Origin of the sequence: Spirosoma luteum DSM 19990 (assembly GCF_000374065.1) — a bacterium.
In the GTDB taxonomy this organism is placed as follows: domain Bacteria; phylum Bacteroidota; class Bacteroidia; order Cytophagales; family Spirosomataceae; genus Spirosoma; species Spirosoma luteum.
The window spans coordinates 57672-115342 of the sequence record NZ_KB893255.1; the positions used below are offsets into that span (position 1 = coordinate 57672).

General features: G+C 52.4%; 48 protein-coding genes (1 of these 48 only partly in view). 25 read left to right on the plus strand and 23 right to left on the minus strand.

The features are described from left to right. Window positions 1-57: 57 nt before the first annotated feature. From B156_RS0112250 to B156_RS0112260, 3 genes are all read left to right on the plus strand, one after another. Entirely contained in the window at window positions 58-750 is a 693-nt protein-coding gene (locus B156_RS0112250; protein WP_018620014.1) for a glycosyltransferase family 2 protein, read from the plus strand. Window positions 751-791: 41 nt separating this feature from the next. Beyond that, the gene (locus B156_RS0112255) at window positions 792-2153 is read left to right on the plus strand and encodes an MptA/MptB family glycosyltransferase (protein ID WP_018620015.1); all 1362 of its coding nucleotides are present in this window, start codon (window positions 792-794) and stop codon (window positions 2151-2153) included. 79 nt (window positions 2154-2232) lie between these two features. Continuing rightward, window positions 2233-2595, plus strand: coding sequence for a DUF1304 domain-containing protein (locus tag B156_RS0112260; protein WP_018620016.1), 363 nt, complete (start codon window positions 2233-2235; stop codon window positions 2593-2595). A 231-nt stretch (window positions 2596-2826) separates the two neighbouring features. Here B156_RS0112260 and B156_RS0112265 read toward each other — a convergent pair whose 3' ends face one another. From B156_RS0112265 to B156_RS0112275, 3 genes are all read right to left on the minus strand, one after another. Continuing rightward, window positions 2827-4161 carry an ammonium transporter gene (locus tag B156_RS0112265; protein ID WP_018620017.1) on the minus strand — a complete coding sequence of 445 codons (1335 nt, stop codon included), beginning with the start codon at window positions 4159-4161 and terminating at the stop codon, window positions 2827-2829. A gap of 57 nt (window positions 4162-4218) precedes the next feature. Beyond that, on the minus strand, window positions 4219-5376 hold the full coding sequence (locus B156_RS0112270; protein WP_018620018.1) for a porin: 1158 nt from the start codon (window positions 5374-5376) through the stop codon (window positions 4219-4221). A gap of 351 nt (window positions 5377-5727) precedes the next feature. Continuing rightward, window positions 5728-6078: a 4Fe-4S binding protein gene (locus B156_RS0112275; protein WP_018620019.1), complete on the minus strand. Its 351-nt coding sequence runs from the start codon at window positions 6076-6078 to the stop codon at window positions 5728-5730. A 133-nt stretch (window positions 6079-6211) separates the two neighbouring features. Between B156_RS0112275 and B156_RS0112280 the strand changes: the two genes are divergently transcribed. Beyond that, window positions 6212-7246 (plus strand): hypothetical protein, encoded by a 1035-nt coding sequence (locus B156_RS0112280; RefSeq protein WP_018620020.1) that lies wholly within the window; start codon window positions 6212-6214, stop codon window positions 7244-7246. Window positions 7247-7448: 202 nt separating this feature from the next. Beyond that, the gene (locus B156_RS0112285) at window positions 7449-10406 is read left to right on the plus strand and encodes a glycosyltransferase family 117 protein (protein WP_018620021.1); all 2958 of its coding nucleotides are present in this window, start codon (window positions 7449-7451) and stop codon (window positions 10404-10406) included. Between the two features lie 244 nt (window positions 10407-10650). Here B156_RS0112285 and B156_RS0112290 read toward each other — a convergent pair whose 3' ends face one another. The 6 genes from B156_RS0112290 to B156_RS0112310 all read right to left on the minus strand — a co-directional run bounded on the left by B156_RS0112290 (window position 10651) and on the right by B156_RS0112310 (window position 21509). Then, window positions 10651-11154, minus strand: a complete 504-nt coding sequence (locus B156_RS0112290; protein WP_018620022.1) for a hypothetical protein — start codon at window positions 11152-11154, stop codon at window positions 10651-10653. Window positions 11155-11159: 5 nt separating this feature from the next. Beyond that, window positions 11160-11612 carry an RNA polymerase sigma factor sigma-70 region 4 domain-containing protein gene (locus B156_RS0112295; RefSeq protein WP_018620023.1) on the minus strand — a complete coding sequence of 151 codons (453 nt, stop codon included), beginning with the start codon at window positions 11610-11612 and terminating at the stop codon, window positions 11160-11162. 163 nt (window positions 11613-11775) lie between these two features. Further along, entirely contained in the window at window positions 11776-13965 is a 2190-nt protein-coding gene (locus B156_RS0112300) for a glutamine synthetase III family protein (RefSeq protein ID WP_018620024.1), read from the minus strand. Between the two features lie 92 nt (window positions 13966-14057). Continuing rightward, entirely contained in the window at window positions 14058-15929 is a 1872-nt protein-coding gene (locus B156_RS0112305) for an ABC transporter ATP-binding protein (RefSeq protein WP_018620025.1), read from the minus strand. A gap of 110 nt (window positions 15930-16039) precedes the next feature. Continuing rightward, a complete protein-coding gene (locus B156_RS31385) occupies window positions 16040-16195 on the minus strand; it encodes a hypothetical protein (protein WP_157627021.1) in 156 nt (51 codons plus the stop codon). A 385-nt stretch (window positions 16196-16580) separates the two neighbouring features. Next, complete coding sequence (locus tag B156_RS0112310) at window positions 16581-21509, minus strand: putative Ig domain-containing protein (RefSeq protein WP_018620026.1); 4929 nt, start codon at window positions 21507-21509, stop codon at window positions 16581-16583. Window positions 21510-22156: 647 nt separating this feature from the next. Between B156_RS0112310 and nusB the strand changes: the two genes are divergently transcribed. From nusB to B156_RS0112350, 7 genes are all read left to right on the plus strand, one after another. Continuing rightward, window positions 22157-23293: a transcription antitermination factor NusB gene (nusB, locus tag B156_RS0112320; RefSeq protein WP_018620028.1), complete on the plus strand. Its 1137-nt coding sequence runs from the start codon at window positions 22157-22159 to the stop codon at window positions 23291-23293. A gap of 104 nt (window positions 23294-23397) precedes the next feature. Beyond that, entirely contained in the window at window positions 23398-23700 is a 303-nt protein-coding gene (locus tag B156_RS0112325) for a YtxH domain-containing protein (RefSeq protein WP_018620029.1), read from the plus strand. A 122-nt stretch (window positions 23701-23822) separates the two neighbouring features. Beyond that, complete coding sequence (locus B156_RS0112330) at window positions 23823-24263, plus strand: DUF1573 domain-containing protein (protein ID WP_026260793.1); 441 nt, start codon at window positions 23823-23825, stop codon at window positions 24261-24263. A 12-nt stretch (window positions 24264-24275) separates the two neighbouring features. Continuing rightward, the gene (yajC, locus tag B156_RS0112335) at window positions 24276-24599 is read left to right on the plus strand and encodes a preprotein translocase subunit YajC (RefSeq protein ID WP_018620031.1); all 324 of its coding nucleotides are present in this window, start codon (window positions 24276-24278) and stop codon (window positions 24597-24599) included. A gap of 88 nt (window positions 24600-24687) precedes the next feature. Then, entirely contained in the window at window positions 24688-25461 is a 774-nt protein-coding gene (locus tag B156_RS0112340; RefSeq protein WP_018620032.1) for a YbbR-like domain-containing protein, read from the plus strand. A gap of 82 nt (window positions 25462-25543) precedes the next feature. Further along, on the plus strand, window positions 25544-26152 hold the full coding sequence (coaE, locus tag B156_RS0112345; protein WP_018620033.1) for a dephospho-CoA kinase: 609 nt from the start codon (window positions 25544-25546) through the stop codon (window positions 26150-26152). A gap of 239 nt (window positions 26153-26391) precedes the next feature. Further along, a complete protein-coding gene (locus B156_RS0112350; RefSeq protein WP_018620034.1) occupies window positions 26392-27213 on the plus strand; it encodes a DUF937 domain-containing protein in 822 nt (273 codons plus the stop codon). 203 nt (window positions 27214-27416) lie between these two features. On the opposite strand, the gene B156_RS0112355 is transcribed toward B156_RS0112350, so the two are convergent. Then, window positions 27417-28331, minus strand: a complete 915-nt coding sequence (locus tag B156_RS0112355) for a nucleotidyltransferase family protein (protein WP_026260794.1) — start codon at window positions 28329-28331, stop codon at window positions 27417-27419. A gap of 269 nt (window positions 28332-28600) precedes the next feature. Here B156_RS0112355 and B156_RS0112360 point away from each other — a divergent pair, with 269 nt between their 5' ends. The 9 genes from B156_RS0112360 (at window position 28601) to B156_RS29120 (ending at window position 36761) form a co-directional block, all read left to right on the plus strand. After that, window positions 28601-29791, plus strand: a complete 1191-nt coding sequence (locus tag B156_RS0112360) for a homogentisate 1,2-dioxygenase (RefSeq protein ID WP_018620036.1) — start codon at window positions 28601-28603, stop codon at window positions 29789-29791. Window positions 29792-29902: 111 nt separating this feature from the next. After that, window positions 29903-31027, plus strand: coding sequence for a 4-hydroxyphenylpyruvate dioxygenase (gene hppD, locus B156_RS0112365; protein WP_018620037.1), 1125 nt, complete (start codon window positions 29903-29905; stop codon window positions 31025-31027). 84 nt (window positions 31028-31111) lie between these two features. After that, window positions 31112-31858, plus strand: a complete 747-nt coding sequence (gene phhA / locus B156_RS0112370) for a phenylalanine 4-monooxygenase (RefSeq protein WP_018620038.1) — start codon at window positions 31112-31114, stop codon at window positions 31856-31858. A 91-nt stretch (window positions 31859-31949) separates the two neighbouring features. Next, window positions 31950-32387: a MarR family winged helix-turn-helix transcriptional regulator gene (locus B156_RS0112375; protein ID WP_026260795.1), complete on the plus strand. Its 438-nt coding sequence runs from the start codon at window positions 31950-31952 to the stop codon at window positions 32385-32387. A gap of 32 nt (window positions 32388-32419) precedes the next feature. Further along, window positions 32420-33598: a fumarylacetoacetase gene (gene fahA / locus B156_RS0112380; RefSeq protein ID WP_018620040.1), complete on the plus strand. Its 1179-nt coding sequence runs from the start codon at window positions 32420-32422 to the stop codon at window positions 33596-33598. After that, window positions 33595-34482, plus strand: a complete 888-nt coding sequence (locus B156_RS0112385; RefSeq protein ID WP_018620041.1) for a flavin reductase family protein — start codon at window positions 33595-33597, stop codon at window positions 34480-34482. The genes fahA and B156_RS0112385 overlap by 4 nt, the downstream gene beginning before the upstream one ends. Window positions 34483-34576: 94 nt before the next feature. Next, window positions 34577-35824 carry an exo-beta-N-acetylmuramidase NamZ family protein gene (locus B156_RS0112395; RefSeq protein WP_018620042.1) on the plus strand — a complete coding sequence of 416 codons (1248 nt, stop codon included), beginning with the start codon at window positions 34577-34579 and terminating at the stop codon, window positions 35822-35824. A 159-nt stretch (window positions 35825-35983) separates the two neighbouring features. After that, entirely contained in the window at window positions 35984-36331 is a 348-nt protein-coding gene (locus B156_RS0112400; RefSeq protein WP_018620043.1) for a hypothetical protein, read from the plus strand. A 1-nt stretch (window position 36332) separates the two neighbouring features. Beyond that, window positions 36333-36761, plus strand: coding sequence for a hypothetical protein (locus B156_RS29120; protein WP_018620044.1), 429 nt, complete (start codon window positions 36333-36335; stop codon window positions 36759-36761). A 40-nt stretch (window positions 36762-36801) separates the two neighbouring features. Here the strand turns inward: B156_RS29120 and guaB are convergent, their stop codons facing one another. After that, the gene (guaB, locus tag B156_RS0112410; protein WP_018620045.1) at window positions 36802-38274 is read right to left on the minus strand and encodes an IMP dehydrogenase; all 1473 of its coding nucleotides are present in this window, start codon (window positions 38272-38274) and stop codon (window positions 36802-36804) included. Window positions 38275-38406: 132 nt separating this feature from the next. Then, window positions 38407-38835: a DUF2141 domain-containing protein gene (locus B156_RS29125; protein ID WP_018620046.1), complete on the minus strand. Its 429-nt coding sequence runs from the start codon at window positions 38833-38835 to the stop codon at window positions 38407-38409. Window positions 38836-38875: 40 nt separating this feature from the next. On the opposite strand from B156_RS29125, the gene recJ reads away from it, so the two are divergent. Together recJ and lptB are read left to right on the plus strand one after the other, a co-directional pair. Then, entirely contained in the window at window positions 38876-40618 is a 1743-nt protein-coding gene (recJ, locus tag B156_RS0112420; RefSeq protein WP_018620047.1) for a single-stranded-DNA-specific exonuclease RecJ, read from the plus strand. 50 nt (window positions 40619-40668) lie between these two features. Then, window positions 40669-41400 (plus strand): LPS export ABC transporter ATP-binding protein, encoded by a 732-nt coding sequence (lptB, locus tag B156_RS0112425; protein WP_018620048.1) that lies wholly within the window; start codon window positions 40669-40671, stop codon window positions 41398-41400. Window positions 41401-41722: 322 nt separating this feature from the next. Here the strand turns inward: lptB and B156_RS0112430 are convergent, their stop codons facing one another. From B156_RS0112430 to B156_RS0112465, 8 genes are all read right to left on the minus strand, one after another. Next, window positions 41723-44146 carry an ABC transporter permease gene (locus B156_RS0112430; protein ID WP_018620049.1) on the minus strand — a complete coding sequence of 808 codons (2424 nt, stop codon included), beginning with the start codon at window positions 44144-44146 and terminating at the stop codon, window positions 41723-41725. 108 nt (window positions 44147-44254) lie between these two features. Next, on the minus strand, window positions 44255-46723 hold the full coding sequence (locus B156_RS0112435) for an ABC transporter permease (RefSeq protein WP_018620050.1): 2469 nt from the start codon (window positions 46721-46723) through the stop codon (window positions 44255-44257). A 560-nt stretch (window positions 46724-47283) separates the two neighbouring features. Further along, window positions 47284-47922 (minus strand): ribonuclease H1 domain-containing protein, encoded by a 639-nt coding sequence (locus B156_RS0112440; RefSeq protein ID WP_018620051.1) that lies wholly within the window; start codon window positions 47920-47922, stop codon window positions 47284-47286. Between the two features lie 409 nt (window positions 47923-48331). Then, complete coding sequence (locus B156_RS0112445) at window positions 48332-48745, minus strand: hypothetical protein (RefSeq protein ID WP_018620052.1); 414 nt, start codon at window positions 48743-48745, stop codon at window positions 48332-48334. Then, window positions 48742-49989 carry a peptidase T gene (pepT, locus tag B156_RS0112450; protein WP_018620053.1) on the minus strand — a complete coding sequence of 416 codons (1248 nt, stop codon included), beginning with the start codon at window positions 49987-49989 and terminating at the stop codon, window positions 48742-48744. The genes B156_RS0112445 and pepT overlap by 4 nt, the downstream gene beginning before the upstream one ends. 18 nt (window positions 49990-50007) lie before the next feature. Continuing rightward, window positions 50008-50403, minus strand: a complete 396-nt coding sequence (locus B156_RS0112455; RefSeq protein ID WP_018620054.1) for a VOC family protein — start codon at window positions 50401-50403, stop codon at window positions 50008-50010. Between the two features lie 48 nt (window positions 50404-50451). Next, window positions 50452-50913 carry a pyrophosphohydrolase domain-containing protein gene (locus B156_RS0112460; protein WP_018620055.1) on the minus strand — a complete coding sequence of 154 codons (462 nt, stop codon included), beginning with the start codon at window positions 50911-50913 and terminating at the stop codon, window positions 50452-50454. A gap of 80 nt (window positions 50914-50993) precedes the next feature. Next, on the minus strand, window positions 50994-51554 hold the full coding sequence (locus B156_RS0112465; RefSeq protein WP_018620056.1) for a hypothetical protein: 561 nt from the start codon (window positions 51552-51554) through the stop codon (window positions 50994-50996). A gap of 398 nt (window positions 51555-51952) precedes the next feature. Between B156_RS0112465 and B156_RS0112470 the strand changes: the two genes are divergently transcribed. Together B156_RS0112470 and B156_RS0112475 are read left to right on the plus strand one after the other, a co-directional pair. Then, window positions 51953-53509 (plus strand): sulfatase family protein, encoded by a 1557-nt coding sequence (locus B156_RS0112470; protein WP_018620057.1) that lies wholly within the window; start codon window positions 51953-51955, stop codon window positions 53507-53509. Window positions 53510-53558: 49 nt separating this feature from the next. Further along, a complete protein-coding gene (locus tag B156_RS0112475; RefSeq protein ID WP_018620058.1) occupies window positions 53559-55631 on the plus strand; it encodes a sulfatase-like hydrolase/transferase in 2073 nt (690 codons plus the stop codon). 167 nt (window positions 55632-55798) lie between these two features. Here B156_RS0112475 and B156_RS0112480 read toward each other — a convergent pair whose 3' ends face one another. The 3 genes from B156_RS0112480 to B156_RS0112490 form a co-directional block, all read right to left on the minus strand. Beyond that, window positions 55799-56884 (minus strand): thioredoxin family protein, encoded by a 1086-nt coding sequence (locus tag B156_RS0112480; protein ID WP_018620059.1) that lies wholly within the window; start codon window positions 56882-56884, stop codon window positions 55799-55801. Window positions 56885-57030: 146 nt separating this feature from the next. Next, window positions 57031-57375 (minus strand): gliding motility protein GldC, encoded by a 345-nt coding sequence (gene gldC / locus B156_RS0112485; RefSeq protein WP_018620060.1) that lies wholly within the window; start codon window positions 57373-57375, stop codon window positions 57031-57033. Window positions 57376-57493: 118 nt separating this feature from the next. Beyond that, window positions 57494-57671, minus strand: partial view of a 5' nucleotidase, NT5C type gene (locus tag B156_RS0112490; RefSeq protein WP_018620061.1) — the final stretch only. Its footprint extends 350 nt past the window's final position; the window shows 178 of its 528 coding nt (coding positions 351-528); its start codon lies off the right edge, out of view; its stop codon occupies window positions 57494-57496.

Genomic DNA, 57671 nt, shown 5'->3' on the forward strand with positions numbered 1-57671 from the left:
TGTACCCCTTCATACATCATACCGTCTATAGCATACGCCATTTTTTACCCACTACCCTTGAAAGAGCCTGTCATTTATGTAATTATCCCCGCCTTCAACGAGGAAAACTCGGTTGGCCGCGTGGTTGGCGAAATACCGGCCGGACTGGCGCAGGAAATTGTTGTTGTGAACAATAACTCCAATGATCAGACAGCGGTGGAAGCTGCCCGCGCCGGTGCCACCGTCCTGCACGAACCCATACAAGGGTACGGAAGGGCCTGCCTGAGGGGCATTGCCTATGCGAAACAAAGCCAGCCCAAGCCGGATATTATTGTGTTCGTTGATGCCGATTACTCTGATTTTCCGGCAGAGATGCCCTCCCTGATTGCCCCCATCCTGAACCGGCAGGCCGACATGGTTATCGGGTCGAGGGCGCTGGGCAAACGCCAGCGTGGGTCCATGACGCCCCAGCAGATTTTTGGCAACTGGCTGGCTACTACACTACTCCGACAACTATACGGAGTTCGATTTACCGATTTAGGTCCTTTCCGGGCTATCCGGTTCGATACGCTGCTGGCACTGGATATGCAGGATACAACCTACGGCTGGACCGTTGAGATGCAACTCAAAGCCGCCAAACTGGGCTTTACCTCAACCGAAGTGCCGGTTGATTACCGACGGCGAATTGGTCACTCAAAAATTTCGGGTACGGTTAAAGGAACCGTGCTGGCCGGGTATAAAATTCTGGCCACTATCTTCCGGTACTGGTAGCCTGTGGCAGGCTATGAACCGATGCACCGTAACTTGCACCCATGATTACACCTTTCCGCATCGGTTGGCTGGGCCTTTCGCTGGCGTTGTTTACGCTGCTCGGCTACGGCATTACGCGGCCACAGTTTACATTGCTCATCACCCTGTACGGCCTTGTTTTCTGGGGCTACAGCCGGGTCACGAATTCATGCTGGAATGAGGTGAATACAGGACCATACAGCCCGTCAGGCACGCAGCCTTTAGACCGGTTTCTTTTGGTATCAGCCCTGTTGTTTCGCCTTTCCTTACTGGCCGCAATCCCCAACTTATCCGATGACTACGCCCGTTTCATCTGGGATGGACGTCTACTGGCGCACGGCTATAACCCTTATCTCTACCTACCGGCTCAGGTAATCAGCACGCCCATAGCATCTATTGCGGGGCTTACCGATAGCTTATTCCAGCGGTTGAATTCGCCCCGGTATTTTACGGTCTATCCACCCCTGAATCAGGCCCTGTTCGGGTTGGCAGGCTGGCTTTCTCCCGCCAGTGTAATCGGTGCGGTTATTAGTCTGCGCGTACCAATCATACTGGCCGATATGGGCTCAGTCGTTTTACTGGCGATGCTGCTGCGCCGATTTGGGAAGAATCCGAATTATAGCCTGCTCTATGCCCTGAACCCACTGGTCATTCTGGAACTGACGGGGAACCTGCATTTTGAGGCTATCATGATTTTTTTTGTACTCCTGAGTGTTTGGTTACTCGTACAGAATCAATGGATTAGCTCATCCATTGCACTCGCTTCGGGTATCGGCATGAAGCTGCTACCGCTGATTTTTCTGCCGTTACTGATTCGGTATCTGGGTTGGAAACGGGGCCTTATCTACGCCAGCCTGACAACGGCACTGGTGGGTCTGCTGTTCGTTCCGTTTATCAGTATCGAATTGCTGAAAAACATTTATTCCAGCCTGAATTTGTACTTTCAATCGTTCGAGTTTAACGCCAGTGTCTACTACCTCATTCGGGCGGTTGGCTACTGGTTTGTCGGGTACAACATCATTGCCGGAGCCGGTTTTATGTTGTTTGTCGTCATTGGCGTTTGCGTATTGATTATTGCTTTTCGGAAGACGGCCTATTTACCCGGTCCGCTCTTTCCCATGAAAGTCCTGTTAACGCTTACGCTTTACTGGTTGTTAAGTACCACGGTTCATCCTTGGTACGTTACTTCGCTGGTTGCGGCTTCGGTATTCACGCCCTTTCGTTATCCGCTGGTCTGGTCGGGCGTTATTGTCCTCTCCTACTCGGCCTACCAAACAACAGCATACGCCGAAAATGTATGGCTTACGGGCCTTGAATACAGCCTGGTACTCGGTTTTGGGCTATACGAATGGTACCGATTGAAAAACCAGCCTTTACCCGTATAAGTCATTTACTCCACTACTTTTGTACGACACCTCAACAACAGGAAACGTCAGTTAATGTCCCCGTCTTACCCCTACCCACATGAAACTACTCGCCGAAATTTTGATTGGTGTCGTTGCCCTTGAGCACCTCTACATTTTGTGGCTCGAAATGTTTGCCTGGACTACGCAGGGCCGCAAAACGTTTCGGTCTTTCCCCCCCGATTTGTTTGAGAAGACCAAATCACTGGCCGCCAATCAGGGGCTGTACAATGGTTTTCTGGCCGCCGGGCTTATCTGGTCACTACTGATTGAGGATGTGGTCTGGCAAACGAACGTTGCTTCTTTTTTCCTGGGCTGCGTTGTTGTGGCCGGTATATTCGGGGCGTTAACGGCTCAGAAGTCGATCTTCTACGTGCAGGCACTACCCGCTATTATTGCCTTGCTGGTTGTGTTGATGGCGTAACCAGCCGCCATGTAGAGGAACTGGGTAGTACTTCACCCCTAAAAGCAGGAAACCGCCCCCAAGCGGGAGCGGCTCCATGAGTACAACAAAACCACAGATAAAGCTGCCAGACATATTGGCCAGACAGGAGCCTGTGGCTCTGCTTTACAATGATGAATTATAACAATGATGAATTATAAATGATGAATTGATTGTCACGGAATTTGCTTCATTCATCATTTATAATTCCGTTTAAGCTTCTATTAGGAACTCGTCGTGCTGACTAACGTCCAGCCCTTCTTTCTCATCCTCTTCGCTCACACGCAGGGGCAGGATAAGATCGGTTACTTTCAACAGCGCATAAGACATGATGAACGCGAAGGCCGACACGCCTACCAGTGCAATCAGGTGGGTAATAAACAGACCCGTTTCGCCGAAAGCCAGTCCCTCAACGGCTACGCCTGAGTTGACCGCTTTGGTAGCAAAAATACCCGTCATCACCATACCTACCATACCGCCAACACCGTGGCAGGGGAATACATCCAGGGTATCGTCAAGCGTTGATTTAGAACGCAGGTGTGCTACGTAGTTGGATACGATACCGCCCACTACACCAATGAAAATGGCCGATGGAATCGTTACAAAACCAGCCGCTGGTGTGATGGCTACCAGACCCACTACCGCGCCGATACAGAAGCCCAGTGCCGATACTTTTTTGCCTTTGGCAGCATCGAACAATACCCAGGCCAGACCCGCAGCGGCAGCCGCCGTGTTGGTAGTAGCAAAAGCCGAAGCAGCCAGGGTAGAAGCACCAACCGCAGAACCAGCGTTGAAGCCGAACCATCCGAACCACAGCAAACCCGTACCCAGCAGCACAAAAGGAATGTTGGCCGGTGGGAAATGGCTGGCTTCCATGTGCGATTTCCGACGCTTCAGATACAGTGCACCGGCCAGGGCAGCCCAACCTGCCGACATGTGAACCACCGTTCCACCCGCAAAGTCAAGCACACCTAATTTGAACAGAATACCTTCCGGATGCCAGGTCATGTGTGCCAGCGGAGCGTAAACAAACAGGCTGAACAGGATCATGAACAGCACATACGACCGAAAGTTAACCCGCTCGGCCATTGATCCTGTAACAAGAGCCGGCGTGATAACGGCAAACTTGAGTTGGAAGAAAGCAAACACTACCAGAGGAATCGTTGAGGCCAGCGACCAGGGCTTGCCATCCAGTACGCCTTTGAACATGAAGTGGTCCATTGGGTTTCCCACAAATCCGCCGATGGACGTACCAAAAGCCAGACTGAAGCCAACCACTACCCAAAGAATACTGATTACACCCATCGCTACAAAGCTTTGCAGCATGGTTGAGATCACATTCTTGTTGTTAACCATACCACCGTAGAAATACGCCAGACCCGGCGTCATCAGCAGGACAAGTGCCGTTGCTACCAGCATCCAGGCGGTATCACCTGAGTCGATACCTTCCGTAACGATTTGCGTAGGAACGCCATTGAAACCGGGAATCACGCCAAGCACGGCGACAGCACCCAGCAGAATTAGGGGAACGTAATTGGGCTTTTGCATACTGATCGAGGGAATTTTTGTTGTACTGATAAATATTTAGGGTAAGAAAACGGTGTATTAGAACTTGAAGATAGCCGCCATACCCAGGGTAGCCTGAGAGGTGGTAAGCGAGCCATCGTTTTTCTCAAACTTATTGGCCGAGTACGAATCAACCCGGAACTCCGGCTTGAACAGTATGTGTCCGTCTGCCGCGTTGATATTACCCGTAATCGTAATGGACGTTACGCTGGCACCATTCCCGTCGGCATCCGTAATAGCCCGTACTCCATTCTTATTGTCGAAAGTTTCGACGCGGGCACCCATGCCGAACTTGTCCGTAAAGGCGTAATTCGAATAAACGGCCACACCACTCCAGCTTTTAGTGGTCAATGGACCACCGGCACCCTGGTAATCCCCTTTTTGCGAACCCGCAGCGGCATTCAGTCCCAGAAAAAATTTCGGCGTAACCTGGTAGGTTGTGGTCAGGTCATACAACTGATACCGGGCCATGTTGGCCGGTACCACAACGGTTTCGGGGGTTGGAACCGGCGCAGACCCTTCGTTCGATATGATACCGTTCAGATAAACGCTCCAGTTAGCAACCGGCGAGAAGAAAAACTGTCCAATCAGGCCCTTCTTTTTATTATTGTCATACAGGTTGTCAACATTATTCACTAAACCCAGCATCAGCGAAGCCCGATCACTAAAGGCGTACTGCGCTTTCAGACCGATGTGATAGAAGGGTCCGTTGTTGAATAAATTGGAAAGTGAGTAGTTGTAATTGACGGGTGCGTCGATTACTTCGTACCCGATGTGCGTGCCAAACTGCCCCGCCGTGAATGATAGTTTGGGCGTCGCTTTAAACACGATATACGCCTGCTTGATGGCCAAAGCCGTAGAGCCGGGTCCGAGCGGTCCAATATTGTTACCGTAATTTCCAAGATCACTGTTAGGACCAAATGTCAGGTCCATTACCGCGTCTACCTTATCGGCGGTATACATGGCTTTGGCCTGTATCAGCCCAATACCAAACATACCCGACCGTTGGTCGAATGCCCGTGCGGGACCACCTAATCCTAAATTTGACTGACTTTGTGGATTGTTGAAATTACTGAAATAGTAAGTATCCATGTAACCGGAGAAGGTGAATTTTCCGGGAGTGGCTGTCGTACTATCCTGGGATCGAGCGGTAAAAGTCAAAAACAAAGAAGTGATAAGTAAAAGTACTTTTTTCATATTGTTTATTTGGTTTTACGTGCAATGATTACTAGGTGAATTACGCAACAAATTTTGTTCAAAAAATTATTACACGCAATAGGTAGCTATAAATAACTATGCTTTTATCTAAATAAACGGTCATTTTGTTAGAATTCTACTATATTATCAACTATAAATACCTAACTTTTTAAAGTTATACCTATTTTATTATATTTTGCTTATTGACCTATATGCCAAATATTATTCACCTTAGTAGAGAATGCTTTTAGCCAAAATTGACCTTGTTTTTGGTTCTGATATGGTTAAAATGCAATAAGGCCCAACCAGCGAACTGGTTGGGCCTTATGCCTGATTTTGTATTATAATAAGTTACGCTTCGGCGTGTAACCAGGCCTTTTTGGCCAGTAGCGTCTCTTCATCTTCTTCGTGCTCCGGGTCGGGTACGCAACAATCAACCGGACAAACAGCAGCACACTGGGGTTCCTCGTGGAAGCCCTGGCACTCGGTACATTTATCGGCAACTATATAGTAAAACTCGTTTGACACGGGAGTTTGCTGGTCTTTGCCGCTAATAACCGTCCCATCGCCAAAGTCGACTTCGGTTAGTTCAGTTCCTCCCCCCCAGGTCCATTCGACCCCACCTTCGTAGATGGCCGTGTTCGGGCATTCGGGTTCGCAGGCACCACAGTTGATGCACTCATCGGTGATCATGATTGCCATGAGCAGTCTGATTTATGTAAGCTAAATGTATATCTTTCAGAATTGTACCACAAATATAACTATTTAAAGGTCGGGCGCAAACTAATATTTAATTACATTAGTTGATGGTGTATTCCATTTGCTTATCCAATTCATGCTTTTATCAGAACGTCTGCAAACGTTTGTAGCCCTGGGCAACTTTCTCCGCTCTCCCGGCGCACAGCCCGAAATTCAGGAAATTGCCCGACTGGCCCACCACAGGAATAACTGGTTTACCCCCGACAATACCCTAAAATCCATACAGGCTATTGCCGATGAGTTTCTTACCGCCGATAAACTTTGGGCATGGGTGTCGCGATACCCGCTCGCATCCGGTGAGAATAGCCCATCAGACCCGAAAACGATTGGCATCGTCATGGCGGGTAATATACCGGCCGTTGGATTTCATGATCTGTTGTGCGTGTTAATGAGCGGGCACAAGTTACTGGCCAAACTAAGCACTCAAGATTTTGTATTAATCCACTATTTAATACAAAAATTAAAAGAGATCAATCCGGCCTTCACTACCTACATCGAGGAGGCCGAACGGCTCAACGCGGCCGATGCCTACATTACAACCGGCAGCACGAATACCGCCCGTTACTTTTCCTATTACTTTGCCAGTAAACCACATATAATTCGTCAGAACCGCACATCGGTGGGTTTGTTGATGGGCGAGGAAGGCGCAGAAGAATTCGGGAAACTTGGCCACGATATTTCCGACTATTATGGGCTGGGGTGCCGTAACATATCCACCCTGCTGGTGCCCGATGGGTATGATTTCGTCCCATTGCTCCGAACGCTGGAACCGATGGTAGCTACTTACCTGAATAACCACAAATACCAGAATAATTACGATTACAATAAATCTATTTACCTGATAAACGGGGTCCCTCACTTGGACAACGGCTATCTGTTGCTAACCGAAAATGACGGACTTGTTTCGCCCATTTCCGTTCTATATTACCAGACGTATCAGGACCAGGCAGCTGCCAGTGCCTGGCTTGCCGAGCGTACCGACCGCATTCAGGTGGTCGCTTCGGCGCAGGGGTGGCTGGCGGGGAGCGTTCCCTTTGGCCAGACTCAGACCCCCGCCCTGATGGACTACGCTGACGGTGTGGATACGATGGCTTTCCTGACGCAGTTGTAATTGGGGACGTTGCTTCCCGACTGTCTTTTGAGCCCTGGCCAATACCCCGCGGATAGTTCGATTACCGGGGTACTGACCAAAAAGAGTATCGTTCACCTACCCCTTAACAAACTTTAACAGCCCCGCCTACCGCTGTCGGGCTGGTTTTTGCGTAATTTTGGGGACTTACTTACACAAAAGCCTTTCGTTAATCTTCACTAGTATGCACTCATTTAAACGCCTGAACACCCTTTTGGGCTGGGCCGTTTTCGTTGTCGCGCTGATTACCTTCTCGATGACTGTTGAACGAACCGCCAGTTTCTGGGACTGTGGCGAGTTTATTGCCTGTTCGTTCAAACTTCAGGTGCCGCACCCGCCGGGGGCACCCTTTTTCCTGCTCTTGGGCCGACTGTTCTCCATGATGTCCTTTGGGGATCTGACCAGCGTAGCATACTGGGTAAACATGGCATCGGTACTGGCCAGCGCTTTTACCATTGCGTTTTTGTTCTGGACCATCACTATGCTGGGGCAGAAACTGCTGGACAAACCGGAGTCGGAGTATAGCACAGCCGACACCCTGCTGGTACTGGGCACGAGTGCCGTTGGCGCACTGGCGTATACCTTCTCCGACACGTTCTGGTTTTCGGCGGTAGAGGCCGAAGTATACGGGATGTCGTCGTTCTTTACAGCCATCGTGGTTTGGGCCGCTTTCAAATGGGAACGAATCGAGGATGAAGCTGCCGCTAACCGCTGGCTTATTTTCATTGCTTACCTCACGGGTTTGTCTATCGGGGTTCACTTGCTTAACCTGGTTACGCTGCCCGCACTGGCCCTTATCTACTACTTTAAAAAGCAACCAAAACCAACCTTCTGGGGTGGCGTTATTGCCGCTGGCGTAGGGCTGGTTGTGCTGGTCATTATTAATGCCGGTATCATTCCCGGATTGCCGGGTATGGCGTTTGCCGTCGAACGATTCTTCGTCAACATACTGGGCCTGCCATTTACGTCCGGGGCCAACACCTTTATCATTGTTTTCCTGGGTGCGCTGGTGTACGGCATCATCTGGTCGGCCCGGCAGAAGAAAGTTGTCCTCAACACCTCACTGCTGGCCCTGGCATTCGTCCTGATTGGATACGCGTCGTACATGCAGGTACTGGTCCGGGCGGATTTCAACCCACCCATCAACGAAAACGACCCCAGTGATGAATTGAACTTCCTGTCGTACCTGCGCCGGGAGCAGTACGGAAGCCGCTCGCTGCTGTACGGGCCGGTGTTTACGGCCCGTCCCGTCGATCAGAAACAGGGCGCGGCCATCTGGAAAAAGGAAGGAAACCGGTACGTGGCTTTCGACCATCAGCCGGAGTACATCTACGCCCCCGGCGATGAGATGCTGTTTCCCCGCGTGTATAGCAGCCAGCAAAATCACCCCGCCCTGTATCGGCAGATGCTGGGTCTGGCCGAAGGCCAGAAGCCAACCATGGGCGATAACCTGAAGTATATGTTCAGCTACCAGTTGGGGCATATGTGGTGGCGCTACCTGATGTGGAATTTTGCCGGGCGTGAAAGCGACGAAGAAGGCGCGGGTTACCTGCTGCCCTGGTCGTCGGACGAGAACGTGCCCGATTTGTTGCGCACCAATAAAGCCCGCGACAACTTCTATATGCTCCCCTTTGCCCTGGGTCTGCTGGGTATTACGTTCCAGTACTTCCGCCGTCGGCGCGATTTCCTGATTGTGGGACTGCTGTTTCTGTTCACGGGAATAGCCCTGCAAATCTTCCTGAACTCGCCCCCCTCCGAACCCCGCGAACGGGATTATATCTACGTGGGTTCGTTTTATTTCTTCGCCATCTGGCTGGGTCTGGGCGTGATGTCCATTGCCGAAGGGTTACGGGCGTACCTGAAGCCGGACATGATGCGTAATGGGCTGGTTGTTGGCCTGAGCCTGCTGGTACCCGTTATGATGGGCATGAAAAGCTGGGACAACCACGACCGTAGCCACCGGTACCAGTCGGTTGATTTTGCCAAGAACCTGCTCAATTCCTGCGCGCCCAATGCCATTCTGTTTACGGGCGGGGATAATGACACCTTCCCCCTCTGGTACGTGCAGGAAGTGGAAGGCTTCCGAACCGATGTACGCGTGTGCAACCTGAGTTTGCTGGGTACAGAATGGTACATCCAGCAAATGAAACGTAAAACGTACCTGTCAGAAGCATTGCCTATTTCGCTGGAATTCGACAATTTCAACAAGGGCAAGAACGACATTGTACCGTTTTACGAAGTGCCGGGCGTGAAAAACGGCATCGACCTCAAACAGTACATTAGCCTGATTAAATCGAGCAGTCCGGCGGTGCAGGTTCCCCTGACCAACGGGGATATGACCAGTATTCTGCCCTCGTCCGTGCTGTTCCTGCCGCTCGACAAAGCCGCCATCGACAAGGCTAATTTTGTCCCTCCTATGCTACGGCCTCTGGTGAAGGATACGCTGCAATGGACCATCGGAAAGAAGGATCTGTACAAGCCCGATCTGATTATGCTCGATATGATTGCGACCAACAACTGGCAGCGGCCCATCTATTTTTCGAGTACGCTGGCGAACGATAACTACCTGAGTCTGAAAAACCACATGCAGCTGGAAGGATATGCGTATCGGCTGATGCCGGTAGCCGTTCCGGGGGCTACGGATGGCTATGTGAACTCGGACATCATGTACACCAACATGACCAAGAAGACGTTCTGGCGGGAGTTTGACAACCCAAATACGTACTACGATGAAACCTACAAAGGGCCGCCAGTCATTTCGGCCCGCATCGCTTTCTTCCGGCTGGCCGACCAGCTCATGCGGGAGGGCAAGATGGATAAGGCCAAAGAGGTGCTTTACTATTCACTGAAGGTGATTCCCGATAAGAGTATTCCCTACGACCAGATTTCGTCCAACTACGTACGCTTCCTGTTCGAGGTAGGGGATAACAAAAAAGCCCTCGAAATTGCCGACATCATGGCTACTCGTGCTGATCAGGCTCTGACCTACGATAAGTCGGGTAATGGTAACCGCTTTGGCAACCCTGATTCGGACCTGTACATTCTGCAAACGATCATCGAAGCCTGTAAGGAAGCCAAACAAACGGCAGCAGCCAACAAATACGAAGCCATCTTTCAGAAGCATATCAACGCTTTTGGTTAATTAACCTTCTCAACAACTCCTGAAATAGGCGGTAAACCAGCCTGATTCAGGAGTTGTCGTTTGTCATTTCGACGCAGGAGAAATCTCAATGTCACGTATCAATCAAGCTTGAGATTTCTCCTGTGTCGAAATGACAGAATCAGCCTCGCATTACAACAACTCAATACCTATTAAAGCAAGGCTAATCCATAAAAAGGGCCAGACTCGTAAAGTCTGGCCCTTTTTATTAACGTTTTGGGCCATATCAACGGCGCGGAGGCATTGGTTGCTGCACCTGCGTTTCTGCTTTAAGGCGGGTCACTTCCTGCTGAAGACTATCAGCTTTAAAGTAGTAATAAAGCCCAAGGATTAAAAATACTTTCGAGAGGATGAAAATGGCAATAAGTGCCGTTTTCCACTGTTTGTGTACCCGGATGTGCGTATCATCAAACTCTACATTGACGTACTGAGGCTCTTTGGAGGTCGTTTCGGTCGATTTCCGGCTTTGCTCGGTATGATCGGGTTTTACCCATTTCTCAATGTCCGTCTGACTGATGCGTAACTCAATTTTTTCCCGGATACCCGGCGGGGGCGGAACAGCATTGCGCAGAAAATGTTCTTCCATTTCCAGTTCAATTTCCGCCATATGATCCAGTAAATCGTTGTCAGTAGCCAGCAACTGGGTTACCTCTTCTTTCTCCTGGTCAGCAAACAATCCCAGCAAGTGGGCTTCGAGAAAGCCATCTTTTAAATAGTGGTAGTTTTTCAAAGTCCCTATAATTGAGATGGACGATAATGCTTAAAATAAGAACTGATCTTGGTTAATACACTTGCTCGGGACAGGTGCATTTTATCCGCAATTTCGTCAATTGTATGTCCCTTATAAAAGGACAAATCAAAAACCAATTTATCCGTCGTATCGTTCACGGCTATCGTTGACACGGTTGGTGACTTTGTACTCGCTGGAGGTCTGGCAGCCAGGGCTTTTTCTCTTGCCAGACGAATAATTCCGATGCTTACCCGGTTTGAGAATTCCGTGTATACTTTCACCTGTGGCGAGGAAAACAAGTCGATCAATATCCGTTGAGCCTGTTCAGGCTCTGGAATTATCTGTAAAATAAGGCCATAGGCCAGCCCACCGTAGCGATCATACAGCGTTAGGCAATCAGCACTAGGGGTACTCTCCTCAGCTGTTGGCGACTGGTGTAGCGGTTTCAATGCACCCATCCTACGTCATTTGATTAAATACCGGTGGACACTATATCCCTATTTGAGGGGACAAATCAAGCAACTCTTTTCGTAGTCTTTAAGGCAACAGCCTGACTATTACTAGGCAAGTTATCAAGATTTTACAACATCTACAAAAGCAGATTCACGGGTTTGGATTTGCCTATTTCACAAACAACAACTCCCGGTACTTAACCAGGGGCCAGTCTTCGTCGTCCACAATTTGTTCGAGTTTATCAACCTCGTAACGGATCAGATCGAAGTGATTTTTCACTTCATTACCGTACAGATGGGCGCGTTCAACGGTATCGTCTATATTGTTCGCTTTCTTACGCGATTCAATCATGGCCGCCACGCCCGTTTTTATTACGGTGATACGGGTCGAAATTTCGCGCAGGATATCCTTTATCGGCTCGGCTTCGGCAGTCATGCCTAACTCTACCAGGTGCCGGGCGGTCTCAGCCAGTTTGTTCTGATATTTCAGCGCGGTCGATACCACGTGGTTCATGGCCAGATCGCCCATCACCCGCGACTCTATCTGTACGTTTTTAATGTATTTCTCCAATTCGATTTCGTACCGGGATTCCACTTCAGCGTGGCTCATTACGCCCGTCCGCTCGAATAGGGCCAGCGATTCGGGCTTTACGAACATGGCCAGTGCTTCGGGAGCCGATTTGATATTCGACAGGCCCCGCCGGGCGGCTTCTTCTACCCACTCGTCGGAGTACCCGTTGCCCTCAAACAGTATTCGTTTGATGTTGCTGTAATACTCTTTCAGAATGTCGACGATGGCCAGTTCTTTCTTTTCGCCCCGACCCAGCCGCCCGTCCAGGTCCGTTTTGAACTTATTGAGCTGATCGGCCACGATGGCGTTCAGCACCGTCATGGTCGATGCAGAGTTGGCAGAGCTTCCCACCGCCCGAAACTCGAATTTATTGCCTGTAAAGGCGAACGGTGAGGTTCGGTTACGGTCGGTATTGTCGCGCATCAGGCTTGGAATCCGATTCAGACCCAGTTTGTAATACACATTATCGCCCTTGTTCACCGTCACCTCCGACTTTGTTTCGAGGTCGTCGAGTGCCTGCGTCAGCGATTCACCCAGGAAAACGGACATGATGGCGGGGGGGGCTTCATTGGCGCCAAGCCGGTACTCATTTCCCGCCGAGGCAATGGTAGCCCGCAACAGGTCGGCATTGTCATGCACCGCTTTGACAACGTTGACCAGAAAGGTCAAAAAACGCAGGCTTTCTTTGGGTTTCGTACTGGGGGCCAGCAAATTAACGCCCGTATTTGTACCCATCGACCAGTTGTTATGCTTGCCGCTGCCATTGATACCCGCAAAAGGTTTCTCGTGAAAAAGCACTTTCAGGTTATGTCGCTCGGCTATTCGCTCCATCAGATCCATCAGCAACGCATTATGATCGACGGCCAGATTGACTTCTTCAAAGGTGGGCGCCACTTCAAACTGCCCCGGTGCTACCTCGTTGTGGCGCGTACGAACGGGCATGCCGAGTTTCATGGATTCAAACTCAAAATCAACCATAAAGGCGTTGACCCGGGGCGGAATCGAGCCAAAATAGTGATCGTCCAGTTGCTGGCCACGGGCCGGTGAGTGGCCAAACACCGTCCGGCCCGTCAGCACCAGGTCCGGCCGGGCGTAGAACAAAGCCCGATCGACAACAAAATATTCCTGTTCTGGCCCCAGCGTAGGGGTCACTTTGGTTATGTTCCGGTCAAAGTACTGGCAGACGGCGGTGGCCGCTTTATCCAGCGTGTTCAGGGCTTTAAGCAAAGGAGTTTTGTAGTCCAGGGCTTCGCCGGTGTAGGCAATAAAAACAGATGGAATACAAAGTGTTTTCCCCCCGGCGCCGTTGTCCATCAGAAAGGCGGGCGACGATGGGTCCCAGCCTGTATAGCCACGAGCTTCGAACGTATTTCGTAACCCCCCGTTCGGGAAGGACGACGCATCGGGCTCCTGCTGCACCAGGGCACTCCCCTTAAATTTCTCAACGGCTTTTCCGTCGATGGTAATATCAAAGAAGGCGTCGTGTTTTTCGGCGGTTTCACCCGTCAGGGGCTGGAACCAGTGGGTATAGTGTGTTGCGCCTTTGGATGTAGCCCACGACTTCATGGCACCGGCTACTTCGTCGGCGATATTACGATCAATCTGACCGTTCATGTTCATGGCTTCCGTCACCTTCAGAAAGGCTTCCGTGGAGAGCAACGTCCGCATCACCTCAGTATTAAACGTATTACTGCCAAAAAAATCGCCCACTCGCTCGGTGGGTGCAGTTACAGACAGGGCCTGACGATTCTGGGCTATTTCAAGGGCTTTAAACCGAAAATTTGACATCGGTATCGATTGGATTTAGAATGAAATCTTGCCCAAACATAGGAAAAAAGCCGGAATGGATACTCTATATCCTGATTGCCGGGCTGGCAACCTTATACCTCCTCCGTCTGTAACTGTTTTTCGTACAGTTCCCGGTAGGCACCGTTGCCGGCCAGCAGGTCGTTGTGGGTACCCTGCTCGATAATTTCGCCCTCATCCAGCATGATGATGTAGTCGGCGAGTTTGGCGGAGGATACGCGGTGCGAAATGACCACCGAGGTACGGTTGGCCATGATCCGCTGGAGGTTGTTCAGGATGATATTTTCCGTGTTGGTATCTACCGCCGACAGGCAGTCGTCCAGAATCAGAATCTTCGGGTCGCGGGCAATGGCGCGGGCAATACTCAGGCGTTGTTTCTGCCCACCCGACAGCGTAACGCCCCGTTCGCCCACGCGGGTATCGAACTGCTCCGGAAAATCCAGCACGTTTTGATAGAGGTCGGCATCACGGATGGCCTGCTCAACGCGGGCCTGCGGCAGGTCGGGCTTGCCAAAACGAACGTTGTTACTGATGGTTTCGGAGAACAGGAAGACATCTTGTGGCACGTAGCCCATCTGCTCCCGCAACGAGGTCAGGTTATAATCTTTGATGGGAATACCGTCTACGCTGATTTCGCCGGACGTTACATCGTACATGCGGGTCAGCAGGTTGGCCAGCGTACTTTTGCCGGAACCGGTAGTGCCCAGAATCGCCACCGTTTCGCCCGCCCGAACGCGCATCGAAAAGTCTTTGATGGCCACGATGCCCGAATCGGGATAGACGAACCGGACGTTTTTAAACTCCACGTCGCCGTTGATGGTATGGCTGACGTTCTTCTGCGAAACAATATCGGTTTTGATGCGTAAAAACTCGTTTATACGCTCCTGCGAAGCAGCCGCCCGCTGGGTCTGGCTGGTAGTCCAGCCGAGGGCCATCACGGGCCAGGTGAGCATGTTTACATAGAGTATAAACTCGGTGATGTTACCGGGTGTGAGTCGACCCGCGATGATTTCCTGCCCACCCACATAAATTACCAGCACGTTGCTCAGCCCTACCAGAATGGCGACAATCGGAAAAAACAGGGAATCGACCCGCGTCAGGCTCAGGGATTTATCCCGGTATTCATCACTCTCCAGCTCAAATTTAGCCGCCGAATTTCCTTCCTGCACGTAGGCTTTCAGGACCCGAATACCCGAAAAAGCTTCCTGCACGTACGTCGACAGCCGGGACAGGGAGCGCTGTATCTCCTCCGACCGCCGGATAATGATATTATTCACAATATAAATCGACACCGACAGCACCGGCAGGGGCAACAACACGTACAGCGACAGCCGGGCGTTGATACTCACCATGTACGAAATAACCAGAATAAAAAGAATAAGCAGGTTCAGCCCGTACATAATGCTGGGGCCAATGTACATCCGCACTTTATTGACATCTTCGGAAATCCGGGCCATCAGGTCGCCCGTGTTATGCTGTCGGTAGAAGCTGAGGGGTAGCGTTTGGTAATGGTCGTAAATCTCGTTTTTGAGGTCGTACTCCACGTGCCGGGACATCACGATGAGCGTTTGCCGGACCAGAAACAGGAAGAACCCTTTCAGGAGGGCCAATACAAAAGTGAGCACGCCAAACAGCAGGATGCTAAAGGCAAAAACCTCGTACAAATCCGATTGCAGGGGCGATTTATCGTAGAGGTAATAAATGTCGAGGGTTTCGCTGACCAGATCCAAGGCGTACCGGACCAACTGAGCGGGGAAGATACCAAATAGGTTAGAGATGGCGGTAAACAGCGCGCCCAGAATCAGGTACCATTTATACTTTACAAGGTATTTGTTGAGGTAGGAAAGTGCTTTCACAGAATGACCAACGGCGTTTTGTTCGTAACGGCTGGCTTTGGCGAAAAGTTGCAGGGGAAGGGGGGACGTGGTTTGTAGCTGCCTATTCATCAGTTCCTCACCTGTCCCCTACTATTCGCCCCGGCCCCCTGCTTTACATAACGAAAGGCCGCGCCCTAAGCATTCCAGATGCGGTCTTTTGACCTGAATTAAGGTGCGTTTTAGCGCATCGCAATGACCTTTTTGCTTTCCAGTCGACCCTCCCGCAACAGCTGCAACACTACCAGACCCGCCACACTCTCCGGTAAGACCAACTCCTGATCCACCACCGACTGATTTATTCGGTATCCGTCTGCTTCTCTTTGCTGTGTACTCACGTCAGGACAATAGGTAGTGCACGGCACCGGCACCCCACAAAAACAGCACTCCTGGTGTGTAAATCAGGCTGATTGATGATGTACAGGCTGTCTGGCTACGTCCCTTCCCTTTCTAATTGACGCAAGACATAGCAGAGAGTGACCTTCCGGTTACGCTCAGTTTGCACGCTATAACCAAAGATTGAGGACCAGCCATTCATTTTATTAAAAGAACACTACTGACTGAGTTCTTTAACGGGCGCCCCCCGCCGGTCAGGAATACTCTCCGTTATGCCCGTTGGCGTAATACACTACAGCCTCAGTACCAAACAGGTCTGAGGCTGTAGTGTATTCGTGATGTAGACGTTTTTCTCTTGCCGTTGACCTGACAAAAGACCGCCTGCCCTTACTGGCGCACCAGCTTGACGGTCTGCCGCTGGCCAGCCGTGCTGACATCCAGCAGGTAAACACCTCCGCTGGCCCCAACCCGTACTCCGAACCGGTCCCGGCCCTTCGTTAAAACACCCTGCTGCTGGCTCACCGCGTGTCCCTGCTCATCCATGACCCGCAGGGTGACTGATTGACCCTGTTCGCCCTGCACTTCTACCCATACCTGGTCGCCCCCCACGGGGTTACCCAGCACGATTACCTTCAGCGACACATCGGAACCATACCCCAACCGCGCACCCGGATTGCAGGCAGCCAGCCAGCCGTAGCTGAAGCTGCTGCTCACCCCGCTCTGCACTGCACTGAGGGTAATCACCGGATTGTCGGTGTACAGGTCCAGACTGTAAGGACCAGCAGCCGTGGTGGGCAACATCTCATTGACCACCGAAAAGCTCACCGGACTGCCGTCCAGACCCGCGTAGCGGGGCGTGAAACTCACCCGGCGCTGACCCGCCGACAGCACCTGACAACTCACCGTCGTTACGCCCGTGATACTAAAGGTACCCGTTGGTGGAGTGCCACCCGCCGGACTCACCGTCAGCATAAAGCTGGTGCTGGCCATCATCCCACCTGGATCAGTCGCCGTCACGGTTACGGTGCTCACCCCACTCATCGAGGGCGTACCCGAAATTGTCGAAGGCGGATTGAAACTCAAACCTGATGGCAAGCCCGTTACTGAGAGCGTCAACTGGTTGGGCGTCTCGGCATCGGTGAACACATTGGCTAAAGACAGCGTGTACGCCACGCCCACCGTCGCCGACTGGGGCGGTACGGCATTGGCTACCGTGGGGGGCGTGTTGGCCGTTGTGCTGCTGCACACGGCCAGCCAATTGTAGGCAAAGCTGCTGCTGACTCCACTCTGCACCGCCCGGAGCGTGATGACCGGATTGTCGGTGTACAGATTCAGTGTGTAAGGACCCGGATTGGTGGTGGTCGGCAGCTCGTTGACCACCGAGAAACTCACCGGTGCTCCGTTCAGCCCCGCGTACTGCGGAGTAAAGGTCAGTCGGCGCTGACTCGCCGAAAGTACCTCACAGCTGATAGTCTGCACGCTGGTGATGCTGAACGTGCCCGTTGGCGGAGGGGGGGTACCGGCCGCCGGATTCACCGTGAGGGTGAAGCTGGTGCTGGCACTTAGACTGCCCGGATCGGTGGCCGTTACCGTTACGGTGCTTACCCCCGACATCGAGGGCGTACCCGAGATGGTCGAAGGAGCCACGAAGTTCAGTCCGGCGGGCAGACCCGTCACCGACAGCACCAGACCGTTGGGTGTTTCGGCATCGGTGAACACATTGGCCAAAGACAGCGTGTAGGCCAGGCCAACCGTAGCCGACTGGGGTGGCACCGGATTGGCTACCGTGGGCGGGGTGTTAGCCGTCGAGGAGCTACAGGCCGAGAGCCAGTTGTAGGCAAAGCTGGTGGAAGCCCCGCTTTGCAGAGCCCGAAGCGTGATGACCGGATTATCGGTGTACAGGTTCAGCGTGTAGGGACCCGGTGCCGTGGTGGGCAGCAGCTCATTGACCACCGAGAAGCTGATCGGACTGCCATCCAACCCGGCGTAGCGGGGGTTGAAGCTCACCCGGCGCTGACCCGCCGACAGAACCTGACAACTCACCGTCGTTACGCCCGTGATGCTGAAGACCGGCGTTGGTGGGACCGGATTGACGGTAATACTGAAGCTGGTACTGGCTGACAGACTGCCCGGGTCGGTGGCCGTTATGGTCACACTCGATACCCCACTCATGGAGGGGGTGCCTGAGATGACGCGGCTGGCCGGATCGAAACTAAACCCATTGGCCGGACTGATACTGGCCGTGTAGGTCAGGCTGTTGGGCGTGTCGGCGTCGGAGAAGGCGTTGACCGTATAGGAGAAAGGAACCCCGACCGTGGCCGTCTGGTTGGCATTGGCGGTGGCCACCGGGGCCGAGTTGACCGTGCTGACTGTTACGCTGGTGGAACTGCTACAGCCGCTGGCATTGGTCACCGTCACCGAGTAGGTGCCCGCCGTGACCGAAATGCTGGGAGTTGTTTCTCCGGTAGACCAGGTCTGGGAGTTGCCCCCTGAAACGGTGAGCGTGGTCGAGCCTCCGCTGGTAACGGTCGTGTTGCCGCTGATTGTAGCCGTGGGTAGGGCCGTACTGGCACTGACGCTGGTGCTGGCCACACCCGAACACCCGTTGCCGGCATTGATGACGGTGACCGAGTAAAGGCCGCTGGTGGTGACCGTAGCCTGATTACTTAACCCAATCTGGGTGGCTCCGCTACTGAAAACATAACTCAGTCCACCGGGGCTGGCCGTCAGAGTCACCGAGGTGACCGCGCAGGTGAGCGTCCCGCTGCTGCCCAGACTGGCTGAGGGCGCGCTGGCATTGCTGCTGATGGTGATGGCGGTTGTACTGAAACAACCACTACTGGTATTGGTGACGGTGACCGAGTAAACGCCTGCGGCATTGACGACGGCTTTATTGCCGCTTTGGTTCACCACGCCCGGCCCGCTAAAGACATACGTGTTCCCCCCGCCCGCCGTCAGCGTCAGGCTGCTCTGGGCACAGCTTAATGTGGCAGACGGACTGGCCGAGATAGTCGGTGTGGGTGCGGTGTTGTTCTGACTGATGGCAATACTCGTAGTGCTGCTGCAGCCGCCAACGCTGGTAACGGTGACCGAATAGATGCCACTGGCGTTAACCACGGCCTGATTGCCGCTCTGGCTCACCACGCTCGGTCCGCTGAAGACGTAGGTGTCCCCCCCGCCCGCCGTCAGCGTCAGGCTGCTCTGGGCACAGGTCAGGGTTGTAGACGAACTGGCCGAGAGGGTAGCCGTAGGGGTGGTACAGTCGCCATAGATCTTGACATCGTCAATGGCTACGCCGGCAAAACTAACCGTATTATCTGCGGTGAGCCTTACTTTAAACCGGATGACTTTACCCTTAAAGGCCGAAATATCGGCAAAATAGAGACCCCAGCCCGACGACATTGGCACGTTAACTACGGGGCTGCCCACGGCCGCGGCTTGGGTTGCTCCTAACCAGGTAAACATGACCTGTGTAAGTCCACCGCCACCTACTTCTTCCACATATACAGCTAATTGGTCGAAATTGGCACTTTCCATCTGGTATTTCATGGCCCAGCTTAGCGTAACGACATTGGCCGTTACACCCGTCAGGTTGATATCACCGGACTCTAAAGTCTGATCGGAACCAAGAGCATACGTACCGGTCAGGTTGGTTTTCCAGCAGTTTACGCCACTATTGGCAGCCGTAAAGGGCGCCACCGGGTTGACTGTGGTGGTGCCCGGGGTGTTTGGCGTTCCTCTGGCCCAACTGTCGGCCGTACCCGAGTGGGTAAATCCACCATCTCCGCTTTCAAAATCCTGACTGTAGATAGTGGTGGCGGTGGCCAGGGTGGCGGGGGTGGTATCTTCCAGCACATCGAGCGCCCAGGAGGTAAGCGTTCCGCCCGATGTATTGGCCCCATCATCATACAGGGTCAACGTCCAGGTACCGTTGGTTTTCATACCTTTCAGCTGATCGAGCTTTGAGCCCAGTTCGGGCGTCAGGGCAACCCCCTTCAACACGGTAAAAGCGGGCGGGACGGCATTGAAATCACTCAGCCGCAAATCCATTTGGGTTTGCCCGCCCGTTGCCCCAGAACCAATATCGGTAAAAAGCGCTATCTGGTTGCCTTCCGGCGTAGTGAGTATGGCGTCTATATCAGCCATCAGATCATGATTGAGCGTGATACGTACGGCCAGGTCTTTAATTCGTTTCGTGTCCGGAATGGTCAGGGTTGAGCTCACACTACCGGTACCCGGGCCGATAGTTTTTGGCACATCCGTCGAGGTGTAGGTGGTATAGCCTGGTATGGCTGCGAGCTTAGAGACCGACAGGTTGTAGGTAGCCGTTGGCCCACCGGTTGCCCCCGTAGCTGAATCGACAAACAGGTAATAGGTACCCGTCTCTTTAACGGTAAAAAAGAAGGCCTCCGATGGAATAGTTGGATTGGGAGATACATCTCCGGTTCCGGCATCATCGACAACCAGGATTTGATTGCTTGCATCGCCAAACAGGGCAAATCCCAGCCGCCCGTTCCAGGTAGTGCCATCCCGCTCGGGATCCAGATCCAGGCTTAAAAAAACAGTTTCACCAGCCGTCAGGCTAATGGCATACCAGTCCTGCTCAGTAGCTGCGGCCGGGTTTCTTGACCCGCTGATCCAGCCACTTGCCGGGGTATCGTTGGCAGTGGCGGGCGTATCGTTGCCTTCTACTTCGGGCGTAGGGATACCACTTTGCACTTTCAGGTACAAATCGTACGGGCGCTCACTGGTTGTTCCTGGCGTAAAGTCATTCACTTTTAGGTAGTATATACCCGTCGTGGGGATAATAGCCCCGGCGATTGACGACGAAAGCGCGGCAAAAGAGCCGTTATCATCATCAAATTCGATGACCGTTGTGCCATCGGAGCTGATCAGACTAAGCTGACTATCAGTAGAGCTACCCGCACTAAATGCCGTCATGACGGCAGCATAAACGCGGTCACCGGCCGTAGCGTTGAACGAATAAAAATCTACATCGCCAGTAGGGAACAGATTCCCCCTCATCTTTACGGAGGTCCCCCCCAAAGGCGTGGCAGTAGCCGCCGTGTTATTAGGACTGTTTATGTTCTCTTCTCTGAACACCATCAGTCCGGTTGTTGACAGGGCATTGGTCGTGACTGGTTTAGCGGGACCGCCAACACCGGGCCGCAAGCCATCAGGAAGCGTCAGTACGTGCACATCCGTGTTACCAACAGGGATGGGTTCTCCTTTGGTGGGAGCAGGCTCTTTTTGCCCAAAAGCCGCTTGGACAAGGAGACAAAAGAGCAGCGCAGTAAACGTTTTTTTCATGAACATGGGGGTTATGGGGATCAGGAAGACAGTAGTTGATTAACCTGTACGGATACCGATGATACCTGGGAATTTGACCGGTGAGCTTACAAGTAGCTAATAAAAGTTAAATTTTTTTACAATAAAATTCAACCTTTATTAAACGGCACGAATTCTAGTGGTAATGCCTGACTTTTGATTAAACGGTAGGTTAATGCGTTGAACGCCAGATAAATATGTTGAATGGTAGACTAACATACAAAGACACAGCGTTGTGGTTTGCCCGTTGAGATGCGTCTGAAGGCCGGCTCCGGTAAGTACCGTACTTACCGGAGCCGGGCAGTTCCCGTAAGTACGGTGTTCGGTGTCCGTAACGCCCCTGCCAGCGGGCGTTGCCCCTGCGCAGAACCTGTTCACAAAACAGCCAGTACACAACGGGGTTGAAGCACAAATGAAAGAAGGTCGCCCGGAATGAGGCCTGCCTTACGACCCTGCTGAGCCGACTTCACGTTTAATGAAATCCCTCGGCAAGCTGGACTTGTCCCTTGCCTGTCACAACAAAAAATCGTACTTTTGCACCCAATTGGGCGATGTTACGCTCAGTAGTTCTTTTCTTACCGGTAGCACTTATCATCAGGCGGATGCTCAACAGGCGATTACTCCGAATAAAGGTCATGCAGGCGTTATACGCCTTTCGGCAGGCCGACGTTTCCAATCAGCAATTAGCCATCGATGGCATTGATGATCTTTTTCAACCCGACCTGAATTCGATGGAGCCGCAAAACAAGCGGCAACTGGAAGGCTACCGGAAACTCGCCGGTCTGCTCTTCGAGGAAGGGGTCACAACGGAGCAACCTGCCCGGGACGACGATGCGCCATCCAAAGTTCTTAAAGCCGCCAACGACGGGTTAGCCTTCTACCGCATCCGAACCAAAAAAGATCGTCAGCACCTTGCCCAGATGCTGCTAAAGCAGGTAAACGGTATCTATGACGATTATCTGCTGGTTTTGCAACTGCTGGTCGAGTTGGGCCATGTCGCGCGTATTGACCGCGAACGGCAGTACCGTAACGTGGATGAAGTCCCCTTCCCGTTTGAATCGGACCTGAATGATAATACCGTTATCCAGGCACTGGCCGACCATCAGCCGCTGAAAAATGAAGTTGTCCGGCATAACATTTCATGGACCGACGACCTTCCTTTTGTTCGGAAAGCCCTGCGCGAGGCCTTCAAAACGGATGAGACGTACCGGGCCTACTGCGCGCAGAAAACACACACCCAGGAGGAAGACCAGGCATTGGCACAACACGTGCTCAGAACGCTGATATTTAAGCATGAAACGATTCGGGATCACCTGGCCGAAATTGATCTGAGCTGGATCGAGAACAGTGAGGTTGTACGCGGGCTGGCCATCCGAACCCTTAAATCCGTACACAGCCCAACGGGGCTGCAACTGGAGGCCCTCACGGATGACTGGGAAGAAGACGAACTTTTTTTAAATACGCTGTACGAAAAATCGCTGGAGAACGACGCTGACTATGAGCAACTACTGGTCGATCAGCTTCAAAACTGGGATGTAGACCGAGTAGCAATCCTGGATAAAATCATTCTCAAACTGGCCTTGTGCGAGTTGCTAAGTTTTCCAAACATTCCGGTCAAAGTAACGATTAATGAATATATCGAACTGGCAAAGGCGTACAGTACGCCCAAAAGCGGTAAATTTGTCAACGGGATATTAGATAATATCTCCGAAAAGTTGATGGCCTCCGGTCGCCTGCGTAAGAGCGGACGTGGGTTATTAGACAATAAATAAATCAGTTTCTGGTTTACCGTTTACAGGATTCCAGTTAGTGTCCGCTCTGGAACCGAAACCGGATGGCTGTAAACCAAAACCACAAACTATAAATTTTTCAAGAAATGAGCAGAACTGGCCGTGATTTAACCTTTTTGCTAACCGGTATTGCTTCCGGTACTCTGTTTGGCTTACTCTATGCACCCGATAAGGGCAAAATTACCCGTGACCGGCTTTCGTTTCGGTTGTCGAAATACAGAGAACAAATAAATGTACTGGTCGAAGACCTGGGCCGGTCGTCGGATCAGCCCGAAAACTCATCGAAAAATGAAGGGCAGCGCGTCGTAAATGATGCCCGCGAAAAAGCGGAGCGTCTGCTCGAAGATGTAGACCGGCTGATGGCCCAGATCAAGCAACAGAATGCCTAACCGGTTCATGGTATATGCCGGTCCGCCGGAGCGGTTTTAGGTTTACGCTGCTACTACCTGTTTTTACCGAAAACCGCTCCGGCGGCCCGGCATATACCGTAAACCAAAAACCCACTTTATCCATGAACGTCAGGAATTGGCTTCTCATAACCGCCGTAGCCAGCATTAGTTTTGGTCAGTTTAGCTGCGATAACCGGCAGCAGGGTGAAACGTCCAAAGCAACGGCATCGGCAAAAATGCCTAAGATTACCTTTGCTGAAAACGGCATTTATGATTTTGGAACCCTGTCAGAAGGGGATACCGTTGAGCATATTTTCTCCTTCACCAACACGGGTGAATTTCCACTGATTATCAACAACATTACGGCATCCTGCGGGTGTACAACGCCCGAGTGGCCCCGTGAACCCGTAGCACCCGGCGAGAAATCCTCGGTGAAGGTTCGCTTCAACAGCCGGGGCAAAAGTGGCGAACAGAACAAAACTATCACCATCTTTGCCAACACGGACCCGGCCATGACCGACCTTCGTTTCAAGGCACTGGTAAATCCGAAAAACCCGTCTTAATACCACCAGACTATGTATTTGATTTTATTACAGGCCCCCACCGATTCCAACACGTCCATGATTTACAACGTGTTGCTGTGGGTGGGCATTATTGGTATCTTTTACTTCTTCATGATTCGTCCGCAGCAAAAGAAGCAGAAGGATCAGAAGGGGTTTGTCGATAGTCTTAAAAAAGGGGATAACGTAGTTACCATTGGCGGGATGCACGGCCGGATTGCATCAGTCGATGCCACAACGGTTGTACTCGAAGTAGATCGGGGGGTTAAAATGACTTTTGAGAAAACGTCCATTTCCCGCGAAGCAACAATAAAGCCGGCTGAAGAAGAGAAAAAGTAATCGACCTAAACTACCCAAAACGGGATTGCATCGTTCTGTTCCGACCGCAGTATCCACACTTTTCCGTTTGCGTACATCCCCTTCCTTTGTGAACACCCATACCCCAGACAACCGCACGTTTCAGCCAACGAAGGTGCTGTTGTGTCTGGTAGCGGCTACGTTGTTCTGGATATTGAATGCGCTCAACAAACAGGGCTATACCATGAATGTGGATTACCCCATTCAGTTCGTTTACGACGACTCGCTTTTTATACCTACCTCTCCCCTGCCCCGTACAGTGCGCGTCAATGTATCAAGTGATGGGTGGGGACTGCTTCGTCATTCGTGGTTGCCTTTCCAGGTCGATCCGGTGAATTATGTGGTCAGGAACCCCCTCCGGGCATCGGTAATCAATCCATCGTCCATCACCGCAGCCCTGACGGAGCATACCAAAAAGTTACGCGTTAATTACATCCTGACCGATAGACTCGACCTGGATTTTGACCGGCGCATGACTAAAACCATTCAGCTGGTAGCGGATAGTACGCATATTGACCTTGCTCCGCGTTTTGCCGTAACCAGCGTCATTAACCTTACCCCGCGCACCATTGAGATTGATGGGCCGACCAGTCTGGTACGGGGGCTCCCCGATTCGATTCTGGTCAGGATACCCCGCAAACGTATTACCGAAAACTACGACGAGGAGTTGCCACTGAATCAACTCCGTCACCCGCTCCTGCACCCCAGCACCGACCGGGTGGCGGTTAGCTTTGAGGTTGGAGAGTTATTGTCGCCTTTACCAGCAACACCGCCCCCTCCTGCTCCCGTTGAGAAGCCGGCACCGGTCAAAGAGCCCGTACCAGTCAAGAAAAAGCAGCGGTAGTGTCTTGGCTTACTAGTTGATTCAGGGCAACTGTCAACCACTGCAAAGAGCCAGCAACCGAATCAGCACCAGCAACTTCAGTATGAAACATCCCCTCCAGATTGGTGTAACAGGCGGTATTGGCTCCGGCAAAAGCGTTGTTTGCCAGGTCTTTCAATCGCTGGGTATTCCAGTCTACGAAGCCGACGGACGGGCCAAATGGCTTACGGAGCATGACCCCATCCTTAAGGCCGATATCAGACGGGTGCTTGGCCCAAATTCATACGATGTAGCCGGTCACTATAACCGGGCGTGGGTAGCCTCGCAGGTCTTTACCGACCCGGACTTATTACTGGCTCTGAATGCCGTTATTCATCCACGCGTGCTGGCCGACACGCAGGTCTGGGTGAATCAGCAAACCAACAAACCCTATATCATTAAAGAAGCAGCGTTGATGAAAGCCGCTGGTGATGGCAACACGCTCGACAAAGTGATTGTGGTACAGGCTCCCGTCGGCCTGCGCGTGGCCCGTATTCGGAAGCGCGACCCGCACCGCTCCGAGGTAGAGATACACAACATCATGGCCCGTCAGATTAGCGACACGGAACGCGGAGAACTGGCCGATTACATCCTCGACAATGATGAAAGCACTTTGCTGCTTCCCCAGATTATTCGACTTCATGAAGAGTTCTTGCGGCTAACAGCCGCTTAATTCGCTGATGGCTGTCCGGGGAATTAGGATGCCACCCAGCGTCATAATAAGTATATCAGCCGGTGAGCTGCAAAAGCCGCTGGCTGCAAGCCGTTTATAGCCCTTCGCCTAAATCGAAGGGCTATTTTTGCGTGGTGGATCTGTCCATTACAAACAATTGGCAACTCATATGTCTTACTATTAGGTTAGGTATCAGCATCATAACGCACAAGCCATCAACCCTTTAAACACCTATTTCCATGTCAGTAAACTTGTTGGATTCAACTAAAAATTACCTCACCGATGATGTTGTAAGTCAGGTTAGTACGATGCTTGGCGAAGACCAGGATAACACGCAAAAAGCCTTCGGCGGAGCACTACCTATACTTATGAGTGGCATCATACAAAAATCGGCTGAGCCGGGTGGTAACGGGTTAATTATGGACATGATTGGTCAGGCAACCACTCCCGACTACACAGCGGGGGATATTACGGAGCCAGTTAGGGGACTGTCTGGCAATCTGGACACCATACTGGCGGATGACCTGCAAGCAGAACGAATGCGCTCAATGGGTGCAGGTATGGTTCATAGTCTGTTTGGCGATAGAACCAGTGCCATTACTGCGGGTTTATCTGCGTACAGTGGCATTAGCCAAACGTCGGCCTCCTCGCTGATGAGTGTTGCCGGGCCGGTGCTGTTTAATGTACTGGGTAAAGAAATGGCCAATGGAGATACGGGCGTTTCGGGACTAAATGGGCTACTCATGAGTCAGGCAGACAGCGTACAGGAGGCACTCCCATTGGGTCTTAGTTCGTTGACTGGCTTCCTGCCCGGATTAGGGACTTTGGCTGCACTGGACAGTATACCAGACATCCCAACAGCAACGCCGGCGGACCCGTTTTCTCCACCCGTTCCAGTAGCGGAGCTCGTTTCACCCGCCACAGTGCCTGAACCGGTGGTACCGTCGACAGTAGATACAATGCCCGCTACCAATGTGCCGCCCGCTGAATCCGTTACCCCCGTAACGTTTCCTACGTATATCAGCAATGAGGATACGTCAGCGGCCCCCGGCAACAGGTAGCGTCCCTGGTTACTCCTGTTACCGGGGGCCATTGTCCTGTTTCTCTTACTCCGTTCCTGACATTAAGATGGGGCTACCAGGAAAAGCAGCCGCCGACACTGTCAACACAGCCGCGAATAATATAGGCGACACTACGGTAAGTAAGTTTATGGTTGGCTGACGCGTGAAGTGCTTAGGCGTCAGCCAGCCATAAACCGTAAACCCTACTCCCACAACCTAGCCGGGTACTTACCCTCGTCGTGCAGATGTTTGAGCGCGGCCTGTACGGTTGGCTTATCGTCCGGGTAGGTCACCCCAAACCATTCGGAACTACTGCGAAAAACTTTACAGCGTCCCGTTTGGGTCTGGATGAGATTGCTCATGACCGTGGGAATGTAGAATTCCGCTTTTGGCGCGTTGATATTCGCCATTGCGTAGCTCTCGAATTGATGTTGTACCAACGGGAAAACGCTGGGTTTGAATCCCCAGAAATTCATCGAAACGGGCGTATTGGGCGCAAGTGGGGTAAACTCGTCCCCCTCTTCAAAGATAATCTGCCGGTCGGCGGGCGCCATTTCCTTTTCGTAAATTTTGGTGCGTTCGATTACCGTTATCAGGTTTCCGTTGGCATCCACGTCGCACACGCCCCGCGACACCGACCCGTTTTCCGACAGTGTGTTTTTCACTTCGTACCCTACCATCGCGTGTAGTTGGTCGTCGGTGTTGGTTTTCAGAAAATTGCTGATTAATTCGAACGCTTCCAGCCCGTAAAAGTCGTCGGCGTTAATGACCGCGAACGGCGTATCAGTATGATCTTTGGCGCAGAGCATAGCATGGCCTGTTCCCCAAGGCTTCGTGCGCCTTACCTGACCCACTATCTCCGGCACGTACGAGTCGAGTGCCTGGATGGCATAGTCGACATCCAGTTTCCCGGCCAGTTTCTCGTCAAAGACCTCTTTAAAATCAGCCCGAAGTTCTTCCCGGATAATGAACACGACCTTGCCGAACCCGGCCCGAATAGCATCAAAAAGGGAGTAATCGATAATGGTTTCACCGTTTGGCCCAAACTGGTCGAGCTGTTTAACACCACCGTAGCGACTGCCCATACCGGCCGCCAGGATTAAAAGAGTTGGTTGCATAGTCAAATGTTTCTGTAATCAGTTGTCAACTCCGGCCAATATTGGCAGAGACGCATTCTTTTGCAATGTTGTGCAGCAAACGTTGCCCGGCAAGCGTTGCCCGGCCAAAATTAGGAAAAAGGGCTGGCCTGTGCCATTTAAACTTTACAGGCAGCTTCTCCACCTGCAGGAACCACAAATAATAAAAAATCTTCTAAACAAGATACTATTTTCTACAGTTTGCGTTATAATTGTGTGTTAAACAATAGTTGTCTTAACAAATAAATAGCATGCCATTTTACCACACCCTCGGTCAGATTCCTCCCAAACGGCATACGCAGTTCCCCCGCCCGGTGAACGCTTCGGGTGAAACCAGTCGGGAATCAGAAGGCCCGTTTTATTACGAGCAGTTATTCGGCACCATCGGCTTCGATGGGATGTCGTCACTGCTGTACCACGTTCACCGGCCAACGATGGTGCGCGAAGTACAGGAAAGCGTAGACATGACCCCCAAACTGGCCGTTCAGAAAAACATGATGGCCCGGAAGTTAATCGGATTCGATGTACCGCCCGCCGATGATTTTATCGAAAGCCGGGTACCTTTACTAGTCAACAACGACCTTATTTTTGGGCTGGCTGCACCCCGCCAGTCATTGACGGCGTATTTCTACAAAAATGCGGATGCCGATGAACTGCTGTTCGTGCATCGGGGGTCGGGTAAACTACGGACGCTGTTTGGGACTATTCCCTTTCAGTACGGCGATTACCTGATCATCCCGCGCGGGATTATTTACCAGATTGCCTTCGACACTGCCGACAATAAATTATTGTACGTCGAGTCGCGTACGCCCATTTACACACCCAAACGGTACCGCAATCATTTTGGGCAGATGCTCGAACACGCCCCCTTTTGCGAGCGGGACATCATTCGGCCAAACGCGCTGGAAACGCACGACGAAACCGGGGATTTTCTGATGAAAATTAAAAAGCAGGGGTCGCTGCATTCACTGGTATACGCATCGCATCCGTTCGATGTGGTAGGCTGGGATGGGTACAATTACCCGTATGGGTTTTCGATTTTCAACTTTGAACCCATTACGGGGCGCGTTCACCAACCGCCCCCGGTTCATCAAACGTTTCAGACCGATTCGTTTGTGGTTTGCTCGTTCGTCCCGCGTTTATACGACTACCACCCGCAGGCCATTCCGGCACCTTACAACCACTCGAACATCGACTCCGACGAAGTTATCTATTACGTCGATGGCGATTTTATGAGCCGGAACGACATCAAACAGGGGCACATTACCCTGCATCCCGGTGGTATTCCACACGGCCCCGCACCCGGTGCCATGGAACGAAGCATCGGCAAAAAAGAAACCCAGGAATACGCCGTAATGGTCGACACCTTCCGCCCGCTCATGCTGACGGAACAGGCAATGGCCATTGACGATGGGGTATACTATAAATCATGGATAGCGTAGCGACGCGATACCTCGTGTCTCTCCACACCGGACGATTTTTCCCAGGCTTGGAATGGCTGACGCACAGAAGACGCGAGGTATCGCGTCGCTACAAACCAAACATCAACAATCATGGAAGCACTCGAATTAGTAAAATCAGAAACGGGTCAGGATTTCCTGCCCCTGAACGGCACAGATTACATTGAATTATACGTAGGTAACGCCCGCCAGTCGGCCCATTATTTTCAAACAGCGTTTGGCTTCCAGCCTGTCGCCCACGCGGGACTGGCAACCGGCTTGCGCGACCGTGAATCGTACGTGGTACAGCAGGGCAAAATCCGGCTGGTGCTGACCTCACCCCTGCACGGCGACACCGAAATTGGGAACCACCTTGACCAGCACGGCGACGGCGTTCGGGTAGTGGCCCTGTGGGTAGATGATGCCCGGCGGGCATTTGACGAAACCGTTAGCCGGGGAGCCAACCCGTACATGCACCCCACCCGGGAGCAGGACGACCACGGCTACGTAGTTCGATCAGGGATTCATACCTATGGCGATACGGTTCATGTATTTGTGGAACGGACTGAGTATTCAGGCGTTTTCCTGCCCGGCTACGAGCCCTGGACACCCATGTATCAACCCACCGATGCCGGGCTGAAATACGTAGACCATATGGTGGGCAATGTGGGCTGGCACGAAATGAATGAGTGGATGACGTTCTACCACGATGTAATGGGATTCCAGCAACTCGTATCGTTCGATGACAAAGACATTTCGACCGATTACACGGCCCTGATGAGTAAGGTGATGACCAATGGCAACGGGCGCGTGAAGTTCCCCATCAACGAACCCGCCGAAGGTAAAAAGAAGTCGCAGATTGAAGAGTACTTGGATTTTTACGGTGGTCCCGGTATTCAGCACATTGCTGTTGCCACGGATAACATTGTGGAAACCGTTCTGGCCCTCCGCGACCGGGGCGTTGAGTTCCTGACCGTGCCGGATGTCTATTACGATAATCTGGCCGACCGCATTGGCCCCATTGACGAGGAAATTGCCACCCTGCGCCCACTCGGTATTCTGGCCGACCGCGACGAGGAAGGGTATTTACTCCAGATTTTCACGAAACCGATTTGCCCGCGTCCCACGCTGTTTTTTGAAATCATCCAGCGCAAAGGCGCCAAATCTTTCGGCAAGGGAAACTTCAAGGCCTTATTTGAAGCCATCGAACGCGAACAGGCCCTGCGGGGAACATTATAAACTTGTAGAGACGCATAATTGCGTCTCCTGACCGGATGGCTTTTGCTGTCGCATATGAGACGCATACTTGCGTCTCTACGAAAAATGACTCAACAATACGAAAAATACACCGAAGACGAACAGGCCGTCTGGAAACTACTGTTCGACCGGCAAATGGAGCGTTTGCCGGGGCGGGCCAGTCAGGCATACATGGATGGGATTGTGGCCACGGGGTTTCCCAATAGTCACATTCCCAACTTCGAGCGCGACCTCAACCCGCGTTTGCTGCCCATAACGGGGTGGCGCGTGGTGGCCGTACCGGGGTTGATTGGCAACCGGGAATTCTTTGAGCTGATGGCCGACCGGCAGTTTCCGGCCACGACCTGGCTGCGTACCCGCGACCAGCTGGATTACCTGCCCGAGCCGGATATGTTTCACGACACCTTCGGCCACGTGCCGGTGCTGACGAACCAGCATTTCTGCGGTTTCCTGGCCGCACTGAGCCGTATTGCCCTGCGCTTTGTGGAGCATGAGGAAGCCATTGACATGATTTCCCGGCTATACTGGTACACCGTTGAGTTCGGGCTGATACAAGAGAATGCGGCCCTCGGAGCGGAAGGGCTGCGCATTTATGGGGGCGGCATTTTATCCTCGCCCGGAGAAACCGTTTACAGTCTGGAAAGCGATATTCCCAGACGGCTCCCGTATGATGTAGCTACGCTTTTAAGAACACCGTACATCATCGACCATTTTCAGGAGCAGTACTTCGTTATCGAGTCGTACGAACAACTGTTTCATTCCGTCCCCGAAATTGAAGCGACGCTGGAGCGGTTTCTGGTCATTAGTCAGTAGTTTCGCGTCATTAGCTCCGCTGCTCCGTCGTTTGTTGAAAAAGTGACTATTGATGACGCGTAGCAAATGATAATGAATGATCTATTTTACTATGACGCACCCATCTGATTCGCGGGCTTACTTCTTTAAGATTGACACCACCATCAAGAAAATCAGGAATGCCCTCCAGAAGCAGTTCAACGAGGCTGGCTTTGAGCTGACCGTCGACCAATGGGTAATTATAGACCATCTTTACCGCAATCCCGGCATTAGTCAGAATACCATTGCGGAGATGACGACCAAAGATGCCCCTACCGTAACGCGCATCATCGACTTACTAAGTCAGAAAGGCCTAACCGAACGCCAAATGGCCGACACCGACCGGCGTAAGTTTCTGGTTTTTCTGACCGAAGCCGGTGAAGCCAAATACCGGGAAGTGTTGCCCGTTGTGTCGGCCATGCGACGCAAAGGCTGGGGTAATCTGAGCGATGACGACTATCAGCACTTTATCCGGATTATGGACTCTATTTATACCAACGTGAGTGAATAACCGGGTCGCCAAAACACCCGTTCCCCTCCCTTATGTACGGAATTTTCAGTTACGACAATGCTAATCCCCAAGTAGGTTTCAAATACCGGGACCGCATACTTGACCTCGAAAAGGTCCGTTTGTTGGGACATTTTGGGTCAATACCCATTGATGAACACGTTTTCCTGAAGCCGGTATTGAACGATTTTATCCGTCTCGGTCAGGCAATTCATCAAACCATCGGGCAGCGTATCAATGCATTATTAGCGAACGATGCCATTGCGCTGGCCGATATCCAGGAGCAGGTTTTTGTACCCGAGTCGAAAGCGCAGATGCATCTGCCGGTCAGTGTTGGTGACTATACTGATTTTTACGCGGGTATTCATCACGCCGAAAATGTTGGGCGTATTTTCCGTCCCGACGGCCCTCCCCTCCCCCCTAATTACAAACACATGCCCGTGGCGTATCATGGCCGGGCATCGTCCATCGTTGTGTCGGGAACGCCCATCCGCCGACCAACCGGCCAGTTTATGGAGGAGAACGGTAAAAACCCCGTACTGTGTCCGACGCGGGCACTGGATTTCGAACTGGAACTGGGGTTGATTATTGGCAAACAGTCAGCTTTTGGAGAGCCTGTTCCGGTGGAGGATGCGGAGGATTATATATTTGGCGTTGCGGTATTCAACGACTGGTCGGCGCGGGATATTCAGCGGTGGGAGTACCAGCCACTCGGGCCGTTTCTGGGAAAAAACTTCGGCTCTACTCTATCCGCCTGGGTATTGCCTTTCTACGAACTGGAACCCGTTCGCATAGCAGGGCCAGTACAGGAGCCAGCACCCCTCCCCTACCTTCAGATACATAAGCCGGGTCATTTTGACATTGACCTGGAAGTTTGGCTGCAACCGGCCGATGGTGAGGCTATTTGCATTTGCCGGACCAACGCCCGGAATCTATACTGGAATTTTGCCCAGATGATTGCCCATCATACCGTTGGGGGATGCAACCTGAACGTTGGCGATGTGCTGGCCACCGGCACTATTTCGGGCACCCTGCCCAATTCGTGTGGTTCGCTGCTGGAACTGACCTGGAACGGCGAACGCGCCATAGCGTTGAGTGATACCGGTATGCGGACCTTTTTGGCCGATGGTGATACGGTAACGTTACGGGCATTTGTTCAAAAAGACGGAAATAGCCTTGAACTTGGGCCCGCAACCGGCCTTATTTACTCATGAAAACAGTTAACCCAACCGATTTACAACCCGCCGATTTTTACCGGTACATGATCGGCTCGATAGGCCCGCGCCCCATTGCTTTTGCCAGTACGATAGATGCCAGCGGACAGGTCAATCTGAGTCCGTTCAGTTTCTTCAACGTGTTTGGCTACAACCCGCCCACCCTGGTTTTTGCCCCGACCATTAACCGGCATGGCCAGAAGAAACACACATTGCTCAACGTGGAAGAAGTGGGCGAAGTCGTGATCAATAGTGTAAACTACGCAATGGTCGAACAGATGTCGCTGACCAGTGCCGAATTTGACCGGGGTGTCAATGAGTTTGAGAAAGCGGGCTTTACGGCTGTCCCATCAACAACGATTCGTCCGCCCCGCGTGGCCGAATCGCCCGCTGCCTATGAGTGCATTGTGAAGCAGGTTATACCTACCGGAAACGATTCGCCGGGTTCCAGCCACCTCATTATCTGCGAAGTAGTGATGGCGCATTTCCACGACGCCATTTTCAATGAAACCGGCGTTATTGATCCCCACAAGATTGACCTCGTTAGCCGTATGGGGGGAGATTGGTATTGCCGGGCGCAGGGTAGTGCGTTGTTTGAAGTAGCCCGCCCAAAAACCGGGATTGGCGTCGATCAGATGCCGGCAGCTATTTGCAGCAGTGCTATCTTATCGGGCAATGATCTGGGGAAATTAGGCAGCGTTGCCAGCTTACCAACGGCCGATGACGTAAAGGCGTTTGGGAAATCGGGCGTTCTGGATGCGTTGTTCGATGAAGCCCGGAACGGCTGTCAGTATCTACCCGATTTATTACACCTCCGGGCAAAGCAACTCCTGGCCGAGAACAACGTACAGGACGCCTGGCTAACGCTGATGCAGGGAGCCTAAACAACTACTTGTCACTCATACGGATGCGTACTTTTTTACGGGCCATTAGAAGCAGGCTATCGCTTACTTTTATCGAATCAACTGCATCCCCATCATGAAACATCTCCGGACAATACTGCCTTCGGTTTCAGTATTCTGCTTAACCGGCTTTCTGGCCTTATTCTTACCAGCCTACCGGATCACCATTCCTACTGTCCAAACCGAACCAACGGCGGCTACTATCCTGACAGGGGCCGACCAGACGAATCTGTACCTGCATTATCTCAAGGGCAAACGGGTAGGCATGGTGGTAAATCAGACGTCTATCATCGGCAACAAACCCAGCCCCGACAGTTTACTGAGCCTGGGCATTCAGATTGTTAAGGTTTTTGGTCCCGAACATGGTTTTAGGGGCAATGCCAGCAATGGCACGAAGGTGGCCGACGAAGTAGACGCAAAAACGGGCATCCCGGTCATTTCGCTGTACGGTAAAAACCGAAAGCCATCGCGCGAACAACTGGCCGATATCGACGTACTAATCTATGACATTCAGGATGTGGGTGCCCGCTTTTACACGTACATCAATACGCTGAACTATGTGATGGAAGCCTGCGCCGAAAACCAGAAGGAATTGATGATTCTGGATCGCCCCAATCCCAATGGATACGTAGTGGATGGGCCTATTTTAGAAGATCACCTGCATTCGGGCATCGGGATGCACCGTATTCCCATTACGCATGGCCTGACGATTGCCGAGTTCGCTCAGTTGATCAATGGCGAAGGCTGTATACCCAATAAGGCCAAATGCAAACTGCGGATTATCCGGGTTGCCAACTACACCCACGACAAGCCGTACACGTTACCCGTTGCGCCCTCGCCTAACCTCAATACCCAGCAGTCAATATTACTTTACCCCAGCATTTGCCTGTTCGAGGGAACGATTATAAGCCAGGGTCGGGGCACCTACATGCCCTTTACCGTACTGGGCGCACCGGCCCTGCGCGGGCAATATTCGTTTTCGTTCCGGCCCATTTCCATAAAAGGGATGAAAGAAGCACCACTCCATCAGGACATGGAGTGCTTTGGTCTGGATTTGCGGCACTATGACACCAACAAACTCCGGAATACGAAACAATTGAACCTGAGCTGGCTGATGGAGATGTACAAGGCTTACCCGGACAAAGCCCGCTTCTTTGATCAGAGTCAGAGCAGGGAAATTGGCAACTTCGACAAACTGGCAGGCACTGAAAACCTCAAACGACAAATCATGGCAGGCACACCCGAAGCCGAAATCAGGCAGAGTTGGGAGCCGGGCTTAACCAACTTCAAAAAACTCCGCAAACAGTACTTGCTTTACCCATAACGAGTGTTTTCACGGGGTGATTTGATTAATCTGCGTACTTATGCCCGACTAAAAATCAGGACTTTTACGGGTCTATCATTCCGTATTTTTTCGCTATAATCCTGAAGGAAAGGAGCCGACTTTTGATGAAGTTTTTACACCTAAATAACTTCTCAAAAAATGGAAACGTCCAAAGACAGTAAAGGCAGCGAATTTCACGTGCTGCTCAGTGGCCTGAAACTTCCGGCTGCCCTCGAAAAGAAAATTGCATCCGGCATCCAGTCGGTGGTAGCATCCACCCTGGCCGGGTACCCCAACCCCGACGACCCGGATGGTGATGACGGTCCGGATGGTGGCGGAAGTCGTGGTCCATTTGCCGGGGGGAATGGCACTCCCTACGTTGTGCTTCCATCGCTTCGCTGGCGGGGTTACTGGATCAAAGCACTTGGGAAAGATTTTAAAATCACACCTGCCGAGATCGACGTTCAGCAGCAGCAGTTGCAGAAAGGAATCCAGATTCGCGGCTAATATGGTAACTCCCAGCACCACCCTATGCCCCAGTGCACGCGCCGAAGAAGGCGCGTTGCTGCTGGGCGTTGTCGGCCCCGACCAAGCGGTGCGAATGCTGTCGGAACCGGAACGGCTAACGCCGGAATTGACCGAAGCAATAGCCGCTGTCGATGAACCCGAAAAGCACTTTCGATTTGCCAACCGATGCGTCAAATCAGGGTGCAATCAATGGCAGGGCGGTCGATGCGGGGTTATTGACAGGGTCATGTCGGTCAATCAACACCTTGCGGCATCGACCAGTCTACCGAATTGCGCTATCCGGTTGCAGTGCCGATGGCATCAGCAGTCAGGCCCGTCGGCCTGTACCGTCTGCCCGTTCATCGTAACCGATGCGACCCAGACCCGCGAAGAACGCTTAGCCTACATCGACTCGCACGTAGTACAGTAGCCTTCGGGAAGGTTAGTACCTTCCCGAAGGCTATTATTTTTTACCGAACCGTATAGTTCGGGGCTTCTTTCTGAATGGAGATATCGTGGGGGTGGCTTTCGCGCGAACCGGCGGTAGTAATCTTGACAAACTTAGCCTGTTGCAACGCAGTCATATCGGCCGCTCCACAGTAGCCCATACCCGCTTTCAGCCCACCGACCATTTGATAAATAATCTCTGAGAGTTTGCCTTTAATAGGAACCCGACCGACGATGCCTTCGGGAACGAGCTTTTTGATGTCGTCTTCCGCATCCTGAAAATACCGGTCCTTCGAGCCGTCTTCCATCGCTTCCACCGACCCCATACCCCGGTAAGTCTTAAACCGACGACCTTCGTACAGGACTACTTCGCCGGGGGATTCTTCGGTACCGGCCAGCAGTGAGCCAATCATGACGGTACTGGCGCCCCCAGCAATAGCTTTCGTTATATCACCCGAAAAACGAATACCCCCATCGGCCACAATCGGAACGCCCGTTCCCTGCAACGCTTTGGCGGCTTCGTATACCGCCGTTAGCTGCGGCATCCCAATACCGGCAATGATGCGGGTAGTACAGATACTGCCCGGCCCTACGCCCACTTTCACCGCGTCGGCCCCGGCATCGGCAAGGGCTTTGGCTCCCTCGCCCGTGGCTACGTTACCGGCAATGACCTGGAGTTTCGGGAAACGCTCTTTAATTGTTCTGACAGCGTTCAAAACCCCAATATGATGGCCATGAGCTGTATCTACACTGATTACATCGACACCAGCCTTGACCAGGGCTTCAATTCGCTGGATATAATCGGCAGTAACGCCCACGGCAGCCCCGACGCGTAGCCGACCCAGTTCATCTTTGCAGGCATTGGGGTGGCTTTTCTTCTTCAGAATGTCTTTGTAGGTAATCAGCCCCACCAACCGGTAATCATCATTGACGATGGGCAGTTTCTCGATGCGGTGTTGCTGCAAAATGCTCTCTGCTTCTTCCAGCGTGAGTCCTTCGCGGGCCGTAATCAGCTTTTCGCGGGTCATCACATCCGTAACGGGCTTGGCCATATCGTGCTGAAACCGCAGGTCACGATTCGTTACGATACCCACCAGTTTGCCGGATTCATCGACAACCGGGATACCCCCGATTTTGAACTCGCGCATAATCTTGTGCGCGTCGCCCAGGGTAGCGGTTTCGAGCAGCGTGATGGGGTCAATGATCATGCCGCTTTCCGAGCGTTTGACCTTGCGGACCTGGTCGGCCTGAGCCTCTACGCTCATATTTTTGTGGATAATCCCAATACCGCCCTCCTGCGCCATAGCAATGGCCAGTGCCGATTCGGTAACCGTGTCCATTGCCGCCGAAATGATGGGAATGTTCAGGCTGATCGTACGGGTAAGCTGGGTAGTGGTTTGCGTATCGCGGGGAAGAACCTCCGAATAGGAAGGCAGGAGCAGTACGTCGTCGTAGGTAAGTGCTTCGTAAAGAAACTTACTGGTATCTAAGCTCATGAGCAAATAGCAGGTTGTGTTATTTGCCAGTCAAAGGTACGGAAAAATTCGGTACCCGAATCTATCTGATTTTATTGTTTGACTTTTCAACGCCTGCCACCAGCCGGACAGGTTCGCTCTTCTGGTGGCTAATCAGAACGGCTCCAGGTTGATACGGACCGTTCTCCCCCCTTCACCAACACTAAACTGACAGTCGCTGAACTTAGGCACGGAAAATTTAGGCCGAAAATCATTACTGAATCCGTACGGTTCCTTAGGAATACCAAACATGTTTTTATCCATTTTCCCGTTGCTGTTCATATCGTGAAAAAGGGCAAGGGCGTAATTTCCCGGCTCCACCGAAAAGGCAATCTGAACACTGGATGCCGAAGCCTCGACTTTCTTCCCTTCTATCGGTTTACCCTCCGGAAAATCCTTACCTGGTTTGAACAACGCCACAAAAACGGATCCGTTTCGGGAAGTAACATTTTGGATATCAACCAATAGCCGGGCTTTTGGCGGATCGGGTACTGGCGTCATATTGGCAAAGAGCAGGCTGATTATTGACAGCAAATAGAACATAAACGAACGGTTTTAGTAAAAACGGATTTATCTTGCAAATATGATAGCCCAGCCACCGCCCCCGCTCAAACGATGGATTACCAAACCCTTTCCCGATTCTTCGGACCAACGGTCGGCTATCGAGTCATTAACCCAGTCGTTGCGCATCAGTTCATTCCTCTCGGCCCTGCTGGTGCAGCGTGGTGTAACCACGTATGAAGAGGCCCGGCTGTTTTTCCGGCCGGAAATTGGCCACCTGCATAATCCGTTCGATATGAAGGATATGGACCGGGCCATTGCCAGGTTGCAGATGGCTATGCTGCCCGAACGGGAAGAAAAAATCCTGATTTACGGCGATTATGACGTCGACGGAACCACATCGGTAGCACTGGTTTACGGTTTTCTGAAAAACTATCACCCAAATATAGATTATTACATTCCTGACCGCTACAAGGAAGGGTACGGTATTTCGCAGCAGGGGATTCATTGGGCGGCAGAAAACGGCTTCTCGCTGATTATCGCGCTCGACTGCGGCATAAAATCCGTCGAGCGCATAGCCGAAGCGAAAACCCTCGGCGTCGATTTCATTATCTGCGACCACCACCGCCCCGGTTCCGAACTACCCGATGCAGCCGCCGTGCTGGACCCCAAGCGGGACGATTGCCAGTACCCGTACAAAGAACTGAGCGGCTGCGGGGTTGGCTTTAAACTGCTCCATGCCTTTTGCCTCTACAAAAATATTGATTTGGAGCACCTCTACCCCTGCCTTGATCTGGTGGCGGTTAGCATCGCGTCGGATATTGTGCCCGTTACGGGGGAGAACCGGGTGATGGCGCACTATGGCTTAAAAGTTCTTAATACGGCACCACGTACTGGATTAAAAGCGTTAATCAAGATAGCGGGTTTTACGCGGGAACTGGACATTACCAATGTGGTTTTCGGCTTGGGACCCCGCATCAATGCCGCCGGTCGGATTCAGCATGCCAAAGCCGCCGTACAACTGCTGCTGGCCGAATCGGAAGTGGAAGCCGATGAGTTTGCGATGGCTATCAATAAACACAATACCAGCCGCCGGGAGTTCGACAGCAGTATGACGGAGCAGGCACTGGAGATGATTCGGCAAAACGAGGCCCTAACACAGGCCAAAAGCACGGTTTTGTACGATGCTACGTGGCATAAAGGGGTTATTGGTATTGTGGCGTCGCGGTGCATCGAGCATTTCCACCGGCCTACGATTATCCTGACGCAGTCGAACGATAAAGCGGCCGGGTCGGCACGGTCGGTGCCGGGGTTTGATGTGTACGAAGCCATTGAAGCCTGCGCCGATTTACTGGAGCAATTTGGTGGCCACACCTTTGCCGCCGGGATGACCATGCCCATCGACAATATCGACGCATTTCGGCAGAAGTTTGAGGAAGTGGTAGCCCGCACCATCAAAGAAGAACACCTGACTCCCTTGATTGACATCGACCTGCCGCTGGATTTCAGTGAAATCAGCGATAAGCTGGTCAGGATTGTGAAGCAGATGGGCCCTTTTGGGCCGCATAACCCGCAACCTACGTTTATGACGGAGGATGTGTACCTGGTGAGCGAACCAATTGTTATGAAAGAAAAACACCTAAAAATAAACGTCCGTCAGGGTAGTTCGGGCCGTAATTTCTGGGCGATTGGGTTCGGTTTCGGACACCTCGCCGACCAGTTACAGGCCCATAAACCGTTCTCCATCTGCTACCAGGTCGAGCAAAACGTTTATAATGGGAACGTCTCGCTGCAACTGATGCTCAAGGATGTGAAATGTAGCTGATCAATTGGCTGGTCAATACTCACCCATCCGATTGGCTCACCAATGAATGTATGATTCTAAGAACCGAAAATCTGATTAAAAAATACGGGTCGCGGCTGGTGAACAATAACGTGTCGTACCAGGTCGAAACGGGCGAAATCGTTGGGCTGCTGGGTCCTAATGGTGCCGGTAAAACGACGTCGTTCTATATGGCCGTTGGGCTGGTGAAACCCAATAGCGGCAAGGTTTTTATTGACGATACCGACGTAACTGACCTCCCCATGTACAAACGGGCACGGCTGGGACTGGGCTACCTGGCGCAGGAAGCCTCCATCTTCCGGGACCTGACGGTGGAGGAAAACGTGCTGGCTGTGCTCGAAATGAGTAGTACCCCCAAGCGGGAGCGGAAAGACAAAGTGGAAGAACTACTGGAAGAATTCAGCCTGACCCACGTTCGGAAGAGCAAGGGAAAAGTGCTCTCCGGTGGCGAACGCCGACGCACCGAAATTGCCCGTGCGCTGGCCGTAGACCCAAAATTCATCCTGCTTGACGAACCCTTTGCCGGGGTCGACCCCATTGCCGTAGAGGATATTCAGAGTATTGTGGCCAAACTCAAACACCGCAACATCGGCATCCTCATAACCGACCACAACGTAAACGAAACCCTCTCCATTACAGACCGGGCTTACTTACTCTTCGAAGGGAAGATTTTGAAACAGGGCAGCGCTGAAGACCTGGCCAACGACGAGCAGGTTCGCCGACTCTACCTGGGTCAGCATTTTGAGCTAAAGCGGAAGATTTGATTTATACAGTTGGATCCACTACAGGATTAAGTTTGCAACTAACGTTCAGATGAATTTTACGGCTGGGTTGAGACCCCGCCAATTCAGGTAAGCACGACGGGCACCCGCCGGCGCTGGTAAACTTACAGCCATGGCGGAGCCGGTCGAAGTCCCCGCAGAAAAACGAATTTGACTCATCCCGGTTTGGCCTTGACAATAACGAACGATTCTGGTGGTGAAATCAGCTCCCTCAACCAATCAGAACCTACTAATTCACGATCATCGGTCAGCAACAGAATGTGTGCCTACAACTGAACGGCACGTAGCTGATTCGACCAGGTCATCATTCTGATCGCAGGCTTTTTACGGGGTTCGTCAGCGCGGCCTTGATACTCTGGAAGAAAACAGTCAGAAAGGCGATACTGATAGCCAGCAAACCGGCCAGCGCCACAACCCACCACTCCATGTTGACCCGGTAGGCGAAGCTTTCCAGCCAATGGTTCATGGTATACCACGCAATGGGGGCAGCAATCAGCAGCGCAATGAGTACCAGATTCAGAAAGTCTTTGGAGAGCAGAGCGACAATACTGGTCACACTGGCGCCCAGGACCTTACGGACACCAATTTCTTTGGTCCGCTGTTCGGCGGTGAAGGCGGCAAGGCCGAATAAACCCAGGCAGGTAATAAAGATGGACAGGAACGTAAACAAACCAAATACTTTACCAAAAATCTGCTCCGACCGGTACTGGTCGGCAAACTGCTCGTCCAGAAACGTGTATTCAAAGGGCCATTCACTTGCTGCGGCCCGCCATTTATCAGACAGCACACTCAAGGCCGTCGTTGTGGCTGCGGGTCGGATACGAACCACAAGGTGCGAGTATTCGGCAGGAACAATCTGCAACACCATCGGCTCGATCTTCTGGTGAATGGTTTTGTAATTAAAGTCTTTCACGACGCCGATGACCTTGCCCCGTTTAATGGAATCGGCGGGTGTGGGGGGCTCCCATTGCCGCCACTCCACCGGTTTGCCAATGGCGTTGGCGGGTGATCCCCAGCCCAGTTCACGAACGGCGGTTTCATTCAGCACAAACCCTTCCTGCGCGTCGGTACCAAAGGACTTGGAAAAATTACGCCCGGCCACCATCGTCATACCCAGGGTCGGAATGTAATCCTCATCGATCAGGAACATATTAGTCGAGAACTCCTCCGTACGGCCGGGCACCTTAATACCATCGCCCGCGAACCTCCCACCCGGCACTCCGTAGCAGGCCGTGGCCCCCACAATCGACGGGTTTTGCTTTAGTTCGGCTTTGATAGTTTCGATGTTCTGGCGCATAGCTTTCGTACGAATAGGCAGCGACACTAGTTGCTCATTCGAGAAACCCAGGTTCTTCTTCTGGATGTACCGAATCTGGTAGAACACGATACCGGCTCCAATCATCAGCATGATCGACACGGTAAATTGACCGATTACCAGCGTCCGGCGTAAAAAGGCTCCCGATGCCACTCCTTTCACCACACCCTTCAGCCCATTAAGCGGCTTGAAACCCGATAGGAAAAAAGCCGGATAACTCCCCGCCAGCAAGCCAACCAGAACGGCGGCCCCGAGTAACCCGGATACAAACGGAACGGTCAGTATAGACACAAACTGCAGCGATTTACCCGTCCAGTTGTTCAGCGTAGGCAATACCAGCACCGTGAGCAACAGGGCTACTGCCAAGGCCAGGCCCGTTTGCAGGAGCGACTCCCCCAGAAACTGTCCGACAAGCTGGACGCGTTGAGCCCCCAGGGTTTTACGCATACCAACTTCCTTCGACCGGCGAGCCGAACGCGCCGTACTCAGGTTCATAAAGTTGAAACAGGCAATCAGCAAGGTAAAAATGGCCACCAGAGAAAAGGCATAGATGTACTGAATATCACCTTTCTGAACAATATCGTACTCCACATCCGAAGAGCGCAGGTGAACATCTGTAAGTGCTTGTAACTCATAATTGTCCCGTGCGTTTCGTTGATTAACTTCGTTGGGCGCGTGCTGCGCCAAAAAAGCGGGCAGTTTAGCATTCAACTGTGCAGGATTGCTCCCTTGGTTCAGGGTGATGTAGGTATAGAATTGTTGCCAGCCCCAGCTTTTAAGCCGTTCTGCTCCAACCATATCCCGCAACGCTCCAAACGAGCCAACGAAACCGGCCTTAAGATGGGATTGTTCCGGTACGTCCTTCATAACACCCGTCACCCGGAATTTGTACGTTCCGTCAATGCTCAACAGCTTACCCAGCGGGTCCTGATTCCCAAAATATTTGCGGGCCATCGTCTCCGACAGCACTATAGCATCGGGTGACCGGAGCACCTGCCTGGGATTACCCCGCGTTAGCGGAAAGGAAAACAACTCGAAGAAGGTCGAGTCGGCCAGCAGGATGCCCGATTCGAAAAACTTCCTGTCACCATAGGCCACCAGTTCATTACCGCCAAACTCAAACAGACGTACGCTCTGCTGTACTTCGGGAAAGCTAGTCATCAGCGCCGGCCCGTACGCGGGTGGGGTACGCGCCATAACCATCTGGACGCCTTCCGAACTACGCTGGTTGATGATGCGGTAAATCCGGTCGGCCTTCGTGTGGAACCTGTCGAACAGGAGTTCGTCCTGTACGTACAGGAAAATGACCAGGCAACAGGCCAGACCGATGGCCAAGCCAAAAACGTTTATGAAGGTGTAACCCTTGTAGCGAACCAGATTCCGCCAGGCTATTTTCAGGTAATTGCGCAGCATAACTTTATAAAAGTTTGGTAATAAGTCTATCAATCTATGGCAGGCCTATAGCCTGTACAGTGTTAAAATCAGCCTGCTGGGATGCTGCTGATGCAAAGCAATGTGTGCTTATTCAGTGCGTAAGCTCTTCACCGGATTCATCAGCGCAGCGTTGATACTCTGAAAGGAGATGGTGATAAAAGCAATGAGAGTTGCCAGAACGCCAGCCACCATAAATACCCACCAGGGAATGTCAATTCTGTACTGAAAATCCTGCAACCAGCGATTCATGACGATCCAGGCCAGGGGCGATGCAATAACAATGGCTACGAGCACCAGCTTCAGGAAGTCCTTTGACAGCAACAGAACAATGCTTCCCACCGATGCCCCAAGCACTTTGCGGACGCCGATCTCCTTCGTTCGTTGCTGGGCGGCAAACGTAGCCAGACCGAACAGGCCCAGGCAGGAAATCAGGATGGAAATAATTGTAAACGTGCGTACAATCCGCGCGGTGCGGGCTTCGGCCTGGTAGTTTTTCTGAAAATCCTCGTTCAGGAACGTGTACTCAAAGGGTTCGTCGGGGCGTATGGATTTCCACTTCTGTTCGAGGAAGGTCAGGATATTGCTCATATCACCCGTGTTGACGTGCACAATGAGGTAGTTGAAACCGGGGCGCCGACTGAGCATGAATGCAAAGGGCTCGATGGATTTGTGCAGGTCTTCGAAATGAAAATCGCTGACCACCCCTACAATTTCAAAGGGCGTACTTTCGCCCTGCCAGTCGAAGTTCAGACGCTGGCCGACGGCTTTATTCGGGTCTAGCTGAAACTGGCGGAGGGTTGCTTCGTTGACGATAATCCGGTTAGCCGTATCGCCCGGAAACTGCCGGGAGAACAGGCGTCCCTGCTTCAGTTGGAAACCCATCGTTTGCTGGAAGTCAAAATCAACCCGGTTAATGCGAATGTCGTGGCCCTGCTCAACAGTTTGGTCAGGGCGGTGAAAAACCATGTCGCTGAGGTTGGCAATGCCCGGATAAAACTGCGCTCCGGCGGCTGATACAACCTGATTGTTCGAGAGAATTTCGCTGCGAAACGCCGTGTACGATGCCCGGGATTCAGGGCTACGAAAGGGTATGGCAATCTGCTGAGCCTGCGTAAAGCCCAGCGGTTTGTCGCGGAGGTAACGCATCTGTTCCTGGATTACAAATGAGGCCAGCACGAGACCCACCGACACCACAAACTGGAAAACGACCAGGCTCCGGCGTAGGGTTGTGGCTGATAGCGAATTACCCAACCGCCCTTTCAGAACATTTACGGGGCTGAACCACGACAGATAGAAGGCCGGATAACTACCCGCCAGCAAGCCCGTTAGCACTGCCAGACCGAAGAATGCGAGCAGACTTGTGGGCTGAAACAACTCACTATACAATAATTGCTTAGCCGTAAGTTGATTAAACAACGGAAGAAACAGGGCGGCTAAGGCCAGCGCGATTAAAAACGCCACGAATGTTAACACCATTGACTCACCCAGGAACTGCCGGACCAACGCCCCCTGCTCAGCGCCCAGCACCTTGCGGACGCCAACTTCTGCCGCCCGTCGGGCCGACTGGGCCGTGGATAAATTCATAAAATTGATGCAGGCAATCAGCAGCGTGAAGAGCGCAATGGAGCCCAGTATATACAGGTAAAGGATACTGTTAGTGGGCGTAACCACCGAATCGAAATGGCTGTAGAGGTGTAAATCGGGCACCCCGACCAGGAACAGGCTTCGGTCAAAACCGACCAGTTTGAGATCAGCGCGGGCGTATTTCTCGATGAAGGCCGGGAATTTTTTCTCCAGTTGAGCGGGATTGCCAGCGGCTGCCCCGTTGCTTCCCGCCGACTGAAGGCGCAGGTAGGTGTGGAACATGTTGTTATTCGCAAAATCCAGCCGACCGCTCCGCAGGAAACTCCCCATGTCGCCCGCGTAAATCGGGATGAAGAATCGGGCATCGATGTGAGAATGGGCACTGGCATCGGTATAGACCCCCGTTACGTTGAACTCCTCCCCCATGCCCGCATCACCCCCAATGCGAATCAGTTTATTGAGCGCCGGCCCGTTGTCGAACAACTTGTGGGCTACGGATTCGGAGAGCACCACCGAGTGCACATTCCGCAGGGCCGTTTTGGCGCTCCCCTCAACAAACTCATAGGAAAACAGCTCGAAGAAGGTGGAGTCGACCTGATAGCCTTTTGTCTCGTAAAAAGACAGCAGCGGTTTCCCGGTTTCACGCACCTGCAACAACGATTTCTCGTCGGATTCGAATAACCGGGCCATCTGCGCAATTTCGGGATATTCTGCTTTTAGGGCTGGCCCATAGGGTGCCGATACGCTGGCGGCTTCCTGACCCGCGTTCTGCCCGATGACAGATTTCGATCCCAGCAGATACAAATTATCGGCATGCTGGTGGTACGTATCGAAAGACAGTTCGCTGCGGATATAAAGCAGCAACAGCATACAGCAGCACATCCCCACCGACAGACCCAGTGTATTGATGGCCGAAAAGGACTTACTCCGGGAAAGATTCCGTAGGGCAATTTTGAAATAATTTCGCCACATAAAGGTCCAGGGTTAAAGACGCCTGAATCCAGGGGGCAACTATTATACCAGTTCCTAAACCCCCTCCAGCGCGCATCCAAAGGCAATAAGCTGGCAGATAGTTGTACGATTTCGGACAATCCCGGACACGCGATGTCCAGAATCGTACAGGAGGCATTTAGTGAGAAAATTATCTGTCTACTTGGGTAGTTGTTCCCTTCTTTACAAGGCGGTTATTTCGGTAAACGACCACACTCGCATGGCCATTACACAACTCCTGGCAAGTGACGGGCGACCCAGGCTTTCTCCGGTTTAATCAGCCGGTTCCCGGGATTGGCCCGGCTACCGCTGCCGGGATGCTAACGGGTACCAATGAAAAAAGGCACTTATTGATTTAATGAATATGGCCGGCCATGCTGGCGTTGCCCCCTTTTACTATCGCTCTGCGAAATTAAAGAAGCGCTTTCCCGCCGGGGCCGAAACAAAATGCCCGTTCTCGAAGCGGTTCGTAACAAACTCCTTCACCGGATTTATGCAGTCATACGGTGGCAAAAACAAGCGGGAGAGTTTACTGCTTACCCCTACTTCCGACCAAAATCCGCGGGATTTTCGCCCCAGACGGTAGTCTCCCATTTCAGAACCGGGTTAGCGAATTTGTGGGTCTGAAGCCAGGTCTCGGCCCGGTCGAGGAGGTCAAAGAGCTCGGTGTTACGGGCAGTTTCTTCGAGTTTGGTATTCGCTTTTTTCTTTTTCACCCAGCCAATAGCCGTTCGGGAATCAGAGTACACGGGAATGTTGCTGCCTTTCTGATGCAGCAGGGCCAGGGCGTGAACGATGGCCAGAAACTCGCCGATGTTGTTGGTACCGTCGGCATACGGGCCTTTCAGAAACAGCCGCTGCCGTGTACCCAGGTAGATGCCCTGGTATTCCATGTCGCCCGAAGCGGTGTTCCAGGCGGCATCTACTACCAGACTATCCTGTATGGGCAAGCCAACCAGCCCATCAAGTTTGCTCTGTTTGGCTACGGGTTTAGTGCCTTGTCCAACGTGCTGATGCGGTTTGTCTTTAAAGGCTTTCAGGGCTTCCGGCTTGCTATCGAACGATTTGAACAACGGTTTGGCAAAACCATCGGTCTGCGCTTTGGCATCGTCCCAGGAGTCGTAAACCCCCGGTTTCCGGCCTTGCCAGACCACATAAAATTTTGGCTTCTTTTTACCCATTTTACGGAAAGTTACCCCGCAAAGCTATGAAATACGTTGCCGTTCTGCTACTCGCCCGGCTGGTACGAGCGGGTAATATGGCCAATCCTGACCTGTAATGACAAAAAAAGGCGGTTGGTACCGGAAGATATCCGGCCACACCTGCGGAAAGTTGCCCCGCAGTGAAACGGCCCGGCTATTTCGGTCCGGCTCGACAGCCATTTCCACTTAAACTGCCCTAACTGACGTCAGGAACCACTCCGCACCAGCCAGAAACTACTCCGGCGTCTGCCTCGTGAACTTCCGAAATGCCCGGTTGAACGTCAGATTAAGGGTTTCATCACGCCGGAAGTTGATAGGGATAAGGTCGGCACCGCCACGGGCATCGTGAATCGTGCCGGTTTTCGGGTGTAGAACACCTTGTGGCGGCTTACCGGACCAGCATGCGTTCCGCTACGCCCAGCAAAAAAACGAAGGTCCAGCCTGCGGTTCGCAGCCAGTTGGTGCTTACCAGCCAGTGAAGGGTTTCGGGGGTCGCATCGCCAGCGGCAATGGCGTTGTGAATCGGTACGGCCTGGAACGCGGTGGCAGCCCACATCAGCCCGACTAGAACCGCGGAGGCCAGCGTGAGCCACGAAACCCGGTTCTGTACCGACCATCCGACCAGTATCACCTGCACCAGCATCAGCGGCCCGACAATAAACGTTATCAGGTTTGAGTATTTCGGATGCCAGCCGGCGAGTTCGGCGGGGCTGTAATACTGAAAACCAGGATAAATAATCAGTTGTACGAGCCAGATGAGCACGACCAGGCCAAAATCAACGGTGATGCGGGCGGTATTCATGCCCGCTCTTCCCAAACCTGCGCTACGTTTACGATTACATCGACAGCGTGTTGCATGTCCTGCACCGATACCCACTCCTGCCGAGAGTGAAAGGCGTGTTCGCCCGCGAAGATATTAGGACAGGGCAGCCCCATGAATGACAGCCTGGACCCATCGGTGCCGCCCCGGATACTCCGTCGATTGGCCGTTAGTCCCGCCCGGTGAATTGCTTCCAGCGCATTGTCCACTACGGCTGGGTGCTGGTCCAGCACGGCCTTCATGTTGCGATACTGCTCGTTCACGACCAACTGTGCCGAGGAGCCAGGGTAATTAGCCAACACGTCGTTCAATTGATGTTGCAGGTAGGTTTCTTTCTCCTGCAAACCCACTTCTGTAAAATCGCGGATAATAAACTCCACCACTGCCTGGTCCTGATTCCCTTCCATTCGGGTTGGATGGACGAAGCCTTCTTTGGCTTCCGTCGTTTCGGGCGAGAGAGCTGTTTTCGGCAAAGCAGCCAGCAGATCAGCGGCAATTTTCAGGGCATTTTCGAGTTTACCTTTGGCAAAACCGGGGTGCGTACTCACGCCCTGAATAGTGATTTTGACCGCATCGGCCGAGAACGTCTCATCTTCCAGCGTCCCCAGCGACTCACCGTCGATGGTATAACCAAAATCGGCACCCAGCTTCTGAATATCCACTTTTTCGGTGCCGCGTCCTATTTCTTCATCGGGGGTAAACAACAGCCGAATCCAGCCGTGTTTTACTTCGGGATGCATCAGCAGGTAGTTGGCGGCATCCATAATTTCGGCCAGACCCGCTTTATTGTCGGCCCCCAGCAGCGTAGTACCACTGGCCGTAATAATGTCGTTGCCCAATTGGTTGTGTAAATCGGGGTGGTCGGCCACGCGGATAACCTGGGTGGCATCATCCGGCAGCGTTATATCCGAACCGCTCCAGTTGTGGTGGATGATGGGTTTCACGCCCGCCCCCGTCACGTCGGGCGAGGTATCGACGTGCGAACAGAAGCAAATCGTGGGTACGTTCGCCTTATCGGTATTGGCAGGAATGGTCGCGTACACATAGCCCCACTCGTCGAGTTCGGCATCGGCCAGGCCCATTTCGAGTAACTCCTGCAACAGGACCCGGCTGAGGTCTTTTTGCTTTCCGGTACTCGGGTTCGTTTTCGACTGCGGGTCCGATTGGGTATCGATCTGCACGTAGCGCAGGAACCGGTCAACGGCGGTGTAAGTGTAATTTTCCATAATGAAGTTCTAGTGAGTTCAACGGGTTACGGGTTCAATCATGTCCCAAAGATTGCCGTACAGATCGGCAAAAACGGCTACAGTTCCATAAGGCTCCACCGATGGTTTTCGAATGATTGTTACGTGCTGGTCCAGCAGATGCTGATAATCGCGGGCAAAGTTATCGGTATGTAAAAACAGAAAAACCCGCCCACCCGTTTGATCACCAACCCGACTCCGCTGCTCATCCGTAGCGGCTTTAGCCAGCAACAACCGACATCCCTCCGACCCGGGCGGAGCAACCACAACCCACCGTTTGGTTTCACTCATTACGGTGTCTTCAATCAGCGTGAACCGAAGTTTCTGCGTGTAAAAGGAAATGGCATCGTCGTAGTTGTCAACGACCAGGGCAATTTGAGCAATGTGCTGTTTCAACAAACAATGATGGGTTTATTAACTGGATCGGGCCAGGCACCCTGCTTTTCAAAGCATACTCGCCAGATCAGCCGGGGAATAGTTCACACTTTTGAGCGTCTTGTGGTCGGCATCGCGGTACACCAGGTATTTGCCATCCGACTCAATGTAATGGCAAGGAACGCCTTTGGCCTGGTATTCGGCGACGGTGGCTTCGGCTTCGGCTACCGTTCCGCAGGCCTTGCTCATGTTGGAACGCTGCACTTCATCGAACAGCGTCTTGAACGTATCGCCCAGCCCAAACTCCAGCACCGCCCCCGATAATACATACTGTAGATCGCAGAGGGCATCGGCAACGGCAACGATATCACCGTCTAAGATGGCTTCGCGGAGTTCATCCAGCTCCTCAGTCAACAATGATACGCGCAGGTTGCAGCGGGCTTCGGACGGAATCTGGGGCGTTTCTAAAACGGGCGCGTGGAAGGTGCGGTGAAATTCCGCTACCTGGTTCAGCGAATCGGGGCTTTGCACGTTATATAATGATAAATGATGAATGATAAATGATGATTACTGCTCTACGTAATTCATCATTTATCATTCATCATTGGTTACTAGTTTTCCTCCTCGTTGCTAAACGAATAGAGCGTGGTATCGAGGGATAACGTATTGTTGGTGAAGTGCTTGATGAAATCTTCGATGACCTCGTCGGTTACTTCGTCCACGTTTAGACAAACATCCAGGGCAATGCCATAGTCGGACTCCATATCCACCTCAACGTGTTCCTGTACTTTTACCGTTTCGGTCTCTTCAATCTCATCGATAATCTCGGTCAGGGCCGTTTCGGCTTCCTCTTCCAGTTCCGGCGTAATTTTATAGGTGGGCTTACGGTCTTCGGGTGGTACGTATTCGGGGTACGTTTTGCGCACCTGTTCGAGGGCCATTTCGTACACCAAACTGCTGTGGTGCAGGCGAAGTGTGTACACCAGCGCATCGAAGATGACTTCTTCGCCCTGATACTTACCGGGAAACTGAATATGAGCACATTCGCCCTCTTCCAGCACGTCCAAATCATCGTCCTCTACAAAAACGAACGATTTGCCCTCCTGCTGACATTCGTCTTTCAGGGCGCTTATTTCTTCGGGGTCATACCCCTCATTTTTATACTTAGCCATAAGACAAAGCTAGTGAAGATTTTTAGAATGGGGATAGAATAGACCCGCCCAATCGGAGCAATCAGCGTAAATAGTCCGAATTTGCCGGAGGCATTTAACGTCCCTGACGGTGTGGAGCTATTTATTTTTACTGAATGGCCTTTACGCCTGGGCTTATGCCCGACCAAAGATCTTTTGGCATTAACCTGGAAGGTGATTGGTAGAGTTTCTTTCTTTTTTGTCCCGGCTCATTCCCTTATTTCGTTGTTAAAGGCTTAGAAAGCCGACAGTAAATCCGACGGATAATGTACTCTTTTCGATAAAGCGTACGCTGGTTTCGATTGGTCACCGAAAATTTAACAGTTGACTAATTGATCCAATACGCTTTAAACCGTACGCGATACCACGCATCTTTCTCTATGAGACAATTACTCGTTCTTGCCGCTATTGCGCTCCTGGGTTGCCAGACAGACCGTAGTAAAGCCACTGCGCAATCGGGGAAAACACCCATGTCAAAGCCCAACATTCTGATTATTTACGCCGACGACCTTGGCTACGGGGATGTGAGCGCTTACGGACAGGGCACGCTGAAAACACCTAATATCGACCGGCTTGCCGCGTCGGGCATTCGGTTTACCAATGGGTACGCTACGTCGGCAACCTGCACCCCCAGCCGGTTTGCCCTGCTGACCGGTGTGTATCCCTGGCGCAATGAAAACGCCAAAATCCTCCCCGGCGATGCCCCCCTGCTCATCGACACAACCGCCATCACCGTAGCCAGCATGCTCAAAAAACAAGGATACGCAACGGGCGTCGTTGGCAAGTGGCACCTTGGTCTGGGCAATGGGAATGTGGACTGGAACAAAGCAATTGCCAAAACGCCCAACGACCTGGGGTTCGACGAATCATACATCATGGCGGCCACCGGCGACCGCGTGCCGACGGTGTACGTCGAGAACCGGCAGGTAGTAGGGTTGCAGGCCAGTGACCCGCTGTCCGTCAGCTACGAAAAAAACTTTCCTGGCCAGCCTACCGCCCTTACCAATCCCGAACTGATGACCAAAATGAAATGGCATCACGGCCACAACCAGAGCGTAGTAAATGGCGTTCCGCGTATTGGCTTCATGAAAGGAGGCAAAAACGCTACCTGGACCGATGAGACAATGGCGGATGTGTTCCTGGGCAAAGCCAAAGACTTTGTTGACCAGCACAAGGAAAAGCCGTTCTTTCTTTACTACGCCCTGCATGAACCACACGTACCCCGTGTGCCAGGAGCAAAGTTTGCCGGAAAATCGGGCCTGGGGTCACGCGGAGACGCCATTCTGGAAGCCGACTGGTGCGTGGGAGAAATAATGAAGAAACTAAAAGCCGACGGCTTACTCGACAATACGCTGGTTATTCTGTCAAGTGATAACGGCCCCGTGCTGAACGACGGCTATTACGATGAAGCAGTGGAGAAAAACGGCACACACACTCCCTGGGGTAAGTTTCGGGGTGGCAAGTACAGTTTGTTCGATGCCGGAACCCACGTGCCGTTCATCGTTTCCTGGTCCGGCCACATAAAGAAAGGCGTATCCGATGCGGTGGTTTGCCAGATTGATTTACTGGCGTCGCTGGCGGCCCTGGTTGGCAGTGTCGACAAAACCACGGATAGTGAGAACATACTCGATGCGTTGCTGGGGAATGCGGAAACCGGTCGGCAGAATCTGGTGCTGGAAGCCTCCGGGCGGCTGGCCTTCCGGGCGGGGGAGTGGGCGTTTATACCATCCTACCCAGGCAGGCCGCTCAATAAAGAAGTAAACATTGAAACCGGGCTGAGTCAGACCCCGCAACTCTACAATCTCCAGACCGACCCCGGCCAGCGTACGAATCTGGCTACCGCCAATCCGAACAAACTGGCCGAACTGGAAAAACAAATGAAAGCCCTGGTGGGCGATGCCTATCAGGCAAAAACGGATGAGTTGAAACTGCGTTGACCGATAGTATCAACGACCCAAACCAGGACCTGGTTAAACTAAACAGACAATGATAAGCTGCTTACCATTAGCGAAGAACGTAGCGGCAATAACCGACGCAACGCTGCTGCAACCCTACGGGACGAGCCTGATGGGTAAAGCTATTTTTTCACCGACGCAACGCTGTTACGTGCCTACGGGACGCTGGTTGATGGGTATCTTACCAGTGCTCCTCTGTTTTCTGGCTACACTCACCGCTCCCGCACAGGACAGGCCCAACATCCTGTGGCTAACGTTTGAAGATACTTCACCGGAGTTTATCGGTTGTTACGGCAATGGGGTAGCTAAAACGCCCGTCATGGACAGGTTAGCCGCTGAAGGTATCCGCTTTACGGCAGCGTATTCGACGGGAAGTGTGTGTTCACCCAGCCGGAACGCGCTCATTCTGGGCTGCAAAACGTACACCCTCGGCACGGGAAACCACCGCAGCAATTACCCCATTCCCCATACAATGACGGGCTTTCCGAAATACCTGCGCGACGCAACCGAACGCGGCCCGGGCTATTATACCACCAATAATAGCAAAACTGACTATAACACATCGGCGGCCAAACGCATTATTCAGGAATCATGGGATGAGAGTTCGGAGCAGGCCGGTTGGTGGAAACGCCGGAATGGACAACCGTTTTTTTCGGTCTTCAACTCAATATCGAGTCACCAGTCGCGGACGATGACTGAGCCGTTTGCGCAGTATAAAAAACAGATTATCGATCAGTTGGCGGAGAGTCAGCAGACCAAAGACGAAGATGTGCTGCTGCCGCCGTTTTTCCGCGACTCACCGGCCATGCGGAAGCAGACTGCCCGGATTTATAATTCCATTACAAAAACCGACACTGAATTTGGCGAATTGCTGGCACGATTAGAGAAAGAAGGCCTGCGGGAGAATACCATCATTTTCGTATTTGCCGACCACGGCGAAGGCATGCCCGATGCTAAAACCAATGGGAAGGGGCTGGGGCACCGGGTGCCGTTTATTGCCTGGTTTCCCGAAAAGTACAAACACCTGTCGCCCTGGAAGCAGCCAGGTGCCGTGACCGACGAAAAGATTGATTTTACGGATTTGGGACCAACCGTTTTGTCACTGGCGGGCGTAGATAGTCCGGCCTACATGCAGGGGCGCAGCCTGGTTGGGAAAAACGGGACGCCGGAACGCCGAAAGCCGGAACCGACCTACCTGTTCCTCTCCTCCGACCGCTCCGACGAAAGCTACGACCTGACCCGGACGGTTATCAAAGGCCACTACGCCTACACCCGGGTATTCATGCCTTACGTGCCGGAATTGCGTTACCTTCAATACATGGACGTGGGCGAAATTACGCAACACATCCGGAGTGATTTCAGGGACAAAAAGCTGAATACCGTGCAGCAACGAATACTCCTCCCCCGCCCCGCCGAGATGCTGTACGACCTGGAAAAAGACCCCTGGGAAATGGACAATCTGGCCCAGAAAAAAGGCTACGAGTCCTTACTGAACGAGTTCAGAAGTCAACTTCGTACCCATGTGCTTAGCCAGCGCGATGTTCTGTTCCTGCCCGAACTTGAGATTGCCAGGCTGTCTGAAACTACTACCGCCTACACCTTCCGGCAGCAGGACGTAAACTACCCAATCCAGGATATCTACGAAGCCGCCAGCGTATCGGGCTTCCGGGATGCCGCCACATTGAAAAAGCAAATCGGCTTGCTGAAAAGCAGAACCCCACTTGTCCGCTATTGGGCGTTGATGGGACTGCGTTCGCAATCTAAACCAGCGTTGGTGCCGTATCAGGTCCAGCTAACAGCGGCCCTGACCGATAGCTATCCACTCAATCAGGTCGTTGCGGCATCCATTCTAAACGGACATTTTGACGATAAACCGGCTAAAACCGTATTGCTGAAGCACCTCGATTCACCGGATGATAACGTAGCCAATGTGGTGATGCAGCAACTCATGTACCAGCCCAACGCCAGCGACTGGGTTCCGGACATCGAGCAGTTTTATACCGTCAAAAAAACGCTGCAAGCAAAGCCGTACCACGCCCTACTGTCGGCCAGCGTGTTTTTGTACGCCCACGGGGGGCGCACGTTACGGAACGAAACGGAATGAGGACGGCGGCTGGCCTGCCTAAAAGATACCCGCCCGTTGGGTACCAGCCCCTGTACCAGAGCGGTTACGCTGCCGGTTTCCACGAACAGATAAAAACAGTAACTACCAAACGCAAAATGGGGTGCCACATTCTGAATGTGGCACCCCATTTTGCGTGTACGTATTTTTTACTTAGCCCGTCTGCTGGCCTTAGCCAGTTCGGCACGAAGTTCGGCCTGTTCTTTGGCACCTGGATTTAAGGCAAGCCCCTGATTAATCCATTTCGTAACCGTTGGCACATCTTTACCATCGGGACTGAACCGGTTAAACAAGCGGGCGATGTAAATGTATTCCGGCACGGTCAACTTGTTTGAGTTGACCTGATTATCCATCCGTTCGACCGCCTTGGCCGTCTGACGGGCGTTGAAATACGCATTCACTTCGGGCAGCAGGGTCCGGTTAGCCGCCACTTTGGGGTCGATACCAATCTTGGCCAGCCCCTGCCGGATTTGCATGATTTTATCAATCGAAAACTTGGCACCCCGCCCGCTGAACAGCGACGACATCAGGATATTTTCAGCCACATCCTGAGCCTCTTTAGCCCCGTAGGCTTTGCGATACGCATCCATGTGCCCCATCATGTACTGAAACATCGGGTTTTCGTAATCCAGCACCAGTTTTTGTAAAGCCAGCCAGTTGGTCTGGTTGGCGTAGGAAGCAGTTGGCTGCTGTTTGGCGTAGTCGTTCATAGCTGCTATGCTGGCCAGGGTATCTTTGGTAACCCGGCTATACATGGCGTAATCGATCAGGAAGTTAGCAGCCCGGTCACCCTGCTGATACCGCGATTTCATGGTCTGGCTGCGAGCCTGCGGATTCAGGGCGTTGGTACCATGCCGGATAACCTCATCGGTCGAGTTATTGCTCATCGCAAAATGGATCAGGTTCTGCTGCGGATCGAAGTACAGAAACAGGGGCAACGAGGGCACGAATAATCGACGGCTATCCAGAAACGCCCGGGTGGCGGGCTGGTTGATATCCAGCTTGGTGCTGATAAACTTGCTGTTATAAAAAGCACCTACCCGGCTGTCGGCCAGGGTCGGAATGAAACTCTGGCAGGTATGGCAGGTAGGCGAAAAAATCTCAACGAACACGGGCTTTCCGGTCCTGCGGGCATCCTGAAACACCTTCTCGATGGGTGATGCACTAAATTGAATGCCTTTTTGCCCAAAGGCAACGTTAGCTACAAGCAGTAGCAAAAACAGACTTTTTTTCATGAAGAATGGGAAATCGTTCGAGTAGTACCAGCAAATTAACGACCAATGTGCGGGGGTCGTACCTGGAAAGAGCAGAAGTTGTCGATCAGTCGGTTGGTTAATCAGTGATTGATCGACTGACTAACTAACCGACGTCCTTCTGTTACTTATTTGTTTTGCTGTTTTATTTCTTCCTCCAGCCGTTTGCTCAACACCTGGCAGGTCTTTTCGATGTCGTCGGCCATACGCTGATCGCCGGTCGCGTTTAAGGCCGTATCGGCAATGCCGCTCATCATTTCAATCAGGAAGCGTTTCATATCCACCACTTCCATATCCTTGGTCCAAAGGTCAATTTTGAGGGTACTGTTGTGGTAATGATCCCACAGCGAAATGGCAATGGCACGGGTATCGCTGAGTCCCTCGTTGGGATTGTCCGTGGCTTCCCAGTAAATTTTTTCCGGAACGTTCTGATTGTCCAGCTCAATCGAGAAATGAATATCTGACTTTTTCATAAGGCAAAAGTACGGAACAGGGCGCGGAAATAGCAGCGATGGGTGTAGAACAAGTTTGCATCAGCTACCGGCTGAGACCGGGGATGCTGGTTACACGGGCAAGATACCACACACCGCACTATAACAACGCCTTCGCCACGGCATCCCACGATTTTACGCGTCTGAACTCCCGGTCGTCCCGGTTGTGCAGGGCATCGAATAGTAATCCTTCGCCCTGAAACGTGCGGAGATTACGGGGCAAATCATCAATCAGAAAATCGGTGTTGAGTACACTCTTATCCCCCATAAAAATATAG

Coding starts and splice junctions, on each gene's coding strand:
- yajC (WP_018620031.1), top strand. CDS start 24,276: ATGTATTTGATTTTATTACAGGCCCCCACCGATTCCAACACGTCCATG.
- B156_RS0112395 (WP_018620042.1), top strand. CDS start 34,577: ATGAAACATCTCCGGACAATACTGCCTTCGGTTTCAGTATTCTGCTTA.
- B156_RS0112265 (WP_018620017.1), bottom strand. CDS start 4,161: ATGCAAAAGCCCAATTACGTTCCCCTAATTCTGCTGGGTGCTGTCGCC.
- B156_RS0112435 (WP_018620050.1), bottom strand. CDS start 46,723: ATGTGGCGAAATTATTTCAAAATTGCCCTACGGAATCTTTCCCGGAGT.
- B156_RS0112355 (WP_026260794.1), bottom strand. CDS start 28,331: ATGCAACCAACTCTTTTAATCCTGGCGGCCGGTATGGGCAGTCGCTAC.
- B156_RS0112275 (WP_018620019.1), bottom strand. CDS start 6,078: ATGGCAATCATGATCACCGATGAGTGCATCAACTGTGGTGCCTGCGAA.
- fahA (WP_018620040.1), top strand. CDS start 32,420: ATGTACGGAATTTTCAGTTACGACAATGCTAATCCCCAAGTAGGTTTC.
- B156_RS0112330 (WP_026260793.1), top strand. CDS start 23,823: ATGAACGTCAGGAATTGGCTTCTCATAACCGCCGTAGCCAGCATTAGT.
- recJ (WP_018620047.1), top strand. CDS start 38,876: ATGATAGCCCAGCCACCGCCCCCGCTCAAACGATGGATTACCAAACCC.
- B156_RS0112465 (WP_018620056.1), bottom strand. CDS start 51,554: ATGGCTAAGTATAAAAATGAGGGGTATGACCCCGAAGAAATAAGCGCC.
- B156_RS0112385 (WP_018620041.1), top strand. CDS start 33,595: ATGAAAACAGTTAACCCAACCGATTTACAACCCGCCGATTTTTACCGG.
- B156_RS0112310 (WP_018620026.1), bottom strand. CDS start 21,509: ATGTTCATGAAAAAAACGTTTACTGCGCTGCTCTTTTGTCTCCTTGTC.
- B156_RS0112285 (WP_018620021.1), top strand. CDS start 7,449: ATGCACTCATTTAAACGCCTGAACACCCTTTTGGGCTGGGCCGTTTTC.
- B156_RS0112280 (WP_018620020.1), top strand. CDS start 6,212: ATGCTTTTATCAGAACGTCTGCAAACGTTTGTAGCCCTGGGCAACTTT.
- B156_RS29120 (WP_018620044.1), top strand. CDS start 36,333: ATGGTAACTCCCAGCACCACCCTATGCCCCAGTGCACGCGCCGAAGAA.
- coaE (WP_018620033.1), top strand. CDS start 25,544: ATGAAACATCCCCTCCAGATTGGTGTAACAGGCGGTATTGGCTCCGGC.
- B156_RS0112360 (WP_018620036.1), top strand. CDS start 28,601: ATGCCATTTTACCACACCCTCGGTCAGATTCCTCCCAAACGGCATACG.
- phhA (WP_018620038.1), top strand. CDS start 31,112: ATGACTCAACAATACGAAAAATACACCGAAGACGAACAGGCCGTCTGG.
- B156_RS0112325 (WP_018620029.1), top strand. CDS start 23,398: ATGAGCAGAACTGGCCGTGATTTAACCTTTTTGCTAACCGGTATTGCT.
- B156_RS0112480 (WP_018620059.1), bottom strand. CDS start 56,884: ATGAAAAAAAGTCTGTTTTTGCTACTGCTTGTAGCTAACGTTGCCTTT.
- hppD (WP_018620037.1), top strand. CDS start 29,903: ATGGAAGCACTCGAATTAGTAAAATCAGAAACGGGTCAGGATTTCCTG.
- B156_RS29125 (WP_018620046.1), bottom strand. CDS start 38,835: ATGTTCTATTTGCTGTCAATAATCAGCCTGCTCTTTGCCAATATGACG.
- B156_RS0112430 (WP_018620049.1), bottom strand. CDS start 44,146: ATGCTGCGCAATTACCTGAAAATAGCCTGGCGGAATCTGGTTCGCTAC.
- B156_RS0112270 (WP_018620018.1), bottom strand. CDS start 5,376: ATGAAAAAAGTACTTTTACTTATCACTTCTTTGTTTTTGACTTTTACC.
- guaB (WP_018620045.1), bottom strand. CDS start 38,274: ATGAGCTTAGATACCAGTAAGTTTCTTTACGAAGCACTTACCTACGAC.
- B156_RS0112350 (WP_018620034.1), top strand. CDS start 26,392: ATGTCAGTAAACTTGTTGGATTCAACTAAAAATTACCTCACCGATGAT.
- B156_RS0112255 (WP_018620015.1), top strand. CDS start 792: ATGATTACACCTTTCCGCATCGGTTGGCTGGGCCTTTCGCTGGCGTTG.
- lptB (WP_018620048.1), top strand. CDS start 40,669: ATGATTCTAAGAACCGAAAATCTGATTAAAAAATACGGGTCGCGGCTG.
- B156_RS0112295 (WP_018620023.1), bottom strand. CDS start 11,612: ATGGGTGCATTGAAACCGCTACACCAGTCGCCAACAGCTGAGGAGAGT.
- B156_RS0112400 (WP_018620043.1), top strand. CDS start 35,984: ATGGAAACGTCCAAAGACAGTAAAGGCAGCGAATTTCACGTGCTGCTC.
- B156_RS0112440 (WP_018620051.1), bottom strand. CDS start 47,922: ATGGGTAAAAAGAAGCCAAAATTTTATGTGGTCTGGCAAGGCCGGAAA.
- pepT (WP_018620053.1), bottom strand. CDS start 49,989: ATGGAAAATTACACTTACACCGCCGTTGACCGGTTCCTGCGCTACGTG.
- B156_RS0112260 (WP_018620016.1), top strand. CDS start 2,233: ATGAAACTACTCGCCGAAATTTTGATTGGTGTCGTTGCCCTTGAGCAC.
- gldC (WP_018620060.1), bottom strand. CDS start 57,375: ATGAAAAAGTCAGATATTCATTTCTCGATTGAGCTGGACAATCAGAAC.
- B156_RS0112375 (WP_026260795.1), top strand. CDS start 31,950: ATGACGCACCCATCTGATTCGCGGGCTTACTTCTTTAAGATTGACACC.
- nusB (WP_018620028.1), top strand. CDS start 22,157: ATGCAGGCGTTATACGCCTTTCGGCAGGCCGACGTTTCCAATCAGCAA.
- B156_RS0112305 (WP_018620025.1), bottom strand. CDS start 15,929: ATGAATAGGCAGCTACAAACCACGTCCCCCCTTCCCCTGCAACTTTTC.
- B156_RS0112475 (WP_018620058.1), top strand. CDS start 53,559: ATGATAAGCTGCTTACCATTAGCGAAGAACGTAGCGGCAATAACCGAC.
- B156_RS0112470 (WP_018620057.1), top strand. CDS start 51,953: ATGAGACAATTACTCGTTCTTGCCGCTATTGCGCTCCTGGGTTGCCAG.
- B156_RS0112300 (WP_018620024.1), bottom strand. CDS start 13,965: ATGTCAAATTTTCGGTTTAAAGCCCTTGAAATAGCCCAGAATCGTCAG.
- B156_RS0112445 (WP_018620052.1), bottom strand. CDS start 48,745: ATGAATACCGCCCGCATCACCGTTGATTTTGGCCTGGTCGTGCTCATC.